Raw genomic sequence first — 56,412 nt, 5'->3', positions numbered from 1 at the left:
CCGCGCCCGAAAAGCCCGGCGTGCCGCGCGCGATCGTGCGCGGGTTGACGTCGGGCGCCAGCGGCACTTTCTTCATGTGCACGCCCAGGATCTTCTCGCGCCCCTCGATGTCGGGCACGGGCACGACGACCTGCCGGTCGAACCGGCCGGGGCGCAGCAGCGCGGGGTCGAGCACGTCGGGGCGGTTGGTCGCGGCGATGATGATGATGCCCTCGTTCGCCTCGAACCCGTCCATCTCGACCAGGAGCTGGTTCAATGTCTGCTCGCGCTCGTCGTTCGAATTGCCGAGGCCGTGGCCGCGATGGCGGCCGACCGCGTCGATCTCGTCGATGAAGACGATGCACGGCGCGTTCTTCTTCGCCTGTTCGAACATGTCGCGCACGCGGCTGGCGCCGACGCCGACGAACATCTCGACGAAGTCGGAGCCCGAGATGGTGAAGAAGGGCACGCCCGCCTCGCCCGCGATCGCGCGTGCGAGCAGGGTCTTGCCGGTGCCGGGCGAGCCGACCAGCAGCGCGCCCTTGGGAATCTGGCCGCCAAGCTTGGAGAAGCGCTGCGGATCCTTGAGAAACTCGACGATTTCCTCCAGCTCCTCGCGCGCTTCGTCGATCCCGGCGACGTCGTCGAAGGTGACCTTGCCCTGTTTCTCGGTCAGCATCTTGGCCTTGGACTTGCCGAAGCCCATGGCCCCGCCGCCGCCGCCCTTCTGCACCTGGCGCAGCGCGAAGAAGGCAATGCCGAGGATCAGGATGAACGGCAGCGACTGGACGAGAATCGCCATCAGCAGGCTCATGCGCTCGGGCGCGCTGCCGGTATATTCGACGCCATTGGCCTCGAGCAGCTCGGTCAGGCGCGTGTCGCTGGTGACCGGGACGGTCGAGAAGGCCTCCCCGTTCTTCATCGTGCCGGTGATCTGCTCGGGCGAGATGGTCACGTCCTTGACCATCCCGGCCTCCACGTTCTCGCGGAAGGTGGAATAGCCGATCTCGTTGCCCGCCGGTTGCCCGGCATTGCCGAACATCGAGACGAGCAGGACCAGCGCGAGGAAGATCCCGCCCCAGACCATCAGGCTCTTCATCCAGGGGTTGGGACCGCCGCCGTTCTCGGGGCCGTCGGGCTGCCTATCGTCGTTCATCGCTGAAACAGTGATCCTTTCGCGTGCCAATGTAGGGGCGGCGAGGTGAATGGCAAGATAACGGCCGGCGCCCCTTCCGGCCGGACGGGGCGCCGGCGGCGCCTAGCCCGAGCCGCCCGAGGTCAGCACCCCGGCGACGACCGCGACCGCGCCGGTCGAAATGGCGAAGGCAATCACCATCAGCAGCCCGTCGCGCACCATGAGCGCGAGGCCGAAGGCGGCGATCGCGATCATCGGCGCGGAACTGGCGAAAGGCAGGAATTCCAGCGGCGGCACGGCGCAGCACAGCAGGACCACCACCAGCGCCGCCACCCGCGGCCAGATGCCGCGGGTAAGCCACTTGAGGCGCCCGTGGAACCAGCCGTCGATCGTCGCCGCCACCTTGTCCAGCCGATGCGCCCCGCGCGCCAGCCGGTCGCCGTCGATCGCGCGGCGTTCGACGAAATCGGGCAGCCAGACATGTTCGCGCCCGAACAGCAGCTGGCCCGCGATCAGCGCGATCATCACCGCGAGGAACGTCGGCACGCCGGGAATCCCGCCGATCGGCGAAAGCTCTATCAGCGGCAGGAACAGCAGGATCGGCCCGAAACTGCGACGGCCGAATTCGTCCAGCGCGTCGCCGACGCAGACCTTGTCGCGCCGTTCGCCAAGGTCCTCGATCCCGTCGAGGACGTCCCCGATGCTGTGCGGGTCTTCCTTCATGCCTGCCCGGGCAACGCCCGGCGGGCCGATAGGCTCCCGCCCGACGGGGCGAGGCGGACGGGAGGGAGAGAGGGCGGGCGGCGAAAAGGGCCCTAGGCCGGCTTGCGACGAACCAGGGCCGAGCGCTCGCAGCGGCAGACGACCTCGTCGCGCTGGTTCAGCATCTGGTGGGTGAACGTGACGATCCCGGCCCCGGGCCGCGATTTCGATTCGCGCAGGGCCGCGACTTCGCTGGTCGCGCGCAGGGTATCGCCGATCGCGACCGGCGCCGGCATGGCGACCTTGTCGTACCCGAGGTTGGCGATAAGCGTGCCGAGCGTCGTGTCGCCCACGCTCAGCCCCACCATCAGCGCAAACGTGAAAGTGCCGTTGACGAGGATCTGCCCGAATTCGGATTCGCGCGCCGCCTCCGCATCGAGGTGCAGCGGCTGGGGATTGTGGGTCATCGTCGTGAACAGCAGGTTGTCGGTCTCGGTCACCGTGCGGCGGATCTCGTGCTCGATCCGGTCGCCCACCTGCCATTCGTCGAAATAGCGGCCTGCCATGTCTGCATTTCCCGTTACTGCCAGTTCCCGCCCGCCATAGACGGGGGCGCAGGCGGTGCAAATGGCTCGCCATGCGGGGCGCGAACCGATAGGGCTGCGCGCCATGTACGATCTCCTGGTGATCGGCGGGGGCATCAACGGCGCAGGCATCGCCCGCGACGCGGCGGGCCGCGGGCTGTCGGTCGCCCTGGCGGAGAAAGACGACCTCGCCAGCCACACGTCGTCGGCCAGCACCAAGCTGGTGCATGGCGGGCTGCGCTATCTCGAACACTACGAGTTCCGGCTGGTCCGCGAATCGCTGCGCGAGCGCGAGGTCCTGCTGCGGATCGCGCCGCACCTCGTGCGCCCGCTGCGCTTCGTCCTGCCGCACCACGAGGGGCTGCGCCCGCGCTGGATGCTGCGCCTGGGCCTGTTCCTCTACGACCACCTGGGCGGCAACCGGTCGCTGCCGGGCAGCGAGGCGGTGGACCTGTCTGCGCCGCCCCACGCGGCCGTGCTGAAGGACCGCTTCGCCCGGGGCTTCGCCTATTCGGATTGCTGGGTGGACGACGCGCGGCTGGTCGTTCTCAACGCGATCGACGCGCGCGAACGCGGCGCGCGGATCATGACGCGCACCCGCTGCAGCGCGCTCGCCCGCGCGGGCGACCACTGGCGCGCCGCGCTGGTTTCGCCCCGGGGGCGAGCAGACCGTCCGCGCGCGCGCCGTGATCAACGCCGCGGGGCCGTGGGTGGACGACATCGCCGCACTCGCCACCGCCGGCCGGGCCAAAGCGCACTTGCGCCTGGTGCAAGGCAGCCACGTCGTCGTGCGCCGCAAGTTCGAAGGCGCGCACGCCTATATCTTCCAGAACGGCGACGGGCGGATCGTCTTCGCGATCCCCTACGAGGACGACTTCACCCTGATCGGCACGACCGACCGGCCCTTCGCCGGCGATCGCGACGCGGTGGCGATTTCGGGTGAGGAGCGCGACTACCTCTGCGCGGCGGCCAGCGCCTATTTCTCGGAACCGGTTGGCCCCGCAGACGTCGTTTCGTCCTATGCAGGAATCAGGCCGCTTTACGAAGACAATGCCGCGAGTGACGCAACCGTGACCCGCGACTACGTCTTTGCCGTCGATGCGCCGGACGGCGCACCGCCCCTGTTGAGCATCTTCGGGGGCAAGATCACCACTTATCGCCGCCTGGCCGAACACGCGATGGAGCGGCTGGCGCGCCATCTCGCGGTGCCCGCCCGGCCCTGGACCGGCGATGCGCCGCTGCCGGGCGGCGATTTTGCCGGCGGCTTCGATGCCTTCCTGGCCGAAGTCCGCGCGCTCTGGCCCTGGCTGCCGGCGGCAACCGCGCGGCGCATGGCGCGCGCCTACGGCACCCGGATCGAACGGGTGATCGGCGAAGCGCGCGCGCCGGACGGCCTGGGCCGCGACCTGGGCGGCGGGCTGAGCGAGGCGGAAGTCGATTACATGCGCCGCGAAGAAATGGCGCAGACGAGCGAAGACGTTCTCTGGCGGCGGAGCAAACTGGGGCTCCACCTGCCCCAAGAAGCCCACGAAAACGTAGCGGCCAGCCTCGCTGCCGACTTCGCTTGATTGCCGCCCGAAGCGCGTCCAAGGGCGCCGAATTCACCGCAACTTTCACCCCGAGTCGCACTATGCCCGTTTCCGCTCCGCTCGACCGAACCGCTATCCGCCTCGCCTATCGCCAGGACGAGGAAGCCTGCGTGGCCGAACGGCTGCGACAGGCCGCCCCTGCCGGCGCCGTCCATCCGCAGGCCGCGTCGATCGCCGGGAAGCTGATTTCCGGTGCGCGCGAACGCAAGGCGAGCGGGATCGATGCCTTCCTCCAGCAGTTCGGCCTCGCGACCGAGGAAGGCATCGCGCTGATGTGCCTGGCCGAGGCGCTGCTGCGCGTGCCCGACAGCCGCACCGCCGATGCCCTGATCCGCGACAAGATCGGCGACATCGACTGGTCCGAACACCTGGGCGAAAGCAGTTCCACTTTCGTCAACGCCGCGACCTTCTCGCTGATGCTCACCGGCGAAGTGCTCGAGCGCCCCGAAGAGCACCAGCGCGGCATGGGCCGCACGTTGCGCAACGCGATGAACCGCCTCGGCGAACCGGTGATCCGCCGGGCGACGCTGCAGGCCATGCGGATCCTGGGCGGGCAGTTCGTTTTCGGCCGGACGATCGAGGAGGCGCTGAAGCGCGCCGCCCCCGAACGCGCGCGCGGCCTGACGCACAGCTTCGACATGCTGGGCGAAGCGGCGATGACGTTCCCCGATGCCGAACGCTATCGCCAGGCCTACGAGCACGCGATCGAGCGGCTCGCGCGCGAAGTCGACGGCGGGATCGCCCGCTCGCCCGGCATATCGGTCAAGCTTTCCGCGCTCTATCCGCGCTACGACCATTTCCACGCGGCCGCCGCGACCAAGGCGCTCGTCCCCGTGCTCAAGGGGCTCGCGATCAAGGCGCGCGACGCCAACATGCATTTCACCATCGACGCCGAAGAGGCCGAGCGGCTGGAGCTGTCGCTCGACATCATCGAGGCGCTGGTGGCCGACGACGAGATCTTCGCCCGGCCCGGCGGGCAGCCGTGGGAAGGCTTCGGCCTCGCCATCCAGGCCTACCAGAAGCGCGGCGTGCCGCTGTGCGACTGGATCGCCAAGCTGGCACGGCGCCACGGCCGCCGGCTGATGGTGCGCCTGGTCAAGGGCGCGTACTGGGATACCGAGATCAAGATCAGCCACGTCGGCGGTTACAAGGATTTCCCCGTCTTCACCCGCAAGGTCGGGACCGACGTGTCCTACCTCGCCTGCGCGGCGCGCCTGCTGGAGGCGCGCGACGCGATCTACCCCGCCTTCGCCACGCACAACGCCTATACGATCGGCGCGGTCAAGGCGCTGGCGGAGCAGGGCGAGCCGGCCGATCGGCAGGGGCCGTCCTACGAGTTCCAGCGGCTGCACGGCATGGGCGAGGAAGTCTATGCCGAGCTGGGCGAACTGGAAGGCAACCGCAAGACGCCGGTGCGGATCTACGCCCCGGTGGGCACGCACAAGGACCTGCTGGCCTATCTCGTGCGGCGCCTGCTCGAGAACGGCGCCAATTCCAGCTTCGTCAACCGCATGGCCGATGCCGAAGTGCCGGTGGCGGCGCTGACCGGCGACCCGGTGGCCGAGCTGGCGGCGATGGAGCCGCGGCGCAACCCGCAGATCCCGCTGCCGGCCGACATCTTCCCGGGCCGCCGCAACAGCGCGGGGATCGACCTGGCCGATCCGCTGGTGGTCGAACCCCTGCTCGAACGCCTGCACGTGCTCGACGCCCGCCGCTGGCATGCCGAGCCGACGCTGCGTTCGCCCGAACAGGGGGAAGTCGCGCCGATCACCCAGCCGCAGGATCTCACCCACGAGGTCGGCACGCGGCGCGATGCCCTGCCCGAGGAGATCGACGTCGCGATCACCCGGGCGATCGCGATCCAGCCCGGCTGGGATTCGCTCGGCGGGGAAAAGCGCGCGCTCCTGCTCGAAGCCGCGGCCGACATGTTCGAGGCCCATACCGACGAGATCCTCAGCCTGTGCCAGCGCGAAGCGGGCAAGACGCTGATGGACGCGGTTCTCGAACTGCGCGAGGCGGTCGATTTCCTGCGCTATTACGCCAACGAGGCGCGGCGCCTGTTCACCGCCCCCCTGCCCCTGCCCGGCCCGACGGGCGAGGAGAACCGGCTGAGCCTGCACGGCCGCGGCGTCTTCGCGACGATCAGCCCGTGGAACTTCCCGCTGGCGATCTTCATCGGCCCGGCTGCGGCGGCGCTCGCGGCGGGCAATACCGTCGTCGCCAAGCCGGCGGAGCAGACCCCGCTGATCGCCGCGCTGGCGGTGAAGTTGTGCCACGAAGCGGGCATTCCCGAAGACGTGTTCCAGCTCCTGCCCGGGGCCGGCGAGGTGGGACAGCTGATCACCTCCGACCCGCGGATCGCGGGGGTCGCCTTCACCGGATCGACCCAGACGGCCCAGGCGATCAACCGCAGCCTCGCCGCGCGCGAGGGGCCGATCGCGACGCTGATCGCCGAGACCGGCGGCCAGAACGCGATGATCGTGGACAGCTCCGCCCTGCCCGAACAGGTCACCCGCGATGTCGTCAACAGCGCGTTCCAGAGCGCGGGCCAGCGGTGCAGCGCGCTGCGCGTGCTCTACCTGCAGGACGACGTGGCCGACGAGATGCTGGAAATGATCAAGGGCGCGTTCGAGGCGCTGGTGATCGGCGATCCGGAGGACCTGGCGACGGACGTCGGCCCGGTGATCGACCCCGACGCCAAGGCCGCGCTCGAACGGCACGTCGCGCGGCGCAAGAAGCACGGGCGCAAGGTCTGGCGGCGCAAGCTGCCGCGCGGGGCGGCCCAGGGCTGCTTCGTCGCGCCGACGATCATCGAGATGGATTCGATCCTCGACCTGCGGCGCGAGAACTTCGGCCCGATCCTGCACGTCGTGCGCTACAAGGCAAGCGAGCTGGAACGGGTGATCGAGGACATCAATGCCACCGGCTACGGCCTCACGCTTGGCCTCCACAGCCGGATCGAGGCGACCCGCCGCTTCGTCGAGGCGCGCGCCCGGGTCGGCAATTTCTACGTCAACCGCAACCAGATCGGGGCGGTCGTGGAAAGCCAGCCGTTCGGCGGCGAGGGCCTGTCGGGTACCGGCCCCAAGGCCGGCGGCCCGCACTACGTCGCGCGCTTCGCGACCGAGCGGGTCGTGTGCATCGACACGACGGCGGCGGGCGGCAACGCCACGCTGCTGGCGAGCTGACCGGGGCTTTCCTCCGCGCCGCGATTTGCTAGTCAGGCGGGCAATGGGCCGCTTTCTCGCAATGCTTCTCGCGCTCGTCGCGCTGGCCTGCTCGGCCGGCGCGGCGGCCGAGGTGCGGATGAGCTTCCACAGCTTCAACGGCTCGGTCCTGTTCGGCCGCTATCCCCATGCCTTCATCGTGCTCGAAGGGACGCTGGAGGAAACCGGCGCCCCGGTGCAGGAAAACTACGGCTTCACGGCGAAGACGATCTCCACCCGCATCCTGAGCGGCCCGGTCGAACACGCGATCATGACCGAGGAGGAGAAATACCTGCGCAAGACCAACCGCCATTTCACCGTCACCCTCACCGACGCGCAGTACTGGCGCGTGCGCGCCGAAGTGGCGAAATGGCGCGATGCGCCGGGCAAGTACTACGACCTCGACCGGCGCAACTGCATCCATTTCGTCGGCGCGATGGCCCGGATCGCCGGGCTGAAGGTCGAATACCCCAAGGACATGCTGCGCCGCCCGAAGAAGTGGCTGAACCATGTGACCCGGCTCAACCCGCAGCTGGGTGCGCGCCCGATCGACTGACGCGCGGGGCGGCCGGCGGAAGGGGATAACGCCGGCGCGCGGCTTGCCCTGTCCGCGAGGCTGGGGAATGACCGGGCCATGGCGATTCTTTCCGACCGGTGGATCCGCACCCAGGCGCAGGAGAAAGGCATGATCGAGCCTTTCGTCGAGGCGCAGCGGCGCGAGGGATGCATTTCCTACGGCCTTTCCAGCTACGGCTACGACGCGCGCGTGGCGGACGAGTTCAAGATCTTCACCAATGTCGACAGCGCGGTGGTCGATCCGAAGGACTTCGCCGCCAATTCCTTCGTCGACCGCAAGACCGACGTCTGCGTGATCCCGCCCAATTCTTTCGCCCTGGCGCGCACGGTCGAATATTTCCGCGTACCGGAAGACGTGCTGGTGATCTGCCTGGGCAAGAGCACTTATGCGCGCTGCGGGATCATCGTGAACGTCACCCCGCTCGAGCCGGGGTGGGAAGGGCACGTCACGCTCGAATTCTCGAATACGACCCCGCTGCCGGCCCGGATCTACGCCAACGAGGGGGCATGCCAGTTCCTGTTCCTGCAGGGCAACGAGCGGTGCGAGACGAGCTATCGCGACCGCGCGGGCAAGTACATGGGGCAGCGCGGGGTAACCCTGCCCCGGCTGTGACCGCGCGCCGGTTGTAAGGCGGCGCGCGCTGTTCCATTCTCCCGCCCGCAAGGGAGAATCGCTTTGATGGCAAACCGTGAATTCGACATCGTGGTCTATGGCGCGACCGGCTATACCGGGCGCCTGGTGGCCGAGCATTTCGTGCGCGAATACGGCGACCGGCAGGATGGGCCGAAGTGGGCAATGGCCGGCCGCAGCCTGACCAAGCTGCAGGACGTGCGCGACGCGATCGGCGCGCCGGCGGAAACGCCGCTGGTCGTGGCCGACGCCGACGACACCGCCGCGCTGGAGGCCATGTGCCGCCGCACACGCGTGGTCCTGACGACTGTCGGCCCGTACCAGCTCTACGGCGAGGCGCTGGTCGCGGCCTGCGTCGCGACCGGTACCGACTATGCCGACTTGTGCGGGGAACCGGGCTGGATGCGCGAGCAGATCGACCGGCACCACGCGGCGGCGAAGGAAAGCGGGGCGCGCATCTGCTTTTCGAGCGGTTTCGATTCGATCCCCTTCGACCTGGGCGTGCTGATGCTGCAGAAAGAGGCGCAGCGGCGCTTCGGCGCGCCCGCCCCGCGCGTGCGCGGCCGGGTCCGCTCGATGCAGGGCACGTTCTCCGGCGGGACCGCCGCCAGCCTGGGCGCGACGATGAAGGCCGTGGCGAAGAACCCGAAGCTGATCCCGATCCTGCAGAGCCCCTTCGGCCTGACCCCGGGTTTCGAGGGGCCCGAACAGCCCGGCGGCATGGTCCCGCGTTACGAGGAAGACCTGGGCAAGTGGGCGGCGCCGTTCATCATGGCCACGATCAACATCAAGAACGTCCACCGGACCAATTTCCTCGGCGGTTTCCCCTATGGCGAGGATTTCCGTTACGACGAGATGATGCTGACCAGCCCCGGCGAAGCGGGCAAGGCGGCGGCCGACGCGGTAACCGAGATGCTCAAGAACCCCTTCGGCGCCAAGCCGCCCAAGCCCGGCGAGGGGCCGAGCAAGGCCGAGCGCGAGGCGGGTTCCTACGACCTGCTGTTCGTCGGCGAGATGCCGGGCGGCGAGCGCCTGCATTACGCGGTGAAGGGCCGTTACGATCCCGGCTACGGATCGACCAGCCGGATGCTGGGCGAAACCGGCATGGCCCTGCTGTCGTGCGAGGCGCCCGGCGGTGTCGGCACGCCGGGGCACTTCCTGGGCGAGGCCCTGGTCGCGCGGCTGGAGGAACGCGCCGAGCTGCGCTTCGCCCCCGAAGAGGGGTGAGGCGCCCCCCGGTCGGCCGCCCGCCCCGCTGCGGGAACGGGCGGCCGGGGAGGAAAATCAGAAGCTCGTGCGCAGGCCGATCTTGAAGTTGCGCCCGGCGAGCGGGACGAAATCCTTGGTGAAGCTCGCATGGCGGCGCCCCTCGGCGTCGAACAGGTTGTTCGCCTGGAGCAGGACGGTCACGTTGTCGTTGCCGCGCAGCGGCTTCCACGCGATCGAGGCGTTGACGAAAGTGAACGCATCGGTCGCGCTTTCGAACGGCGCGACGCGGTCCTGCCCGTCGAACCACTGCACTTCCACCCGCGCATCGACCGGCCCGGTCTGCGCCTCGAGCGCGCCGAGCAGGCGCAGCGGGGGAATGCGCGGCAGCGGGGTGCCGTCGTCCAGCTCCGCGCGGACGTAGTCGCCGCGCAGGTCCGCCATCAGGGTGAAGCCGTCGGCCTGGTAGAGCGGATAGGTGACCTGGCCTTCGACCCCGAAATAGCGGGCATCGCCCTGCAGGTACTGGAACACCGGCAGTTCGTCTTCCTCCTCCCCGGTTTCGGCGAGGTAGATGTAGTCGTCGAACCAGTTGCGATAGACCGCGAGGCTGACCGTCCCGTCGCCCAGCGCGCCGCGGACGAAGGCTTCCAGCCCCCAGGCGCCCTCGACCTCCAGGTCGCGGTCGCCGATCTCGTAGGCCTGCGTCGCGATATGGGGGCCGTCGGACAGCAGCTCTTCCGCGCTCGGCGCGCGTTCGGCGCGGCTGCCGGTCACGCCGAAGCGCAGCCCGCCGGCCGTCTCGTAGATCAGGCCCAGCGCGCCCGAGAAAGTGTCGAACGACCGGTCGAAACCGGCGACCTGCGATTCGACGTCGGTCGCCTCGTAACGTGCGGCGAGCTCGACCTGGAACGGGTCGAAATCGATTTCCTGCAGGGTGAACACGGCCACCTGGTCGGTGTGGTTCTTCGGCACGTAGGCTTCCGCGCCATAGGCGTCGAAATCGCGGTAATAGTACTGGATGCCGGTCGAACCGCCCCAGTTGCCGCGGCGGTTCTGCTCCAGCTCGGCGCGCGCCTCGATCCCCTTGACCTCGAACACGGTGCCGACTTCGTCGCCCTCGAACTCGGTGTGGGTATAGTCGCTGAAGCCGACCCGGGTGTTGAGCGCGGCGAGGAACCCGTCGCCCAGTGCCAGGCGGCCGCGCAAGTCGGCGCGGTACTGGCGCAGGGCGATCGTCACGTCCTCGTGGCCGTGCTCCTCCTCGCCCTCGTGATCCTCGTGATCGTCGTGGTCGTCGTCGTGTTCATGATCGTGGTCGTCGTCGTGGTCTTCCTCGCCGTGGTGATGGCTCGTGCCGGGGCGCAGCGGGACGCCATAAGTGGTGTCGTAGATCCCGAACGAGGCGCCCAGGTTGCTGTCGCCTTCGAAGAACGCGAAGCCGGCGTTGGCGCTCCAGGTCTCGGTCGCGCTGCCGGGCAGCGTGCCGCGGTGATTGGCCGCCTCGCGCAGTTCCTCGGCCTCTTCCAGGTGGCCTTCTTCCTCTTCCTCCGCCGCGTCGGCGAGGAGATCCGCGCGCAGTTCCGGCACGACGACATAGCCCGGGATCTCCAGGTCGCCGGTCTTGCGATAGGCGCCGTCGACGTGGACCACGAAGCGCTCGCCCAGCGGCACGTCGAGCGAGGCCCCGCCCTCGCGCAGGTCGGAAGCGGTATCGACCCCGGCCAGCGCGTCGAGATGGAACGGCTCGTTCAGCCGGCGCAGCGGGATGCGCTTGTCGATCACGTTGACCGCGCCGCCGATCGCCTGGCTGCCGTAGAGCAGGACCGCGGGGCCGCGCAGAACCTCGATCCGCTCGGCCGTCAGCGGGTCGATCGCGGTCGCGTGGTCGGCAGAGGTGTTCGAGGCGTCGATCGCGCCGATCCCGTCGATCAGGACCTTGACCCGCTCGCCCGAGAAGCCGCGCAGGACGGGGCGCGAGGCGCCGGGCGCGAAACCGGTTGCCGAAACGCCCGGAACCTTGATCAGGACTTCGCCGATCTGCCCGTCGAGGTTGCGCTGCAGTTCCGCGCCCTCGACCACCGTGGTCCCGGCCAGCACGTCGAGCTGTTCGAGCCCGGTCGCGGTGACCACGATCTCGCCCGTCGGGGCGATCCGGCGATCGTGAAAATCGTCGGTTTCCGGAGCGGCAGGGGCCGCGCCCGGGTCCGAAGAGCGATCCTGGGCCCGGGCATCCTGGGCGTGGGCGGGTGCCGCCACTGCACAAAGGGCAAGGGCGACGGGAAGGGCGAGCGAGCGATTCGCTATAGCATGACGATACAACATATCGACGGCCTAATAGCGATTCGCCGGGCCATGTCCAGCCGCGCGATCCGCTGGCCGAGAGGCTTCGACCAGGCCTCCCGCGAGGCAAGACGAACGCCTTGTCACGACATTGTCATGGACAGTATCGAGCGATCCCAACTTGCCTATTCTGTTCGTTGTTCCTGCGACAACTTCGGCCGATATCAAGTATCTTCAATATAATGCCCCAACGCGTTTTGACTTTTGGTTCCCGGCGCCCACCACGGCCAGCTTGAACAGTCGCCTGTTGCGATTATGCAACGCGCCGTGATCCTTTTGGCACCCTGCGTCGCCCGGTCGGTGGTGGCCACCCCTTTGCTTTGCTAGCGGGCCCCCGGCGACCGGCCCGTGGACAATCGGGCCGCCCGGCTACTCGTGCATTTCTTTTCACGACCGCGCCGCTGGCCGATGCATCCCCCCGCATCGGTTCGCCCCGAGACCGACCAAAGAACAACGACGCAGGAAAGAACCATGCTCACATTCCGCAGCAGCGGCAGCCTCGGCGCACTCGCCGCAGCCCTCGCCGCCAGCCCCGCCATCGCCCAGGACGCGGCGCCCGCCGACGCCCAGCAGGGCGGCCTGAAGGAAATCATCGTCACCGCGACCAAGAACAGCGAGAGCATGCAGGACGTGCCGATCGCGCTCCAGGCGATGGACAGCGAAGGGCTGGAACAGCTCAGCATCGACACGTTCGACGATTACCTGGAACAGCTGCCCAACGTGACCGCGGGCGGCAGCGGGCCGTCGCAGAGCACCATCTATATCCGCGGCCTCGCCTCGACCACGCCCAACCTCACCACCGCGGGCGTCGCCGGGCTCGCGCCCAACGTCGCGCTCTATCTCGACGAGCAGCCGCTGGCCCAGCCGGGCCGCAACCTCGACGTCTATGCCGCCGACCTCGAGCGGATCGAGGTGCTCGCCGGGCCGCAGGGCACGCTGTTCGGCGCCAGCTCGCAGGCCGGCGTCGTCCGCCTGATCACCAACAAGCCCGATCTCACCGGCTTCTACGGCTCGGGCAAGGCCGGGGTCTCGTTCACCAAGGGCGGCGAAACGAGCTACAACGCCGAAGTCATGCTCAACGTCCCGGTCACCGACCGGCTGGCGCTGCGCGGGGTGGCCTACCTCGACGACCAGGGCGGCTATATCGACAATGTCCACGGCACGCGCTCGATGCGCGAAAGCGCGCGCTATCGCCCGGCGGGCACGGTGCGCGACAACGGCGTCGTGGTCAGCGACAAGCGCGCCGGCTTCCAGTCCGACCCCGCCTCGCTCGCCTATATCGACAGCGAAGTGACCTTCCAGGAAGCCGACAACGCGCGGCTGGTGGAAGACAACTTCAACGACACGCAATACGCCGGCTTCCGCGTCAGCGCGCTCTACGAGTTCTCGCCCGACTGGCGCCTGACGGTCGCGCACAGCCGGCAGAGCCTCGAATCCGACGGCGTGTTCTTCGCCGATCCGGAGCTGGACCTCGACGAGCTCGATATCCAGCGCTTCTCCGACGACCGGCTGGAAGACGATTTCTCGAACACGAGCTGGACGCTGGAAGGCCGCCTGGCCGCGCTCGACGTCGTCTATACCGGTGCCTATACCGACCGCGAGACGCAGCAGGCAGTCGGCTATTCCGACTATCTCTTCGTCGGCCAGTACATCCCCTATTACATGTGCGACACGGCGGTTTCCTATCCCGGCAGCGTCGCCCAGGCGCCGGCCGACCCGACCTGTTACGCGCCGAACCTCTCGGTCACCTCGGATACCGACACGAGCGTGTTCACGCAGGAACTGCGGATCAACACGCCGCAGCAGGAACGCATCCGCGCGACGGTCGGCGGGTTCTATTCGAACCTCGTGCTGAAGGAACGCAACGACTACTACTACGCGTCGGAGCTGGTGCGCGGTTCGGACGGGGAAACGCGCGGCTTCTCGCCCATCTACCCGTTCACCAATACCGAGGTGACGGGCATCGTCGGCAACGCCGCGCCCGGGTACTACAGCGATCCGGGCCCCCTGCCCGAGAACGTCGGTTTCCGTAACGACGTGAAGCGGACCGACAAGCAGTTCGGCCTGTTCGGCGAAGTCTCGTTCGACATCGTGCCCGACCTGCTGACGGTGACCGGCGGCGCGCGCTATTACGATATCGAGGTCGATATCGAGGGCGCGGCGACCTCCGCCTTCTGCAAGCTCAACGCGCCGATCTTCGGCGCCAATGCCGGCGTCCCGGTCGAGGACCAGGTCAACATCCCCGGCTGCGGCGGCACGAACCTGTCGGACAAGTACGGGCCCGACAACCCCTACGGCAATCCCGACAAGGCGAAGACCGACGGGACGATCTTCAAGGGCACCGTCACGCTGACTCCGACGCGCGACCTGCTGTTCTACGCCACCTATTCGGAAGGTTTCCGGCCCGGCCTGCTCAACCGCCCGGGCGGCGCGCAGGGCCCCGGCGACTACGTCGTGCCCTTCGCGCTCGATACCGACGAAGTGCAGAACTACGAGATCGGCTGGAAGACCGAGCTGTTCGACCGCCAGCTGCGGCTGAACGGCAGCGCCTTCTTCGTCGACGTGAGCCGCCTGCAGACGACGATCTTCGACCCGTCGATCACCAACCTGTTCTTCTCCGACAACGCGGCGAACGCGGAAATCAAGGGGATCGAGGGCGACTTCGTCTACCAGCCCTACGGCGTGCCGGGCCTGACCGTGGCCGGGGCCTTCTCTGTCCTCGACACCGAGATCACCGAGGTCCTGACCCCGACGGAAGACGTCGTGGAAGGCGGGCCGCTGGCCTATGCGCCCGAGTTCCAGGGCAACCTGCGGGTGCGCTACGAATGGGCCCTGTCGGACGAGCTCGACGCCTACGTCATGCCGCAGGTGATCCATTCCTCCTCGAAGTACACCGACATCATCGAGATCAACAAGCTCAAGCTCGATGGCTACACCACCTTCAGCCTCTCGGCCGGGGTGGAGAAGGACCGCTGGTCGTTCGAGGTCTTCGGCGAGAACCTGACCGACGAACGGGCCCAGGTCGCCGGCAGCTTCAACTTCGACCGCGCGCGGGTGACGGTGAACCGTCCGCTGACCGTCGGCCTGCGCGTCTCGGTCGACTACTGACGCGCCGGCCGGACGGCGGCCCCGGGGGCAGGCGGCAGCGCTTGTCCCCGGGGCCCGCCTTCTGGCAGGGAGCCGGGATGACCGGGGCCGGAAACGATCGCGCGGCGCAGCTGGAACAGGCGCAGGACGCCTTGCGCGCCGGCCGTCATGCGCAGGCCGTCGCGCTGGCCGAAGGCCTGCTGGCGGCCGACGCCGACGATACCGACGCGCTCTACGTCGCGGCGGTCGGCGCCCGCTACCGGAAGGACTACGCGCAGGCGGAAGATTTCCTCCGCCGGCTTCACGCCGCCTCGCCCGAATATGGCCGCGCCTGGCAGGAAAGCGGCCACCTCGCACGCGCGCGCGGCGATGCGGCGGCGGCGCTCGACGCCTATGTCCGCGCCACACGCCACAATCCCGCGCTCGCGGCGAGCTGGCGCGCCCAGGGCGAGATCCTGGCCGCGCAGGGCCAGCCGGCCGCGGCCCGGGCGGCCCTGGCCCAGGCGCAGCGGATCGCCGACCTCCCGCGCGAGCTGGTCGCCGTTACCAACCACCTCCACGAAGGGCGCCTGGCGCGGGCAGAGGAAATCTGCCGCCACTACCTGCGGCGCCACCCGCGCGACGTCGAGGGGATGCGGCTCCTGGCCGAGATCGGCAAGCGGCTGGGCATTCTCGACGACGCGGAGTTCCTGCTCGAAAGCGCACTCGCCTTCGCGCCCGACAACGTGCAGGTACGGCTCGACTACATCGACGCACTGCGCCGCCGCCAGCGCTTCGCCAGGGCGCGCGAGCAGGCCGAGGCGCTTTATCGCAGCGATCCCGGCAATGTCCTGTTCCAGTCGCACCTCGCGATCGAATCGATGCAGACCGGCGATTACGATCGCGCCTTCGAGCTGTTCGATGCCGTCCTGGCGAAAGTGCCCGGCGATCCGGCGACGCTGACGAGCAAGGGGCACGCGCTGAAGACGATGGGCCGGCAGGACGACGCGATCGACGCCTATCGCGCCGCCTTCGCCGCCCGCCCGGACCACGGCGATGCCTATTACGCCCTCGCCAACCTCAAGACCTATCGCTTCACCGGGGGCGAGATCGCCGCCATGCACGCCGCGCTCGCGCGGCCCGGGCTCGCCTTCATGGACCGGGTCCACATCTGCTTCGCGCTCGGCAAGGCGCACGAGGACCGCGGCGAATATGCCGACAGCTTCCGTTTCTACGAACAGGGCAACACGCTCAAGCGCCGCCAGATGCGCTACGATGCCGACCGGATGACGGCCGAGCTGCGCGCCCAGGCCGAACATTGCACCCCCGCCCTCTTCGAACGGCACCGCGGCGCCGGGCACGATGCGCGCGACCCGATCTTCATCCTCGGCCTGCCGCGCGCGGGATCGACCCTGCTCGAACAGATCCTGGCCAGCCACAGCCAGGTGGACGGGACGCTGGAACTGCCCGACATCCTGGCCCTGGCCCACCGGCTGCGCGGGCGCCAGCCGGGCGCGTCCCGCTACCCGCAGGTCCTCCACGAGCTGACGGCCGAACAGCTCGCGCAGATGGGCCGCGACTATATCGTCAACACCCGGATTCACCGGCAGGGCGCGCCGTTCTTCATCGACAAGATGCCCAACAATTTCCGCCACATCGGACTGATCCACCTGATCCTGCCCAATGCGAAGATCATCGACGCCCGCCGCGCGCCGATGGATTGCTGCTTCTCGGGCTTTCGCCAGCTTTTCGCCGAAGGGCAGGAGTTCACTTACGGCCTTCGCGAGATCGGCCGCTACTACGCCGATTACGTCGCGCTGATGGACCACTGGGACAGCGTCCTGCCGGGCAAGGTCCTGCGCGTGCAGCACGAGGACGTGCTCGACGACCTGGAGGGGCAGGTCCGCCGGATGCTCGATTTCCTCGGCCTGCCGTTCGAGCCGGCCTGTCTCGATTTCCACAAGACGCGGCGCGCGGTACGCACGGCCAGTTCGGAACAGGTGCGCCGGCCGATCAACCGGGCCGGCCAGGGCACGTGGGTCCCGTTCGATCCCTGGCTCGGCGAATTGCGCGACGCCCTCGGGCCGCTGGCGGCCCCCGCGCGCGAGGCCGGCTAGGCGAAGCCGCGTTCAAGAAAGCGCAGCGCGCAGCCGGCCAGCATCGCGGTGCCGTGGGGCAGAGCGCTTTCATCGACCGTCATGCGCGGGCTGTGGATGCCGCAGCACTGGCGCCAGTCCTCGCCCTCGTGCGCGACGCCGAGGAAGAACATCGCGCCGGGGACTTTCTCGATCACGTAGGCGAAATCCTCCGCCCCCATGATCGGCGCGGGCAGTTCGCGCCAGGCGCCGTCGCCGAACGCCTCGGTCGCGACCGCGCGCTCGTCGCACACGGTGACCGGGAAGCCTTCGGTGATCGTCACGTCGGCGGCGACCCCGTGGGCGGCGGCCACGCCGCTGGCGACGCCCTCCATCGCCGCGTGGACCGCGGCGCGGTTCTTCGCCGAGAGCGTGCGGATCGTGCCGCGCAGGCGCGCGCTGTCGGGGATGATGTTGTGCGCGGTTCCGGCATCGAGCCGCGTCACGGTGACGACGACCGCGTCGGCGGCGTCGAAGCGGCGCGTTACCATCGCCTGCAAGGCGGTGACGATCGCGCAGGCGGCAGGCACCGGGTCGCGCGTCTCGTGCGGCAGGGAGGCATGGCCGCCCTGGCCCTTCACCACGATATCGAACTGGTCGGCCGCCGCCATCAGCGGCCCGGCCCGCCCGGCGAAGACGCCGTGCGGCGCATTGGGCATGACGTGCAGCGCGAAGGCGGCATCGGGCAGCGGGCCGAACCGGTCGCCGCCCAGCAACCCGTCTTCGAGCATGAAGCGCGCGCCGTGGAACCCCTCCTCCCCCGGTTGGAACATGAACAGGATCTCGCCCGCGAAGTCCCCGCGCCGGGCGGCGAGGAGTTCGGCCGCGCCGGCCAGCATCGCGGTGTGCGTGTCGTGGCCGCAGGCGTGCATCCGCCCCGGGATGGTCGAGGCGAAGTCCAGGCCGGTTTCTTCGGCCATCGGCAGGGCGTCCATGTCCCTGCGCAGGAGGACGCGCCGCCCCGCCCGCTCGCCGCGCATCACCGCGACCTGGCCGGTGGTCGAGCTGCCTTCGCGCCAATCGAGCGGCAGGTGCGCCAGCGCCTCGCGCACCTTGGCCATCGTCAGCGGGGTGTGCAGGCCCAGTTCCGGCTCCGCATGGATCGCACGGCGCAGGGCAACGATGCGATCGGAGAGCGAACGGGCGGAATCGAGCAGGTCGGGGTGCAGCATGGCGCCAGGATAGGCGAGCGGCCCACGCGCATGAAGCGAAAAGACCTGTATTCCACCCGCCCCGAGCGGCTAAGGGCTGCCGGATGACCCCCGCCGACGCCAGCCCGCCCGCGACCGAGCCCCCCTCGGTCGGGGTGATCTACAATCCGCGCAGCCACCGCAATCGCGGGCAGGACCTGAACCTGGGGGTGCGCGCGAACATCTTCGTCGCCCAGCCGGCCGACATTGCCAGCCTGCGCGAGGCCCTGGCCCGCTTCGCCGCGCGCGGGATCGATTACCTGGTGATCAACGGCGGCGACGGCACGGTGCGCGACGTCCTGACCGCGGGCCTGCCGGTGTTCGGCCGGGCCTGGCCCGATCTCGCCGTCCTGCCCAAGGGCAAGACCAACGCGCTCAATGTCGATCTCGGCGCGCCGCCGGGCTGGACGATCGGCGAGGCGATCGCGGCCTGGCCGCGCGCGCGGCGGATCGCACGGCGGCCGCTGCTGGTCGAACCGCTCGACCGCGAAGGCGCCCCGATGCTCGGCTTCATCTTCGGCGCCGGGGCCTATACCCTGGGCATTCGCGCGGGGCAGGATGCCCATCGCCTGGGCGCGTTCGACAGCCTCGCGGTCGGCGTCACCGCCGCCTGGGGCATGTTGCAGGCGCTGCTGGGGACCGATCGCAACGCCTGGCGGCGCGGCGTGGACATGGCCATTGCGCTCGGGCCCGAACGGCAGCCGATGCCGCGCACCGCGGTCGGCGACCCGGCCCGGCGGCATTTCATGCTAGCTTCCACGCTCGAGCGTTTTCCCGCGGGCCTGAAGGTCTTCGGCGAACTGGTCGAGGGGCTGAAGCTGCTCGTGGTCGATCATCCCCGCCGGCGCCTGCTGCTGTCGATGCCGGCGGCGCTGACCGGGCGCGGGCCGGCGCGGCTCGAGCAGTGGGGCCTCCACCGCCTGGGCGCCGACCCGGCCGAGATCGCCGTGGCGGACGAGATCATCCTCGACGGGGAAGCCTTCCCGGCCGGGCGCTATCGCCTGTCCTCGGGCCCCGAATTGCGGTTCCTCGTGCCGTGAGCTTCCGCCTGCCCCAGCGGATCGATCGCCAGCTCGATGCCCCGGTCCATCCTGCGGTGGGCGCCTTCGCGGCGCGCCTGGCGCGGGAAGCGGGGGCCTGCGCCGCGCTGTTCTACGGCTCCAACCTGCGGACCGGGGAACTGGAGGGGGTGCTCGATTTCTACCTCCTCCTGCCGGGCGACCAGCAGGAGCGGATCTGGCCGCGCGTCAGCTACCACGAGTGGGAGCACGAGGGGCGGACGCTGCGGGCCAAGGTCGCGCGCATGGCGCTGTCGACTTTCGCCCGCGCCGCGCGCGGCGACAGCCGCGACACGACGATCTGGGCACGCTTCGTCCAGCCGAGCGCGCTGGTCTGGATCGCCGAGGATCGCCTGCGCGCGCCAGTGGCCGAGGCCGTGGCCGACGCGGCGCAGACGGCCGCGCGGCTGGCGGCGGCGCTGGGGCCGGAAAGCGGGACCGCGGCCGATTTCTGGCGCGCGCTGTTCCGGGCGACCTACCGGGCGGAGTTCCGCGTGGAAAAGCCGGGGCGCGAGGATTCGATCCTGGCCGTCAACGCCGCCCATTTCGACGGCCTGCTGCCGCTGGCGTGGGAAGCGCAGGGGATCGATTTCGCCCGCGAGGGGGAGCGCCTGGTCCCCCGGCTCGACCCCGCGCGCCGGCGCGAGGTGCTGCGCTGGTGGGCGCGGCGGCGGCGCCTGGGCAAGCCGCTCAACCTGGTCCGCCTGCTGAAGGCGAGCACGACGTTCGACGGTGCGGCGCGCTATGCCGCGTGGAAGATCGAGCGCCATACCGGGGTCGCCGTGGCGCTGACGCCCTGGCGCGAGCGGCACCCGGTCCTGGCCGCGCCGGGCGTCCTGCTGCGGGTGTGGCGCGAGCGGCACCGCCAGTCCCGCTAGCCGCCGGCCTCAGCCCCAGTAACGCATGGTGATCGTGATCGGCTTGACCTCGCCGCCGACGGAAAAGGCGGTCTTCTTGTAGCTCGGCCGGCCGAGGTTGAAGATATTGATGCTGGGATTGTTCGACATCCCGCCGCCGTCTTCGCGCAAGTCGGTGCTGCCATTGCCGTTGACGTCATGGCGCACCGCCACGGCGTATGTCCCCGCCTCGGGAACGGGCAGGCAGAACGTCATCGTGCCGCGCCGGGCCGGCGCCTCCACCCGGTGGAGCCACTTGCCCTTGGCCAGCCATTCGCTGCTGGTCCCGCGGTAGGTCTGGACCCGCATCGTCCCGCGCGAGGTCTTGATCCCGGTCACCGTCACTTTCACCGCGGGGCCACTGCCCGCGGCACAGCGGCCCATGTCGTTCGGGATCGCCTGGCGATAGGCGCCGGCGGGGAAGCTGGCCACGAGGCCCGCGGCAAGCGCGGCGCCGGCGGCAAGGCGAAGGGTCGTCTTCAGGATCATGGTCTGCGTCGGTCCTGTCGTGCTGGCCTGTAAATGGCTGGAAAAACGGCGGCATCGAATCGCCGGCGATCGTAACACGCCGGCGCGAATTTCCGCGCCTTGTGCGCTGCAACTAGGCGATCGGCCCTGAATTGCCGCTGAATTGCGCGCCCGCGCGGCCTGCCGCACCCGCGGCGCGGCCCGCAGGCGCGGTGTGGAAAAGCCTGCCCGGGGCGCTTGTCGCGATTCGGCCGGCCATCTAGGCGGAACGGCAACCACCGCCGCTACGCGATCGAAAATGACCGTTCCGCTCGTATCCCCATCCATCCTTTCGGCCGACTTCGCCCGGCTGGGCGAGGAAGTGCGCGCGATCGACGCGGCCGGCGCCGACTGGATCCATATCGACGTGATGGACGGGCATTACGTGCCCAATATCACGATCGGCCCGGCGGTGGTGAAAGCACTGCGCCCGCACACCGAAAAACCGTTCGACGTGCACCTGATGATCGCCCCGGTCGATCCCTACCTCGAAGCTTTCGCCGAGGCCGGGGCCGACATCATCACCGTCCACCCGGAAGCCGGGGCCCACGTCCACCGCACGCTCCAGGCCATTCGCGCGCTCGATTGCAAGGCGGGCGTGGTCCTGAACCCCGGCACCCCGGCATCGGCGCTCGAATACCTGCTCGACCTCGCCGACCTGGTCCTGGTGATGAGCGTCAATCCCGGGTTCGGCGGGCAAAGCTTCATCGACAGCCAGCTGCGCAAGATCGAGGCGATCCGCGGGATGATCGACGCCACCGGGCGCGACATCCACCTGGAGGTGGACGGCGGGGTCAACCCGCAGACGGCGCGCCTGTGCGTCGATGCCGGGGCCGACGTGCTCGTCGCCGGCTCCGCCACCTTCAAGGGCGGGCCGGAGCGCTACGCGGACAATATCGCCGCGCTGAAGGAGGCGCGCTGATGGCGGAGGCGGCGTCGCTGGTGGAACCCGGCGCTCGCCGCCCCGGCGCCGATGCCGCCCCCACGCCGCCCCCCACGCCGGCGGGCGCGCCGACCGCCGAACCGGCGCTGCCGCTCGACAACGCGGCTGGCGAGCCGCTGGTGACCGCGCGCGACGAGCGGCAGGAACTGCTCGAGCCCGGCCGCGCCCTCGTCCTGTCCGATCTCGCCCCGCCGCGCCTGGGCGCGGGCGAGGCGCTGATCCGGCTTGCCTATCGCATGGGCGTTCCCGGATCGACCCTGGCCGCGCCCTTCGCCAAGGCCGCGCGGCCGCGCCTGCTCGGCACGGTCGAAACCCCGCTGGAGGGGGACCGCGCCGCCGGCGTCGCCTTGCGCGCGGGCCATTTCCTCGTCCACGGCGTCAAGGCGCCGATCGCGCAGATGGAGTTCGAATCGAGCACCCGGCTGACGCCGCCGTTCGAACGGGTGATCCACGGTTTCGGCTGGCTGCGCGACCTCGCCGCCAGCGCCCCGCGCGAACAGTGCCTGGCCACCGCCGAGCGCGTCCTGCGCGCCTGGATCGAGGCCAATCCCGCCCCGGGCAAGGGCCCGGCGTGGGAGATCGAGCACGTCGGCAACCGCCTGCGGCACTGGCTCGTCTTCGCCCCGTGGATCCTTTCGGGCGAGGGCACGCAGCTGCGCGCCGCCACGCTCGACGCGATCGCCGCCACCGCCCGCTGGCTCGACCGCAAGGTGGGCAAGGCCTCGGACGGGCTCGGCGCGGTCATGGGCTGGACCGCGCTCGTCGCCGCCGGCCTCCTCCTGCCGGAAGGCAAGCCGCGCCGGCTCTATGCCGAGGCGGGGCTGGCCCGCGCGCTGGGCGAACTGGTCGCCGAAGACGGCGGCACGCTGTCGCGCAGCCCGCTGGCGCAGGTCGACGCGATTGCCGCGCTGGTGGACCTGCGCGCCTGCTATGCCGCGGTGAAGCGCGATCCCCCGCCGTTCGTCGGCACGATGCTGGAGCTGCTCGTGCCGCCGCTGCTCTCGCTGCTCCACGGCGACGGTGGGCTCGGCAACTGGCAGGGCGCCGGCGCGGTGCGCGCCGAGCGCATCGCCGCCCTGGTCGAGGCGAGCGGCGTGCGCACGCGGCCGCTCAAGGACGCGCGCCAGTGGGGGTACCAGCGGGTGGCCGCGCGCAAGTCCGTCCTCGTGCTCGACGCCGCGCCGCCGCCGCTGCCGCGCCACGCGCGGGCCGGCTGCGCATCGACGCTGGCGTTCGAATTTTCCGCCGACGGGCAGCGTATCGTCGTCAATTGCGGCGGCGCCGCCTTTGCCGGCGGCCAGGTGCCGGCGCGCATCGAGCAGGGCCTGCGCGCGACGGCCGCGCATTCGACCCTGGTGCTGGACGAGACCAATTCCACCGCGGTCCTGATGCACGGAAAGCTCGGCACCGGGGTGAACGAGGTCGAGATCGACCGCCGCACGCTCGACCTCACCGGCGGCAGCGCGACCCGGATCGAGGCGAGCCACGACGGCTATGCCGCCCGCCACGGCCTCGTCCACCGCCGCATCCTGATCCTGCGCGACACCGGGCACGAACTGCGCGGCGAGGACGTGTTGCTTCCGGCGGGCAAGACGGGCAAGCGCGGCAAGATCGGCTACGCGATTCGCTTCCACCTCGGCCGCGGGGTCGAGGCGCGCCTGTCGGACGACAGGCGCGGCGCGGGGCTGGCCCTGCCGGACGGCAGTTACTGGCAGTTCCGCATGGCCGGCGGCGACGACGGCGGCGAGCTGTCGATCGAGGAAAGCCTGTGGGTCGACGGGCAGGGCAGGGCCCATCCGGTCGAGCAACTGGTCATCCAGGGAATGACATCGCGCAGCGGGGGGACGTTCTCCTGGCTGCTCAAGAAAATGGGATAGATTCGATTGTGAGCGACGTGACCATCAGGCGGGCACTGCTTTCGGTGTCCGACAAGGACGGCCTCGTGGATCTCGGCACCCGGCTCGCGCAGGGCGGGGTGGAACTGGTTTCCACCGGCGGCACCGCGCGGGCCCTGCGCGAAGCCGGGCTCGACGTGCGCGACGTGTCGGACCTGACCGGCTTTCCCGAGATGATGGATGGCCGGGTCAAGACGCTGCACCCGATGGTCCACGGCGGCCTGCTGGCGGTGCGCGACAATCCCGATCATGCCGCGGCGATGGAAGCGCACGGCATCGGCGCGATCGACCTGGTCGTGGTGAACCTCTATCCGTTCGAGGCGACCGTCGCCCGCGGCGCCGGGCGCGACGACATCATCGAGAACATCGACATCGGCGGGCCGAGCATGGTCCGTTCCGCGGCCAAGAACCACCGAGACGTGACGATCGTGACCGACCCGGCCGACTATGCCGGGCTGATCGAGGAACTGGCCGCCAACGACGGCGCGACATCGCTCGCCTTCCGGCGCAGGATGGCGGCCAAGGCCTTTGCCGCCACCGCGGCTTACGATTCGATGATCAGCCAGTGGTTCGCCTTCGCCGACCAGGGAGAGGCCTTTCCCGGGTTCCTGGCTCTCAACGGGCGCGCGCCGACCATGCTGCGTTACGGGGAGAACCCGCACCAGGAGGCCGCGCTCTACACCCCGGTCGGCCCTCACGCGCGCGGCATCGCCCAGGCCGAGCAGCTCCAGGGCAAGGAGCTGAGCTACAACAACTACAACGATGCCGACGCCGCGCTCGAGCTGTGCGCGGAGTTCCGCGGCCAGGACCCGGCGGTGGTGATCGTCAAGCATGCCAATCCCTGCGGCGTGGCCCAGCGCGCGAGCCTGCGCGAGGCATGGGACGCGGCGCTCGCCTGCGACAGCGTGTCGGCCTTCGGCGGCATCGTGTGCGTCAATACCGAGCTGGACGGCGCGACGGCCGAGGCGATCTGCGAGATCTTCACCGAAGTCGTCATCGCCCCTTCGGTGAGCGAGGCCGCGCGCGAGGCCTTCGCGCGCAAGAAGAACCTGCGCCTGCTGGTGACCGGCGAACTGCCCGATCCGCGCCGCGACGGGCTGGCGGTCAAGCCGATCACAGGCGGCCTGCTGGTCCAGGGGCGCGACAAGGGCGCGATCGCCGCCGAAGACCTGAAAGTCGTGACCGAACGCGCCCCGACCGAGCAGGAACTGAAGGATTGCCTGTTCGCCTGGACGGTGGCCCGCCACGTCAAGTCGAACGCGATCGTCTATGCCCGCGACGGCGCGACCGCCGGGATCGGCGCGGGCCAGATGAACCGCCGCGATTCCAGCCGCATCGCGGCGATGAAAGCGGCCGAGGCGGCCGAGAAATACGGCTGGGAAGCCCCGCGAACGGTCGGCAGCGCGGTCGCGTCCGATGCCTTCTTCCCCTTTGCCGACGGCCTTCTGGCCGCGGTCGAGGCGGGCGCCAGCGCGGTGATCCAGCCGGGCGGATCGATCCGCGACGAGGAAGTGATCGCCGCCGCGAACGAAGCCGGCCTGGCCATGGTCTTTACCGGCATGCGCCACTTCCGCCACTAGCCGCCCCGCCCCCGGTTTACCCCCTGATAGAATCGCTGGCCCGGCGATCCCTTACGTAAACGGGGGGCGAACCCCATGTTCACCTTGTCGCAAGCGCGGCCTGCTAGACCGCGACCGCACCAGATTCGCACGAAGACGCAACGCCCATGAAACTGTTCAAGACCGACCTGTTCCGCAATTTCGCCATCGGCTTCGCCGCCGGGGCGCTGCTTGTCGGCCTGCAGGCCGGTCCCGACATCGTCGGTGCGATCGCCCCGTCGGCCGAGGCCGCGCAGGTGCAGTGAGGGCGCTGCTTGTCCTCGCGGGCGCGCTGGCGATCGTCGCCTGCCAGCCCGCGCCGGACCCCGGTGAAACGATCGTCGCGGGCCCTGCCGCCGAGCGCGTGGCCCGCGAAACGGGCCCGCTGAAGACCGCGATCTTCGCCGGCGGCTGCTTCTGGGGCGTGGAGGGCGTGTTCAGCCACGTGAGGGGCGTGAAGAGCGCGGTTTCCGGCTATCACGGCGGAACCGAGCGCCAGGCCCGCTACGAGCTCGTCGCCTCCGGCGTGACCGACCACGCAGAGGCGGTCCGCGTGACTTACGACCCCGCTCTCGTGCGCTACGACGAACTGGTCCGCATCTTCTTTTCCGTCGTCGCCGATCCCACGCAGAGGAACCGCCAGGGGCCCGATGTCGGCGCGCACTATCGCACCGCGCTGATCCCGACGAGCGCCGAACAGCTCGAGGTCGCGCGCGCCTACCTCGCCCAGATGGAGCGGTCGGGCCTGTGGCAGCGGCCGATCGTCGCCGGGATCGAGCGCGCCCAGGCCTTCTTCCCGGCCGAAAGCCGCCACCAGGACTTCGTCGCGCGCAATCCGGGCCATTCCTATGTCGAGCGGTGGGACGCGCCCAAGGTCGCGGCGCTCGCGCGTCTCTATCCCGCGCACTACAGCGCCGCCTTCCAGCGCGGCTGACGGGCGCGGGCGCCGCCGCGCTGGCACAGCGCGCGGTCAATCGCTATATCCGAACGATGGCAACCGTGGACAAGCATGCGCACCGCGAACACAGCGGCGAAGCGCTGGTGAAGGCCGCGCGCGACGCGCTGGTGGCGGCGGGGGAGCAATGGACCGACATGCGCGGTTCGGTGTTCGAGGAACTGGCCCGGCACGACCGGCCCGCCTCCGCCTATGACATTGCCGACAACCTTTCCGCCGCCCGGGGGAAACGTGTCGCACCCAACAGCGTCTATCGCATCCTCGACCTGTTCGTGGCCAACAATCTCGCCATGCGGGTGGAGAGCGCCAATGCCTACCTGGCCAATACCCACCCCGGCTGCGCGCACGACTGCATCTTCCTGGTCTGCGACGAATGCGGCGAGGCGACGCATGTCGATGACGAGGCGGTGTCGGACCGGGTCCGCGCGGTCGCGGGGGAAAGCGCGTTCAGCACCCGGCGCCCGATCATCGAGGTGCGCGGGCTGTGCAGCGCCTGCGCCGAGTGACCGCCGAGCCGGGCTTTGCGGCGCTTGATCGACAGCCTGCTTTCATCGGTGTAAGGCCGATGGGATGAGCCAAGCCCCTGAAACCCCTCTCCTCGACACGGTCGATACGCCGGGCGACCTGCGCCGGCTCGACAAGAGCCAGCTGCGCCAGCTTTCGGACGAACTGCGGACCGAGATGATCGATGCCGTCGGCAGCACCGGCGGGCATCTCGGCTCCGGCCTCGGCGTGGTCGAGCTGACGGTGGCGATCCACTACGTCTTCGCCACCCCGGAAGACAAGCTGATCTGGGACGTGGGGCACCAGGCCTACCCGCACAAGATCCTGACCGGCCGGCGCGACCGCATCCGCACGCTGCGCCAGGGCGGCGGGCTGAGCGGCTTCACCAAGCGGGCGGAAAGCGAATACGACCCGTTCGGCGCGGCGCACTCCTCGACCTCGATCTCCGCCGGGCTGGGCTTTGCCATCGCCAACAAGCTCAACGACCGGCCGGGCAAGGCGATCGCGGTAATCGGCGATGGCGCGATGAGCGCGGGCATGGCCTACGAGGCGATGAACAACGCCGAACAGGCGGGCAACCGCCTGGTCGTGATCCTCAACGACAACGACATGTCGATCGCGCCCCCCGTCGGCGGGCTCTCGGCCTATCTCGCGCGGATGGTCTCCTCCAGCGAGTACCTCGGCCTGCGCAGCCTCGCCTCCCGCTTCGCGCGCAAGCTGTCGCGCAGGGTCCATTCGAGCCTCGAGAAGGCGGAGGAATATACCCGCGGCATGGTCACCGGCGGTACCCTGTTCGAGGAGCTGGGGTTCTATTACGTCGGCCCGATCGACGGCCACAACCTCGATCACCTCGTGCCCGTGCTGGAAAACGTGCGCGACAGCGAACAGGGCCCGGTCCTGGTCCACGTCGTGACCAAGAAGGGCAAGGGTTACGCCCCGGCGGAAAACAGCGCCGACAAGTACCACGGCGTCGCCCGGTTCGACGTCATCACCGGCAAGCAGAAGAAATCGAGCGGCGGACCGCCCAATTACCAGAACGTCTTCGGCGAGACGCTGGCCCGCCTGGCCGAGAGCGACAAGCGCATTTGCGCGATCACCGCGGCCATGCCCAGCGGCACCGGGGTGGACAAGTTCGCGAAGGCGCACCCCGACCGCGCTTTCGACGTCGGGATCGCCGAACAGCATGGCGTCACTTTCGCCGCCGGGCTCGCGGCACAGGGCATGCGGCCTTTCGCGGCGATCTATTCGACTTTCCTCCAGCGCGCCTACGACCAGGTGGTTCACGACGTCGCGATCCAGAACCTGCCGGTCCGCTTCGCGATCGACCGCGCCGGGCTGGTCGGCGCGGACGGCGCGACCCATGCCGGATCGTTCGACGTCACCTATCTCGCCACCCTGCCCAATTTCGTCGTCATGGCCGCGGCGGACGAGGCGGAGCTTGTCCACATGACCTATACCGCCGCCGAACACGACGACGGGCCGATCGCCTTTCGCTATCCGCGCGGCGCCGGCGTGGGCGTGCCCCTGCCCGAAACGCCGGAGAAGCTCGCAATCGGCAAGGGCCGGATCGTGCGCGGCAAGGCGAGCGGCGGCAAGGTCGCGATCCTCTCGCTCGGCACCCGCCTGCACGAGGCGCTCAAGGCCGCCGACCAGCTGGAGGCGAAGGGCCTGCCCGCGACCGTGGCCGACATGCGCTTCGCCAAGCCGCTCGACACCGCGCTGATCGAACAGCTGACCGCCAGCCACGACGTGGTCGTCACGATCGAGGAAGGCGCGATCGGCGGGCTCGGCGCCCACGTGCTGACATATGCCAGCGACCAGGGGCTGCTCGACGCCGGGCTGAAGATCCGCACGATGCGCCTGCCCGACCTGTTCCAGGACCACGACGCGCCGGAAAAGCAGTACGACGAAGCCGGGCTGAACGCGCCGCATATCGTCGAGACCGTGCTCAAGGCGCTGCGCCATAACAGCGCCGGGGTGGAAGAGGCGCGGGCCTGACCGGGATCGCGGGATGCGCGCGCGGACGCGGCGGCGCTTGCTGATCGCGCTCGCGGCCCTCGCCGCCGGCTACCTCGCGCTCGCCGGCGGGCTTTTCCTCGCCCAGCGCGCGCTGATCTATCCCGCTCCGCACGGCCCCGGCGGCCGGCCGGCCGGCTTCGCGCCGGTGACTTACGAAACCGCCGACGGCCTTGCGCTCACGGCCGGCTACAGGCCGGCGCAGGCCGGGCGGCCGACGATCCTCTATTTCCACGGCAACGGCGCCGACTGGCAATCGAGCGCGGTCGCGACCGGCCGGCTGGTTCCGCAAGGTTACGGCGTGCTCGCGGCCGAATACCGCGGCTATCGCGGCAACCCGGGGCGGCCGAGCGAGCACGGCCTCTATGCCGACGGGCGCGCGGCGCTGGCTTTCCTCCGCCGACGCGGGGTCGAACCTTCGGCGGTGGTGATCGTCGGCAACTCGATCGGCTCGGGCGTGGCGGTGCAGATGGCGCGCGAGCACCCCGTGGGCGCGCTGGTGCTGGTTTCACCCTTCGCCAGCCTCTCGCAAGTCGTGGCCGAACAGTTTCCCTGGCTGCCCACGGCCCTCCTGCTGCGCGACCGGTTCGAGAACATCGACAAGATCGGCGCGATCGATGCGCCCGTGCTGATCCTGCACGGCGATGCCGACCGGCTGATCCCGCCGGCCCATGCCCGCGCCCTGGCCGCGCGGCAACCGGCGGCCGAGCTTGCGATCGTCGCCGGGGCCGGGCACGAGCTGGCCTGGCGCGCGGAGGCGGAGGAGCGGATGCTGGCGTTCCTGGACCGCTTGCCCGCCGCGCCTTCAGCCGATCCAGAGCCACGGGCCGGCGGGAATGCCGGCGGCGGGGACATGCGCCCAGGTGACGAGCAGCCATAGGGCCAACGCAACCAGCCACAGCACCGGCCCGGCGCGGGGCAAGGCGCTCCAGCGCGGCCAGTAGCGGGTGCGCGCTTGCCAGCCGGCCCAGGCCGCGCCCATCAAGGCGCGCTTCTTGCGGTCCTGCATGTGCGCGCCCACCAGCGCGAGGAACAGGACGGCGCCGGCGACGATCAGCGTCCGCACGCTCCACCACAGGGCGATGCGCGACGGCCCAGAGGGCGAAGCTCCACATCATCGGGTGCCGGGTAACCGCGAAAACCCCCGCGGGATCGCGCGCGGCGAGCGTTTCGGCGCGCGGATCGGGCAGGGCGGGGTTCTTCGACAGCGAGCCGAGGAAGAGGACCAGCGCCGGAAGGGTCAGCACGCTGGCGACGATCCAGCCCGCCTGGCCCGATCCGCCGAGGTCGGCGGGCGGCGCGGCGCGGAACGCCGCGACCATCCAGGCGAAGGTGGCCAGCGCCACCAGCGAATAGAGGCCGAGGAAGGGCTTCTCGCCCACCGTCGCCACCAGCGGGGCCCGCAAGGGATGGGACATGGCGAAATGGCTGCCGACGAAGGCCGCGCTTGCCGCAGCCAGGGAAACCAACGGGTCCATTGCCGACACCCCCTCTCTTCCGGGCGGCGCTAGCGTCCTTCGATCGCGATAAGCTCGATCGTGAACAGCAGGGTCGCGTTGCCCGGTATCGTGCGCTTGCCCTGCGGACCATAGGCGAGATCGGCGGGCACCGCGATCTCTATCGTGTCGCCCACCGCCATGCGCGGCACGGCCATCTGCCAGGCGGGGATCAGCCGGCCGAGCGGGAACGTCGCCGGCTCCCCGCGATCCCACGAACTGTCGAACGTCGTGCCGTCGGTCAGCGTCCCGGCGTAGTGGATCGTGACCCGGTCCTCCACCGTCGGGCGCGGGCCGATACCGTCGCCCGCGATCCGCCTGATCCGCAGACCGCCGTCGAGCGTGCGCCAGCCGTCCTCGGGCCTCAGGCGGGCGAGCGCCGCCTGCTGTTCGTTGTGCCAGGCCGCGTCCTGCGTTCGGGGCGGCGCGGCGTCCTGCGCGGTTGCCGGCACGAGAGCGAAGATCGCGACCGCCATCGCCGCCGCGCCGAGCGCGGCGAGGGTCGGAAGCGCGCCGACGGGGCGCTGGGCCTTTGCGCGCCGCATCGCCTTACCAGTCGTAGGCCTTGGGCAGCCGGCTTTCGTCGAGGTCGCGGTAACGCTCCTTCAGCCGGCTCTGGTGATTGTCGAGCGGCTGCTCGACCCCGTCGATGAAGACCCGTACCGGCATCGAGCCGACTTCGAGCGGATCGTTGTCCCAGATCACCAGGTCGCCCGCCGCGCCGGGCGCGAGGACGCCGGCGCGCCCGCCCAGCCCGCTGATCTCTGCCGGGACCGAGGTGATCGCCGCCAGCGCCTGCCCCCAGCTCAGCCCCGCGGCCCGCGGAACGCGGGTGAGGGCGACGAGGTTGCCGGCGAACTGGTTGAGATTGCGCGGGTTTTCCATTGCCGAGGCGTTGATTGCGACTTTCACCCCCGCGCGCGCCATGCGGCCGATGTTCGACTGGGTCGAGGCCAGTTCCTCGAACCGTTCGGGCAGGTCGTCGAGCCCGTCGGCGATCACCGGGACCCCGGCGGCGGCGATCTCGTCGGCCACCAGCCAGCCTTCGCTCGCGCCCACGAGGACGATGTCGAGCCGCGGAAACTCGCGCTTGAGGTCGAGCACGCTGCGAATGTCCGAAGCGCGCTCCACCAGGACGTAGAGGCGCTGCTCCCCGCGCACGACCGGCACCAGCGCGGCGGCATCGAAGCGCGTCAGCAGCACGTCGTCGCCCCGCTCGGCATTGCCGGCCGCGAGCCGCGGGTCGAGCGGCATGTCGTCGCCCGTGTCGCTTTCGGCCGGGCGCGACTGGCGCCCGGGGATGCGGGCGTCGCGCCCGAACCGGTCCGCCTCGCGCAGGGCATTGCGGAACAGCGCGTGGGCCGACGCGCGGCTGCCGCCGGCAAGGCGCGCGCCGCTCTCGCCCAGCGCGACGATCTGGAACGCGCGGGCGCGCGTGACCGGCTCGCCATCGGCGCCCAGGTCGATGATCGCGCCCTGCCCGCCGAAGATCGAGCTGGACGGCATCGTCACCGTCGCGGCGCGGGTGATCCCCGCCGCGCGGTGGATCATCACGTGCTGCGAATTGGGATTGATCGCCGGCGCGACGTCGAGCGCGGCGCTGAACGGCGAACGGCCGGCGCGCGTATCGTTCGATTCGCCCACCGCGCCCACGTCCCACAGGCCGAGCGAGGTCACCGTCGCGACCAGCCCGGGGGTGACCCAACCACCCCCTGCGTCGATCGCCGGGTAGCCGACCGGCGCGGCCCCGCTGCCGACTTCGGCCACCTGCCCGTCGCGCACGACGACGTGGCCGTTCTCGATCGGCTCGCTGCCGTCGCCGGTGGCGACGGTGGCATTGGTGACGACGAAGCTCTGCGCCGCAGCCGGGGCCGCCAGCGCGAATACGGAGGCGATGGCGCCCGCAAGAATGCCTGCGCGGATCATTTCACGTCTCCTTCGCCCGGCTGGCCGAGTTCGAAATCGCTGACCGGCCGCCGCTTGGGATCGAGCGCGTCGTACATCAGCGCGCCGTCGATCCATACTTTCTCCGGCCGCGAATAGACCGACAGCGGATCGCCGTTCCACAGCACGACGTCGGCCATCTTGCCGGGTTCAAGGCTGCCGGTCATGTCCGCGATGCCCATCGCCTTCGCGGCGTTGAGCGTGAACCAGCCGACCACTTCGGCATCGGGAATGTCGATCCCCATGCGCGCACCGGCCGCCTGGGCCTTGGCCGCTTCCTGGTTGAGCCGCTGGATCCCCTGGTCGCTGTCCGAATGGATCACCACGCAGGCACCCGCCTGGCGCAGCAGGGCGGCGTTCTCCAGGATGCCGTCGTAAGCTTCCATCTTGAACCCGTACCAGTCGGCCCAGATCGCGCTGCAGACGTCGTTTTCGCGCAGGAGATCGCCGATCTTGTACGCCTCCACCGCGTGGTGGAACGCGGTGACGCGGTATCCCATTTCCTTCGCCATATCCATCACCAGCGCCATCTCGTCGGCGCGGTAGCAATGGTTGTGGATCAGGATCTCGCCGTCGAGCACGCCGGCGAGGGTTTCCTTGGCGAGATCGCGATCCTTGCGGTCGCCGGCCGCGTATTCCTTCGCCTCGTACCAGGTCTGCCGGTTGACCGCGAAATTGCCCATGCGGGTCGAGGGCTTGCGCCCCTTGCCGCCATAGACGCGCTTCGGATTCTCGCCGCAGGCCATCTTGAACCCGTAGGGCGCGCCGGGAAACTTCATCCCCTGGACCGTGCGGCTGGGCACGTTCTTCAGCGTGACCGAGCGCCCGCCCATCAGGTTGGCCGAACCGGGCAGGATCTGCAGCGCGGTGACCCCGCCGTTGGCCAGGGCCCGGGTAAAGCCGGGGTCCTGCGGCCAGACCGAGTGTTCGGCCCAGACGTCGGGCGTGGTCGGGGCGGTCGCCTCGTTACCGTCCGAATGGGCATCGACCGAAGGAGTCGGATAGTCGCCCAGGTGACTGTGGATGTCGATGACGCCGGGGGTGACGAACTTTCCAGTGCCGTCGATGCGGGTATAGCCCTCGGTCGAAAGGCCCGCATCGCCAACCGCGACCACTTCCCCGTCGCGGAACAGCACGGTGCCCTTGTCGATCCGGCCGCCTGCGCCATCGTAGATCGTGGCTCCGACCAGCGCGGTCGGCACCCCGGGATAGGGGCGATAGGTCGAAGGATAGGGCACCTCGGGATAGTCGCGCGCGCTGGCCGAGGCGACCGGCGCCTTGCCCGAACCGCCGCCGGCGGAACAGGCCGCCAGCAGTGTCCCGGCCGCGGCCGCGAAGAGCAGGCGAGTGTTCACATTCATGTCTTGCCCCCGAAAGAACGGGGGCGCGACCCTGCCGCGCCCCCTGCCTGTTGCCATTCCTCAGTCGCGCTGACGCGTGGCCGGATGGATGCCGGCCGCCTGCGGCTCGCCCACTTCCTCGCCGCCCAGCAGGTCGTCGTCGACCGTGTCGTCGGCCAGCGTGTCGAGATGCATCAGCCGCTTGACGAGCGGGCTGATGACCATGACCACGATCCCGATGCCCACGGCGTAGAGGCCCACCGTCTCGTAGACGCCCAGCACGACCTCGCGCCCGGCCTCCTCGCCCACGTTCTCGCCCCCGGTCGCCGAAGCGATCAGGCCGGCAGCAAAGTTGCCGGTGGCCGAGGCGAAGAACCAGGTCCCCATGATCAGCGAGGCCATGTGCACGGGGCTGAGGCGGTTCATCGCGCTCAGGCCCACCGGCGACAGGCACAGTTCGCCGGTCGTGTGGAGGAGGTAAATCAGGAAGATGAACAGGACCGGCGTCGCGTTCTGGACGCCGGCGGCCTGCGCGCCCCAGACCAGCACCAGGAAGCCCAGGCCGACCTGGATGACGGCAAGGCCGAACTTCATCGGCGTCGAGGGTTCCCACCCGCGGCGGCCGAGCCAGGTCCAGACGATCGCGAAGATCGGCGCGAGCAGGACGATGTAGATCGCGTTGAGCGACTGGAACTGGGCCGCAGTCGGCTCGATCCCGAAGAACGAACGGTCCACGTGACGGTCGGTGAACAGGTTCAGCGACGACCCAGCCTGTTCGAACAGGGCCCAGAACACGATCGAGACGAAGATCAGGAACAGCGCCGCGAAAATCCGGTCGCGGTCTTCCGATGCCAGCCGCTTGATCGCGATGAAGACGACGTAAGCGACAAGGCCGAGTCCGAAGATGGCGAGAACCCAGCCGACGAGGTCCTGGTACTGGATCGCGAGCCAGCAGAGCGCGACCATCGCGAGACCGGCGATATAGGTCCACCATTCGAGGTTGAGGCCCGCCCGGCGCTGCTTGAGCTTGGCCGGTTCCTTCGGTTCGCCGCGACCGAGCAGCAGCGGCTTGCCCCAGACGAACACGACCAGGCCCAGGAGCATGCCGATGCCCGCCGCGCCGAAGCCGTAGGACCAGCCGTAGTCGGGATGCATCCCCAGATAGCCGCAGATCAGCGAGCCGAGCGCCGCGCCGAGGTTAATGCCCATGTAGAAGATCGTGTAGGCCGGGTCGCGCCGGATGTCGGTGCGCGGATAGAGCTGGCCGACCATGACCGAGATATTGGCCTTGAGGAAACCCGAGCCGACGATGATCAGCGCCAGCGCCAGCCAGAACACGTTGATGATGACGCTCGATTGCCCGCCATCGCCCTCGAACGCCATGAAGAAGTGGCCCAGCGTCAGCAGCACCGCGCCGAACAGGACCGCCTTTCGCTGCCCGAGGTAGCGATCGGCCAGGTATCCGCCGACCACCGGCGCGATATAGACCAGCGCGGTATAGGCCCCGTAGATGATCGAGGCCTGGGAATCGGAAAACAGCCAGTGCTGGACCAGGTAGAAGATCAGCAGCGCGCGCATGCCGTAGTAGGAGAAGCGTTCCCACATCTCGGCGAAGAAAAGGACGAAGAGCCCCTTGGGGTGGCCGAGGATCGTTCCCGCGGAATCCCCGTGCGGCATGGACTGCGTTGCCATTAAGAATGCGCCTCCCTTGACGGATCAAAGCCGTTTCCCGGACCCCCCGAGGCCCGATTCAGCCCGCGCACCCTAACGCCAGATTTTCCCATGTGAAGTATTAGTTACAGGCGAAACCGGCGTTTCGCGGCCAGATACCGCAAGCGGCGGGAACCTTGCGCGCCGCGCTGTATTATGTCACTGAAGCACCAGGTGGCGCGCCAGGCCCGCGCCGGGGACGAAACCGATGATCCAGCAGACATGACCCAGCAGAGCCGCCCCGTCTATCTCAGGCTGCGCGACCAGATCGCCGCGGCCATTATCGAGGGCGAGTACCCGGAAGGCGAGATGCTGCCCTCCGTCCGCGCGTTCGCCGCCGAACAGGGGGCCAACCCGCTGACGGTGGCCAAGGCATACCAGCAGTTCCAGGCCGACGGCCTGGTCGAGGTCCAGCGCGGGGTCGGTATGTACGTGGTCGCCGGTGCGGCCGAGCGGCTGCGCCGGGCCGAGCGCGAGCATTTCCTGGCCGAGGAGTGGCCCGAGCTGCGCGCGCGCATGGCGCGCCTGGGGATCGAGCCGGCCGACCTGTTCGAACGCGGCTGACCGGCGGCGCCGCGCCCGGCGCGCGGCGATTGCGCCCGCCGGGGACATCTGGCATTGCAACGGGAACGCAGCGGACTGCCGGTTCCCCTACGGCGCCGGGGCCTGCCTGGTTCGAACCTCCGCAACGGGACGGTGGCGGTTCGGCCGACAGCGGGAGGAAACGAATGATACGATCCGAACTGCTCAGCGCGCTTGCCCGGGACAACCCGGAACTGCGCGCGGAGGAAGTCGAACAGGTGGTGGACATCTTCTTCGACGAGATCGCCACGCGCCTTGCCGAAGGCGGCCGGGTGGAACTGCGCGGTTTCGGCGCCTTCTCCACCCGCGAGCGCAAGGCCCGCGTCGGCCGCAATCCGCGGACCGGCGAGCCGGTGGACGTGCCGGCCAAGCGGGTGCCCTATTTCAAGCCGGGCAAGGAAATGCGCGAGCGGCTGAACGCCGACTGATCCCGCGCCGCCCGCCCGCACCGGGCGGCGTGACGTCAAGGCACCGCGGGCGTGGCGGAATGGTAGACGCCGGGGACTTAAAATCCCCTGAGGTTTCCCTCGTGCGGGTTCGAGTCCCGCCGCCCGCACCACAGGCGCGCCCGGCATTCCGGCCCGGCGACACCTGTGGTATGAAGTCACCCTTAGAACTTTGACAACCAATCGCTGATAGATTCATGCGATCCCGACGGGTGGGCGAAGATTACGAACCGCCGCTGGCGAAAGGCTTTCGATGGAGCAGGCTCCCGGCCAGGGAACGATCAACGACAACGGCGCCGCCGATGCACGGGCGGCGCCGCGTTTCACGCTGCTGCTGCGGGCGGCCAAGCTGCTCGCGCCGCAGGGCCAGTTCCTGTGCGTGATCCGCGACGTGTCGGCGACCGGGGTCAGCCTGCGCGGGTTCCACGCCCTGCCCGAAGGTGAAGGCCTGCAGCTGGAACTGCAGAGCGGCGCGCGATACGCGCTGGAGCAGGTCTGGAACCGGGGGACGGAAGCCGGATACCGTTTCGGCGAAGCGGTCGAGGTGGCCGAGCTGCTGGCCGAGCCGAGCGATTATCCCAAGCGCCCGCTGCGGCTCGATATCGGCCTGCCGCTGCGCGTCGAGCTGACCGGCCAGGTCCTCGAAGGCGAGCTGGTCAACATCTCGCAGCAGGGCGCCTGCATCGAGTGCGCGACTTTCCTCGCGATCGACCAGCCGCTGCGCCTCGTCTCGCGCCGCCTGCCGGAAATCCACGCCAAGGTGCGCTGGCGCGACCACCATCACTACGGCCTGGCGTTCGACACGACGTTCGACTTGCGCCGGCTGGCACAGGTTTCCGCGCGGGTGCAGTGCCCGTCGCTGCTCGCGGTCCAGCCCGACAGGGACTGAGCGCGGGGCGCCGCCCGCTCGCTAGGCCGGGCGGAACCGCATTGCCGTGCCGTTCATGCAATAGCGCTTGCCGGTCGGGCGCGGCCCGTCGCCGAAGACATGCCCCAGGTGGCCGCCGCAGTCGGCGCAGAGCACCTCGGTGCGCGGATAGCCGAGCTTGAAATCGGTTGCCGTCGCGATCGCCGCCGGCAGGGGCTGCCGGAAGCTGGGCCAGCCGGTCCCGCTGTCGTACTTCGCGCGCGAGGAATAGAGGGCGTTGCCGCATCCCGCGCACAGAAACGTGCCGGCGCGCGTTTCCCTGTCGAGCGGCGACGAGAAGGCCCGCTCGGTCCCGGCTTCGCGCAGCACGCGGTATTGCGCCTTCGTCAGCCGCCGGCGCCACTCGGCCTCGCTGTGCCCGACTTTCCATTGCCGCCCCTCGGCCCGCCCGCTGCCGCAGGCGCCGAGCAGCAGGGCGCCGCCACCCAGCGCGAAAAGCCGCAGGACGGCGCGCCGCCCGGCCGGGCGGCCGGGAACCGGATGATCGAGGTCGGACAAGCGAGGCATCGCCGCCACGATGGGCCCCGACGCGTGAGCGGGGTGTGAACGCCGCCGACCCCGCGTCACGCCATGGCTGGCCCTCTTGTCCTCCGGGCCGGGTTCAGAAAGTCGTGACCTCGACTTCCAGCTTGCGGAACCCGTGGACGAAGTTGGCCCGTACGCGCTCCACGTCGCCGGCGACATGGACCCGCATGCGCCGCGCGTGCATTTCCTCGAGCAGCACGCGCAACTGCAACTCGGCCAGCCGGGCGCCGACGCAGCGGTGGATGCCGTAGCCGAACGAGAGGTGGCGGCGGGCGTTCTCGCGCGTGATGTCGAGCTTGTCCGGGTTTTCGAACACCTCCGCGTCGCGGTTGGCCGATAGGTACCACAGCACGAGCTTGTCGCCCGCCTTGACCTGCTGGCCGAACAGCTCGGTATCCTCGGTGCAGGTCCGGCGCATGTGCGCCAGCGGGGTCTGGTAACGGATGCATTCCTGCACCGCGTTGGGGATCAGATCGGGGTTCTCCTCGAACAGCTTGCGCTGGTCGGGGAACTTGTCGAACCCGTGGATGATCCCGCTCATCGTGTTGCGCGTGGTATCGTTGCCGCCGACGATCAGCAGGACCAGGTTGCCCATGAATTCCTGCGGGCTCATCTGGTTCATCGCCGGCGAATGAATCATCATCGAGATCAGGTCCGGCCCCGGCTCGCGGTTCGCCCGCTCGGCCCAGAGCTGCTGGAAATAGGCCGCCATCTCGCGCAGGATGCCCTGCCGCATCTCGTCGAGGTCGCGGACCATGGCGATCTCGGTATCGCCGGCCCAGTCGGACCAGAAGGTCAGCAGGCGGCGATCCTCCCACGGGAAATCGAACAGGATCGCCAGCATCCCCGTCGTCAGCTCGATCGAGACCTTGTCGACCCAGTCGAAGACCTCGCCGCGCGGCAGCGAATCGAGCAGTTCGCCGGTGCGGTGCCGGATGTCGTCTTCCAGCCGCTTCATCTCCGCCGGGGTGAAGGCCGGCGCGACGGTGCGCCTCTGCCCGGTGTGCTTGGGCCGGTCCATCGCGATGAACATCGGCAGCTCGAACCGCTCGCGGCCCTGCGCGGCAAGCTCGTCCTCGTCCAGCCGGTTGAGGATCGTGATCCCGCCGTGTTCCCAGCTGGAGGAGAACAGCTCGGGCAGGGCCTCGACGTGGCCGATCGCCTTGTGGCCGACGACGTTCCAGTAAGGCCCGACCGGGCTTTCATCGACCCAGTGGAGCGGCCCCTTGGCGCGCATCTCGGCGAAGATCGGCTGCCACCGGTCCTCGTAATAGATGTCGCTCCGGCTGACGTCATAAGGGTGGGTGTGGACCCACTTTTCCTCCGGGTGACGGGACAGGTGCTCCTTCAGCGCGTCGACCGCGCTGGGCGACGAACGATAGGTGCCGGGCTGCTCGGCAATCTGGGTGGCCATGGCTTCTCTCTCCTCGCCCGCACCGTTTCTGATTTGTTGGACCGGGTGCGTGGCACGACCATCCTGCCCCCGCTTACCCGCATGTCAATAGTGCGTTTCTTTTTGCGACTTATATCCGGCGCCGACCCGGCGGCGTGACGTCATCGTCGCCCCCTGGAGAGGCCGCCCGGCGCGACTTAACGGTAACTTTACCACGTCGCGCCAGAACGGGCAGGGCAGACCGCATCCGGGGGCTACGAAACGGCAATGGACACACTTCGCGGAAACTTCGATTCGCCCGACTACGGCGAAGACGATCGCGACTTCGACACCGGCGAGGACGAGGGCGGGCGCGAACCCCCGCCTGCGGGAATCGGCACCGACGAACGCCGGATGCAGGTGCGCGCCTACAACCACTGGGCCGGCCTGCTCGACGAACGGACATACCCCTCGATCGAGGATCTCGATCCGGAGAACCTGCCCGACTTCGGCCCCTACTCGGTCCTGCTCGATTTCTCCTGCGGGGTGGAAAACCCCGCGGTCCCCTACCTCGGCGCGGAACTTGCGCGCGAATGCGGGGCGCAGGACGCGATCAGGTCGCTGGCCGACGTGCCGCCGCGCTCGCTGCTCAGCCGCATCACCGACCATTACCTGCAGATCCTCGCCAACCAGGCCCCGATCGGGTTCGAGGCCGAGTTCGTGAACCAGCGCGGGGCGACGATCCTCTACCGCGGCATCCTGCTGCCGTTCTCGAGCGACGACGACACGATCGACTTCATCTACGGCGTCATCAACTGGAAGGAACTGGCCGACCAGCTGACCACCGACGAGCTGATGCTCGAGATCGACCAGGCCCTCGACGGCGACGAGGCGGCGGAAGGCCGCCCGCGCGAACCCGATCCCGTGACCGACTGGGCCGACGGCCCGGCAGGCGCCGCGGCCGAGGATGGCTGGAACGATGGCCGGGACGATGCCGATCCGGCGGGCGCGGCGGAACCGGCCGCCCCCGCCCCGATCCCCGAGGGTCCCTGGCGCATGGCCGAGATGATCGCGCGCCAGTCCACCCCGCGCAAGGCCTATGCGATCCCGCTCGACCCGCTCGATCCGGCCGGCGCGGCCGAGGCCGTCCCCACCGGCGATCCCGACCCGGCATCAGTGGCCGGGCAAGCGCACCATGCCGCGCCCGAAGCCGAAGGCCTCGCCGGGCTGCTCTCGGCCGCGCGCGAATGCGCCGAAGCGGCAGGCAACAGCGAGGATCGCACCCGCGGCGCGCTCTACGCGGCGGTTTCGCGCGCTTACGACTTCAGCGTCGCGGCCGGGCAAGCGCCGCAGGAATTCGCGCGCCTGGTCGAGGAAGCCGGGCTGAAGGTGCAGCAGCGCGCCCCGATGACCCCGGTGGTGAAGCTCGTCTTCGGCGCCGATTACGACAAGACGCGCCTGACCGAATATGCCGCCGTTCTCGCCCATGCCCATCGCCGCCAGCTCGCCCCGGGCGCGCTCGCGGGCTTCCTGGCCGAGGCCGATGGCGGGCTGAAGGGCGTGGTCAGGGAAGAGCGCAGGCTGCGCCGCGAGGAAAGCGGGCGCACCGCGCGCGAACGCAAGCCGCGCGCGGCCTTGCAGCGCAAGCTGCGCGCGATCGAGCCGCAGGGGCTGGAGGCGATCGCCCCCGAGGGCGACGAATTCGGCCTGGTCGTGATTCGCCGCCTCGACACCGGCGACGTGGCCGTGCTGGGCGAAGTCTCCGGCGACGAGGCGCTGGTCGACCGCGCGGCGCGGCGACTGGTCGCCTGACGCCGCTTACCCGCCTCGCCGAGACGGCGGGACGGGCCGATCTTCATTGGCGGTTCAGGCCGCAAGCGGCTAGCAAGGCGGCGATGCGCCTCCTTGCCCGAATCCTCGCGCTCGTCGCGGCCTTGTCGCTTGCGGCCCAGCCGGCGGCGGCCCAGTCGATCCTGCGCGATGCCGAGACCGAGGCCCTGCTCGACGACATGGCCGCCCCCCTGGTCGAGGCGTCCGGGCTGCAGCCCGGCAATGTCGAGATCGTCCTCATCAACGACAGCTCGATCAATGCCTTCGTCGCCGGCGGGCAGGCGGTCTATATCCACACCGGCCTGATCGACGCGGCCGACACGGCGAACGAGGTCCAGGGCGTGATCGCGCACGAACTGGGCCATATCACCGGCGGACACATCATCCGCCATGCCGAGGGTGCCGGGGCGGCGACCAATATCTCGCTGCTCTCCCTCCTGCTCGGCGTCGGTGCCGCGCTGGCCGGCGCGGGCGAGGCGGCGATGGGCGTGATGATGGCCGGCCAGCAGGCCGCGCTGGGCAAGTATCTCGCCTTCAGCCGGGTCCAGGAATCCTCTGCCGATGCCGCCGGCGCCGAATACCTTTCGAAGGCGGGCATATCGGGCCGCGGCTCGCTGGCATTCTTCGCCAAGTTGCAGAACCAGGAATTCCGCTACGGCTACAGCCAGAGCGACGACGCGGCCTTTGCCCGCACCCACCCCCTCTCGGGCGACCGGATCGCCCACTTGCGCGAGGTTTACCAGGCCGATCCGGCATGGGACGCGCCCGATGATCCCGCGCTCCAGCGGCGGTTCGAACGGGTCAAGGCCAAGCTGTTCGGATACCAGCAGAAACCGCAGCGCACGCTGCAGGTCTATCCCGAGACGATGAGCGGCATTCCCGCGCGCTATGCCCGCGCCTATGCCTGGCACAAGGACGCGCAGATGGACCGCGCGCTGGCGGAAACCGACGCCTTGCTCGCGGCCGCGCCGGACGATCCCTATTTCCTCGAGCTCAAGGGCCAGATCCTGCTCGAATCGGGGCAGCCGGAGGCCGCGCTCGGCCCGCTGCGCCGTGCGAGCGAGCTTACCCGGCACCAGCCGCTGATCGCCTCGATGTTCGGGCACGCCCTGATCGCGACCGAAAACCGGGACCATTTCGAGGAAGCCGAGCAGGTCCTGCGCGCGGCGGTGGCGCGCGACCGGCTGAACCCCTTCGCCTGGTACCAGCTGGGCGTGGTCTATGCCGCGCGCGGCGACATGCCCCGCGCCCGCTTGGCCAGCGCCGAACAGCAGGTGATGAGCCGCCAGTACGCGATGGCGATCCGCAGCGCGCAGGCGGCCGAGGCCGGCCTGCCCGAGGGATCGGCGGACTGGATACGCGCGCAGGATATCGCGCTCCAGGCGCGCGCCGCGCTTGAACGCGAGCAGGACCGGCGATAGCGCCCGGCCGATGACAAGACGCGATCACATCCTCGTCGCGATCGTCGCGCTCGTATTCGGCTTTGCCGGTGCCGCGCTGTGGTCGTTCAGCGGCCTCGGCGACGCGCGCACGCGCGCCTACCTGCTCGACAACCCGGAAATCCTGCCCGAAATGGCCGAGCGGTACCAGGCGCGCGAGGCGCAGGGCCGCCTTGCCGACCTCGCGGGCGAAGTGACCGCGCCGTTCCCCGGCGCCGTGCTCGGCAACCCCGAAGGCACGGTGACGCTGGTCGAATTCACCGACTACGGCTGCACCTACTGCCGCATGAGCCAGCCCGATGTCGCCCGGCTGGTGGAGGCCCATCCCGACTTGCGCGTCGTGGTCCGCGAATGGCCGATCTTCCAGGGGAGCGAGGCGGCCGCGCGCATGGCCCTGGCCGCCGCCGACCAGGGCAAGTTCGCCGCCTTCCACGAGGCCATGTTCGAACATGGCCCGCCCGACGCGGCCAGCATCGAGCGGGCCGCCCGCGCGGCCGGGCTCGACCTCGAGGCCGCCCGCGCCTTCGCCGCGTCGGACGAGGTTTCTTTCGAACTGGCCAAGAACGCGGGTTTCGCCGAGCGGCTGGGCTTCTCGGGCACGCCGAGCTGGGTGATCGGCGACCGCGTGCTCGAAGGGGCCGTCGGGTACGAGGGGCTGGCGCAAGCCCTGGTCGAAGCCCGCGGATCGTGATGTCGCGCGCGGCCGCCCTCGCGCTGCTGCCCGCCCTTCTCGCGCCCTTGCCCGGCCCGGCCGCCGCAATGCCGGCAAGCGCCCGCGCGCCGGGCGAAGGCGCTGCTACGGCGCCCGACAGCCGCGCGGGCGCGCTGGCCGCGGACCTCGCCGCCCTGCGCGCAGCCGATCATCGCCTGCTCGCGATCGGCTGGCGGCTGGTCACCGGGAACGCCCCCTATTGCGAGCAGACGTGGCCTTCGATCGGCCTCCTCCTGCAGGACACGGCGGCCTTTGCCGAGCCGGCGGCGGTGAGCGCCGCGCTGGGGATCGAGGGGCCCGTCGCCGTCCAGGCCGTCGCGCCCGGCTCCCCCGCGGCCGCGGCGGGCCTTGCGCCGGGCGACGAGATCGTCGCCATCGGCGACTTGCCCGTCGCGGCGATCGAGGCCGCGCCCGCCCGCGACTGGCGGCGGCTGGCCCGCCTTCACGAAGCGATCGAACGGGCGCTGGTGCGCGACGGCAGCGTGGCGCTGACCCTGCGCGACGGCACCGTGCTCGACCTCGCCGGCGTGCCCGCCTGCCGCAGCCGGTTCGAGGTGATCGCGGGCAAGCGCGCGGTGGCCGATGGCCGGCGGGTCATCGTGGGCCGCGATTTTCCCGCCTTCGGTTACGACGAGGAAGAACTGGCCGCGGTCGTCGCGCACGAGCTGGCGCACAACCTGCTCGCCCACCGGGTCTGGCTGGATTCGCGCGGGCGCAAGCGGCGCGACGTGCGCCTGAGCGAGCGCGAGGCCGACCGGCTGATCCCCTGGCTGCTCGCCAACGCGGGATACGATCCGCGGGCCGGGGTCCGGTTCATGCAGCGCTGGGGCCCACGGCACGGCGGCGGGCTCTTTCGCAAGCGCACCCATGACGGGTGGGACGAAAGGGTCGAGGCGATCGAGGCCGAGGCCGCCCTGCTGGATCGCCTCGCCGCGGCCCCGGGGGCGGCCGACTGGTCGCGCCACTTCCGCCGCGACACGACCAGCGGCGGCGGCGGTATCTACGCCGCAGCTTCGGCCGATTCGTCGAGCCGGTAGAGGCTCGCCAGCGGCCGGGCCATCACGCGGCGCACCATCGGTTCGAAGAACGACAGCGGCTCGCTCTCGTAATCGGGATCGAACGCCGCCTGGTCGTACTTCTCGCAGAATTCGGCGCAGGCATCGAAATGTTCGTGCCCGCGAAAGGCCTCGCGAGCATCGCGGTCCATGCCGAGGAAGTGGAAGAAGTAATACCCCTGGAAATGGCCGTGGTGCTGGCAGATCCAGTGCACTTCCTCGCGCACGAAGGGCGCGATGATCGATGCCGCCACGTCGGGGTGGTTGTAGCTGCCCAGCGTGTCCCCGATGTCGTGGAGCAGGGCCATGACCACGTATTGCTCGTCGCGCCCGTCGCGGTGGGCGCGGGTCGCCGTCTGCAGCGAATGCTCCAGCCGGCACACGGGGAAACCGCCGAAATCCCCTTCCAGCAGGCGCAAGTGGTCGAGCACGCGATCGGGCAGGCCGCGGGCGAAGGCCCGGTATTCGCCCCCGATAATGGCCCAGTCTTCGGCCGTGCCCTGCTTCATTTCGCGAAATTGCGCGCGCTCGGCGCTGGCGGTGCTGTCCATCGTCTTCTCTCCCACGCGGGCAGCCTAGCCGCCCCGGGCGCGGGCGGTCAAAACAATCTGACGAAGCCACGCCAAATCGGCTAAAGACCCTGGCCATGGCCATGCTGCCCTTCAGACCGACGCCCTTTTTCGAGGACAAGAGCCGCGCGTTCTGGAACCTCCAGTTCGCCGGGTGGGGCGGCGCGCTGCTGCTGCGCGCCGTTTCGGGGGCGATCAACGCGCTCGATTTCTCGTTCTTCGTGATCGTGGTGATCGAAACGATCACCGGCTTTTCGATCAGCCTCGTCCTGTCCGTGCTCTACCGCGAACTGATCAGCCGCCGCCCGCTTCTGACCTGGAGCCTTTCGACCCTGGCGCTGGCGGTTGCCGTGCTGGCCTTCGCGGCGATCGGCGTCTGGGCCAAGAGCCTGACCCTGCCCGAGAGCGAGGCCGGCTTCACCGCTCTGCTGATCGCCTACCTGATCTATCCGCTGACGCTGCTCGGCACCTGGTCGGCGCTCTACTACGCGATCAACTTCTTCCTCCAGATCGAGGAACAGGCCGACCGGCTGGAGCGGCTGGAAGCCCAGGCCACCGGCGCGCAGCTGGCCATGCTGCGATACCAGCTCAACCCGCATTTCCTGTTCAACACGCTCAATTCGATCAGCACGCTCGTCCTGCTCAAGCAGACCGAGCCAGCCAATGCCATGCTGACGCGGCTGTCCTCCTTCCTGCGGCACACGCTGATCAGCCAGCCCGGCGGGAAAGTGACGCTCGCGCAGGAGGTCGAGACGCTCAAGCTCTACCTCGGGATCGAGCGGATGCGGTTCGAGGAACGGCTGCGGACCGAGTTCGACATCGAACCGGCCGCCGCCCAGGCCTGCCTGCCCTCGATGCTGCTTCAGCCGCTGGTTGAAAACGCGATCAAGTACGCGGTCTCGCCGCAGGAGGAAGGGGCGCGGATCAGCCTTTCGGCTCGGCTCGTCGGAAACCGTCTGCGCATCGCCGTTTCCGACACCGGGCCGGGCTTGCAACAGGGCCAGATGCGCCCCAGCCTGCCGCTGGCACTCACCGGCGACGGGCAGGCGGTTTCGACCGGGGTTGGCCTCGCCAATATCAGGAACCGGCTTGCACAGGCCTATGGCGACGATCACCTGTTCGAAATCCGCACGCCGCCCGAAGGCGGCTTCACCGTGATCATCGAAATCCCGCACGAACCCGCCGAGGCGGCGGAACCGGCCGCCCCCCGCCCGCGTATCTCCGAACAATCGATATCCCCCCCTGCCGCGCCCGCGACGGCGCGGCCAATCGGAACCGAAACATGACCATTCGCACCATTATCGTCGACGACGAAAAGCTCGCCATCCAGGGCCTGCAGGTCCGCCTCGAAGCCTTCGACGACGTCGAGGTGATCGATACCTGCGCCAACGGGCGCGAGGCCATCCGCAAGATCAAGACCGAAAAGCCCGACCTGGTCTTCCTCGACATCCAGATGCCCGGGTTCGACGGCTTCTCGGTGGTCAAGGGAGTGATGGAGATCGAACCGCCGCTGTTCGTCTTCGTCACCGCCTTCCAGGAACACGCGATCCGCGCGTTCGAGGCGAACGCGGTCAATTACCTGATGAAGCCGGTCGATCCCGACAAGCTGGCCGACACGATCGAGCGCGTCCGCCTGCGCCTGGCGGAAAAGCGTTCGGCGGAAGAGGCGGAGAAGCTGCTCAACGTCCTGTCCGAAGTCGCGCCCGATGCGGCGGAGGAATTCGTCGACAGCGAAAGCGAGGCGAGCGACCGGTTCGAGAAGCTGATCAACGTCAAGGACCGGGGCCAGATCTTCCGCGTCGAGGTAAGCTCGATCGAGCATATCGAGGCCGCCGGCGACTACATGTGCATCTACACCGGCGACAACTCGCTGATCCTGCGCGAAACGATGAAGGATCTGGAACGGCGGCTCGATCCGCGCAAATTCCAGCGCGTCCACCGCTCGACCATCGTCAACCTCGACCAGGTCCGCCAGGTGCGCCCGCATACCAACGGCGAATGCTTCCTCGTGCTCGACAGCGGCGCCGAGGTGAAGGTCAGCCGCAGCTATCGCGACGTGGTGGCGCGCTTCGTCCACTGATCGATTGCAGGAGCCTCCGGGCGCGCGCGGCGGCTTGAGGCGGGGGTGAAAATCGGCCAGACCGGCGCGATGGCGCAGTTCACCCTCCCCGGTTTCGACCTCGACCGCTTCGTTCGCGACACGCTGGCGGAGGATCTCGGCGAAGGGCTGGACGGCGGCGGGCGCGACGTCACCAGCGAGAGCGTGATCCCCGCCGATGCCCGCTTCGCCGGGGTGATGGACACGCGCGACGCGATCGTCGTCGCCGGCCTGCCGGTGGCCGCGGCCTTCTTCCGCGCGCTCGACCCGCGGATCGAGATCGAGATCCTGGCGGAAGAGGGCGAAAGCGTGCCCGCCGGGCACGATGTCATGCGGCTTTCGGGCAATGCACGGGCCATGCTGACGGCGGAGCGCAGCGCGCTCAACACCGTGCAGCACCTTTCGGGCATCGCCACGATGACCCGCGCCTATGTCGATGCCATGGCCAACCCGGGCTGCACCCTGCTCGACACGCGCAAGACCCTGCCCGGGCTGCGGATGCTGGAAAAATACGCGACCCGGCAAGGCGGCGCGGCCAACCACCGGCTGGGCCTGTGGGACGCGGCGATGATCAAGGACAACCACGTCCTGGTTGCCGGCAGCGTGGGCGAAGCCGTGCGCCGCGCGGTCGCAGCCGGGGTGCGCGACATCATCTGCGAAGTGGACCGGCTGGACCAGATCGAGCCGGCGCTGGCCGCGGGGGCCACGCGCCTCCTGCTCGACAACATGGACCCGCCGACCCTGCGCGAGGCCGTGGCGATCGTGGACGGGCGCGTCCCGACCGAGGCGAGCGGCGGCATCGACCTGTCGACCATCGCGGCCAAGGCGGCCACGGGGGTCGATTACGTCTCGGTCGGCCGCCTGACGCAGAGCGCCCCCGCGGCCGATATCGGGCTGGATTTCACTCCGCTGTGACCGCGGCCCGGCCGCGGTCAGCGGCGATCGCGGAAGAAGCCGCGCAGCAGCGCCGCCGCTTCGCCTTCGCCGATCCCGCCGTAGACTTCGGGCCGGTGGAGGCATTGCGGGTGGTCGAAAACCCGCGCGCCGTGTTCCACCGCGCCCCCCTTGGCATCCGCCGCCGCGTAGTAAAGGCGCGCGATTCGCGCATGGACGATCGCGCCCGCGCACATCGCGCACGGTTCCAGCGTGACGTAGAGGTCGCAATCGGCGAGGCGTTCCGCCCCCAGGGCGGCGGCGGCGGCGCGAATCGCGGCGATCTCGGCATGGGCGGTCGGATCGTGCGTCGCGCGCGGGGCATTGCGCCCCTCGGCGATCACCTGCCCGCCGCGCACGACCACCGCGCCGATCGGCACTTCGCCGTCGGCCGCCGCGGCGCGGGCCAGCGCCAGCGCGCGCTCCATCGGTTCAGGAATTGGCCAGCGCGTCATCGCCCGACCGCGCTACCCGCTCGCGCGGCAGGCCGCAACGCGCTTGACGATTCGGGCCTGCCCCGCTAAGCGCGCCGCTTTCCGGGACGGGCATGCCCCGAACCCTGCAGCCAAGAACGAGAGATTTCCCATGTCGCGCATTTGCGAACTGACCGGCAAGGGCCGCCAGGTCGGCCACAACGTGAGCCACGCCAACAACAAGACCAAGCGTGTCTTCCTGCCGAACCTGCAGCACGTCACGCTGATGAGCGAGAAGCTGGATCGCAGCTTCAAGTTCCGCGTGTCCACCCAGGGCCTGCGTTCGGTCGAACACAACGGCGGCCTCGACAACTGGCTGCTGAAGACCCGCGACGAGAAACTCAGCGCGCGCGTGCTGAAGGTGAAGCGCGAGCTGAAGAAGGCGCAGGACGCCGCCTGATCGGCCGGCCCCCGGCCGCCGCGCCGGGCCCTGCGACAAGGCACGCGAAAAGGGCACGCGAAAAGGGCGTGCGGAGCGATCCGCGCGCCCTTTTGCTTGCGCACCCTTCGCTGGCACGTCCGCAAGGCGTCGGCACGTCGCCCCGGACGCTTCGGATCAGCCCAGGTCGCCGGGATCGAGCGAGAGCCGATAGAGCAGCGTGCGCTGCAGAACGCCGCGATTGTCGTCGCTGATCAACCAGATCGTCACCGAACCGTCGGCCCGGGGCACGACCGCCATGCCTTCGAAATTGTCGGCAGGCAGCGGCCCGCCGATCGTGGCCAGCACCTCTCCGCGCCAGGTTGCACCCGCGCGAATCGCCTCCGGGTCGGCGACCGCGATCGCCGTTTCGAACGCGAAGGGCAGGCCGATCGTCACCCTTCGATGGAGCACCAGGACCCGGCCGTCGGGCAGGGCGGCAGCATCGGACGGGCGAAATCCCTCGGGCGAGGCATAGCGGAACGCGATCGGCTCCCCCCCGTCCACCGGGTCCGCCGGAAAGAGCACGGCCGCACCGGTGGAGCCGGCGGTCGGTGCGCCTTCCTCGATCGCCAGGAACCGCCCGTCGGGCAAGCGGGCGAGCGATTCGGGCCCGCCATTGCCCGACCAGCCGCGCATCGCCGCCGGCGTCACGGTTTCCCCGTCCTCCAGCCCGGGATCGAAACGGACGATCGAATTGCTGCCCTCGTAAGCGACCCACAGGTCCCGGCCGCCGGGTGCGCTCGTCACCGCTTCGGCATCGACGGCATATTTGCGCACGTCGGCCCGGCCGCCGATCGCGCCGAATACCGGGGCGCGGCCTTCGCCCCCCGGCGGATCGAAGCGCAGGAAGCGGCCGTGGTCGCTGACCGCCAGCAGCCGCCCGTCGGGCAGGGAGACGAGGCCCGAGTAGCCGCCGAAATGGCTGTTCGGGCTGGTCAGCGCCCAGGCCCCGTCGATCGTGAAAGGACCGATCCGGTCGCGCTCGACCTCGAGCCGCTCGACCGCCAGGATCGGCCGATAGTCCGGCTCCGGCAGGGGCGAGCGCAGCCAGGTCCCCGGGGCGGCGAGCAGCGCGATGAAAAGCGCCGCGATTCGGCGAACGGTCACGGGTCGCAGGGCCATCGCGCGAAGGGAGGCGGCCTCAGGGCATGGGGCCGAGGAACAGCAGCGGGTCGAGCCGCGCGTCGCGCCACTTGATGCTCCAGTGCAGGTGCGGGCCGGTTGCCCGCCCCGTGGCCCCGATATTGCCGAGCACCTGGCCGCGGCGCACGACCTGCCCTTCCTCCACCGCGATTCGCGAGAGGTGCAGGAAGGCGCTGTTCAGCCCCTGCCCGTGATCGATGATCAGCAGGTTGCCTTCGAGGCTGAAAGGGCGCTCGCTGGCGAGCACGACGACCCCGTCGGCGGGGGCGACGAACGGCGTGCCGCTTTCGCCCGTCGCGATGTCGAGGCCGGAATGATAGCTGCCCGGCTCTCCGCGATAGATCCGCTGCGAGCCGAACCGGCCCGAGATCCGCCCGGTCGCGGGCCAGACGAAATCCTGCCGCCAGCCGTCGACCGGCGATTCGACCGCGCGCGCCGCGACGATCCGCGCCAGCTCGGGGCGGCGGATCTTCATGAACGCCTCGCTCGCGCCGCCGCGACGGCGGGCGACGTTGACATGTTCGATGTTCCACTCGCGCGGGGCGATCGCGATCGGGCTTTCGATCGTGCGCCCGTCGGCCAGCCGCGCGCTCAGCGTGGCGCGGGTTCCGGCATCGCGATCGAACGCGGCAAAAAACCGGCCTTCTTCGTCGAGCACCAGCGGCTGGTCGTCGAGCCGCGCGGACACCGTGCCCGCCGGTGCCTGGCCGCGGATCCATCCGCCCTGCGTGGTTTCGCCCTCGAACACGAAAGTGGTCGGGCCGGCGGGCGGCTCGGGCGTGGGTTCGGGTTCGGGCGCCGCGGCGTCCGGCGTTTCGGCCGGGACCGGCGACGGGACGGGCTGGACAACTTCGTCGGGCACGCCGGGCGAAGGGATGCAGCTGGCCAGCGCGAGCAGCGCGCCCGCGGCGCCCGCCAGGCGGAGCGCGAAACGCCGCCCGCTCATCCGCCCTGCGTCATCCGGCGGGTGGCGACTTCGGCGCTGGCATAGGCTTCCTGCCGCTCGACGCTCCAGTACCGCAGCTCCTCCAGCGGGATCGCCTCGCCGGTAACCGCGCAGAAGACGTGCTGGCCCGCGCGCAGGACGCGGAAGCCGTTGGGGCCGTAGGCGAGCTTCGCTTCGCCGCCATTGCCGGAATTCATCAACATGACCATCGCCCTAGCAAGTCATTCGCGGCCGAACAAATCCTCTTGCCGCGGCGCGGCGGCATTCGTGGGCTTTGGCGCACGCTTCGCCGGCCGGGCGGGGCCCGCCCTGCCCCCGGCCGAACCGGCCGGCGCGACGTGGAGCGCGCCGTCGGCGAATTCGAGCTCCAGCGAAGGCTCCCCCGCCGCCGCGGCGCGCGAGCGGACCAGATTGCCGCGCGCGTCCTTCACCAGCACGAAACCACGCGCGAGCGGCGCCTTGGGGTCGAGCGAGAGGTGGAGACGTTCGAGCGCGCCGAACCGCTCCCGCTCGCGCTGGAGCCGCAGGGTCGGCAGCATCGGGGTCAGGCGCTGCGCGTCGAGCCGCTGGCGCGCATCGCGCAGGGCGCGGCGCAGCACGGCAGGCGACAGGCGCAGTTCGGACAGGCGCTCGCGCCCGCGCCCGGCCCGGTCGGCGAGCCCGCGCCGCAGCCGCTCCGCCAGCTCGTCGAGCTTCTGGGCCTGGGGCTGGAGCAGCGCGTCGGCGCGCGGCAGGCGCTGGGCCCGCGCCTCCAGCCGTTCGCGGCCGATCGCCACCGGGCGCAGGATCGCGCGCCGCTTGCGAAGGGCATAGTCGGCCATCGTGGCCGCCAGCTCCGCCCGCACGGGCACGGCCATTTCCGCGGCCGCGGTCGGCGTGGGGGCGCGCCGGTCGGCCGCGTGATCGGCCAGCGTCGTATCGGTCTCGTGGCCGACCGCGCTGATCACCGGCACCGGGCTGTCGGCAATGGCGCGGACCACTGCCTCCTCGTTGAAACTCCACAAGTCCTCGATCGACCCGCCGCCGCGCGCAACGATCAGGAGATCCGGCCGCGCCACGGCGCCATCAGGCGGAAGCGCGCCGAAACCGCGGATCGCCGCGGCGACCTGTTCGGCCGCGCCCTGCCCCTGGACCAGGACGGGCCAGACGACAACGTGACTGGGAAACCGGTCTGCCAGGCGGTGCAGGATGTCGCGGATCACCGCGCCGGTCGGGCTCGTCACGACCCCGATCGTGCGCGGCAGGAACGGCAGGGGCCTTTTGCGCTCGGGCGCGAACAGCCCTTCGGCCGCCAGCCGGGCCCGCGTCTTCTCGAGCAGCGCGAGCAGGGCCCCCTCGCCCGCGATTTCCAGCCGATCGATCACGATCTGGTATTTCGAGCGCCCCGGATATGTCGTCAGCTTTCCCGAGGCGACGACTTCCAGCCCGTCTTCGGGCGCGAAGCTCAGCCGCTGGGCCGTGCTGCGCCACATGACCCCGTCGATCACCGCGCCTTCGTCCTTCAGGCACAAGTAGACGTGGCCGGACGCCGCGCGCTTGACGCCCGACAGCTCGCCGCGCAGCCGCACGAAGCCGAAGCGCTCCTCCACCGTCCGCTTGAGCAGGCCGGAAACTTCGGTGATCGTCAGCGGCTCGGCGTTGTCCCCCCGCTGCGAGCGCGCTACGAGCCCGCCACTGCCACCATCTTCGAAATCTGGAGCGGCCATGAACATCCTTCTGCTGGGCTCGGGCGGGCGCGAACATGCGCTGGCATGGAAGCTCGCGCAATCCCGCCTTCTCTCGCGCGAGGAGGATAGGTTCTACGCCGCGCCGGGCAACCCCGGCATTGCCGAACACGCGACCTGCGTCGATCTCGACGCGCGCGACCACGCGGCCGTCCTCGCCTTCTGCGAGGAACGGCGCATCGGCCTGGTCGTGATCGGCCCGGAAGCGCCGCTGGTGGACGGGCTTGCCGATTCGCTGCGCGGCGGCGGCGTGGCGGTCTTCGGCCCGTCGAAGGCGGCGGCCCGGCTCGAGGGGAGCAAGGCCTTCACCAAGGAGCTGTGCGAACGGGCCGGCATCCCCACGGCCGGCTATGTCCGCGCCGGCTCGCTGGAGGCGGCGACCGCCGCGCTCGACCGGTTCACGGCGCCTTTCGTGCTCAAGGCCGATGGCCTCGCCGCGGGCAAGGGCGTGGTGATCGCGCAGACCCGCGAGGAGGCCGAGACCGCGCTCGCCGACATGTTCGGCGGCCAGTTCGGCGCGGCCGGCGCCGAAGTGGTGATCGAGGAATTCCTCGAAGGCGAGGAAGCCAGCTTCTTCGCGCTGACCGACGGGGCGACGATCCTGCCCTGCGGCACCGCGCAGGATCACAAGCGCGTGGGCGACGGCGATACCGGGCCCAACACCGGCGGCATGGGCGCCTACAGCCCGGCCAAGGTCCTGACGCCCACGCTCCACGGCGAAGTGCTCAAGCGGATCATCGCGCCGACCGTGCGCGCAATGGCGGACGAGGGAATGCCCTATTCGGGCGTGCTCTACGCCGGGCTGATGCTGACCGAGGAAGGCCCCAAGCTGATCGAGTACAACGCCCGTTTCGGGGACCCGGAATGCCAGGTGCTGATGATGCGGATGGAAAGCGACCTCGGTGAACTGATGCTCGCCTGTGCCGAGAACCGGCTCGGCACCTGCGACCCGGTCCGGCGGTCGCCCCGCTCCGCGCTGACCGTGGTCATGGCGGCCAGGGGCTATCCCGGCGCGCCCGAGAAAGGCGGCGCGATCGACCTGGGGAAGATCGATGGCGACAAGGCCAAGGTGTTCCACGCCGGCACCCGCCGCGACGGCGGGACGCTGCGCGCGAACGGCGGCCGCGTGCTCAACGTGACCGCGATGGGCGATACGGTGGGCGAGGCGCAGGCGGCGGCCTATGCCGCGATCGACGCGATCGATTTCCCCGACGGGTTCTGCCGCCGCGACATCGGCTGGCGCGAGGTGGAGCGCGAGGGCAAGGCCGGCTGAAGCCGGCCGCGCGCGGCGGCCCTGCCGCTCAGCCCAGCTTGTCGTCCATCAGGCGGGAGAGGTCGGCCTCGGTCCGCGCGCCATAGTGCGAGATGATCTCGCACGCGGCGATCGCACCGCGGCGCAGGCAGGTCTCCAGCGATTCCTCGCGCACGTAGCCATAGAGGAACCCGGCCGCGAAGAGATCGCCCGCGCCGGTCGTGTCGACCACCTTGTCGATCGGCTCCGCCGGCACTTCGGCTCGCTGCCCGTCGTGCACGGCGACGGCACCCTCCGCGCTGCGGGTGACGACCAGCGTGGGCACCTTGTCCTGCAGCGCGGCAATGCCGGCGTCGAGCGTGTCCTTGCCGGTCAGGGCGGCGAGCTCCAGGTGGTTGGCGAACAGGATGTCGATCAGCCCGTCGTCGATCAGGGCGCGGAAATCGTCGCCGTGGCGATCGATCACGAACACCTCCGACAAGGTGAAGGCCACCTTGCGCCCGGCGGCCCGGGCGGCCTCGATCGCCCGGCGCATCGCGGCGCGCGGTTCTTCCGGGTCCCACAGGTACCCTTCGAGGTAGAGGATCTTCGCAGCCCCGACCGCCTCCGCATCGAGCGTCGACGGCGGGAGGAACTGGCTCGCGCCGAGGAACGTGTTCATCGTGCGCTGCGCGTCGGGCGTGACGAAGATCAGGCAACGCGCCGTGGGCGGATCGTCCTGCCTCGGCGGCGTGTCGAAATCGATCCCGACGGCGCGGATATCGTGGGCGAAGACAGCGCCGAGCTGGTCGTCGGCCACCTGGCCGATGAAGGCGCACTGCGCGCCGAGCGCCGAGAGGCCGGCCAGCGTATTGGCCGCGGAGCCGCCGGAAATCTCGCGCGCGGGGCCCATCGCGGCATAAAGCTCTTCCGCCCGCGCGGCATCGACCAGCGTCATGCCGCCCTTGGCCAGCCCCAGTTCCTCCAGCAGTTCCTCGCTGCAAGGGGCCATGACATCGACGATCGCATTGCCGATGGCGATCACGTCGTAACGGGGTTCGGTGGTCTGCTGGGTCACGGCCGGTCCTGAAAAGCCTCGGGGAAGGAATGCCTTCGCGCCTAGCGGCTGCCGGCACTCGCGCCAAGGGCGCGCATTGCCGCTTTGCGATTGACTTGTGCCTGCGCGCGGCCGCATTTTCGCCGGCAATGCTCGCGCTTCCCTCCGCCCTCGGCCGTGCTGCCGCCCAGCTGGCCGATCCCGCGATCCTGCGCGTCCTGGCGAAATCGATCGCGATCACGCTGGTCGTCTTCGTCCTGCTGGGGCTGGGCGCCGGCTTCGCGATCGATGCCCTGCTGGAACGGCGCGACATCGCCGGCAGCGAAGGCATCGGCGCCCTCGTCGGCCTGCTGCTCGCGGTGGTCGGCGGGTGGCTGCTGTTCCGGCTGGTCGCGCTGGCCGTGCTGCAGTTCTTCGCCGACGAGATCGTCGCCGCCGTCGAATCGCGACACTATCCGCAGGCGCGCGCCCGCGCGCGGGCGCTGCCCTGGCGGGCGGAGCTGGCGGCCAGCGTGCGGGCCACGGCGCGCGCGCTCGCCGCCAACCTCGGCGCGCTGATCGTCGCGATCCCGCTGGCCTTCACCGCGATCGGCCCGGCCCTGGTCTTCTGGCTGGTCAACGCCTGGCTGCTCGGCCGCGAGTTCCAGGACCTCGCCTGGGCGCGCCACCGACACACGGCGCCCGCGGCCGAACCGCCGCTGACCGGCGCGCAGCGTTTCCTCCTCGGCGGAACGATCGCCGGCCTTCTCGCGGTGCCGTTCGTCAACCTGCTCGGCCCCGTGCTGGGGGCCGCCGCCGCCGTCCACCTCGTCCATCGCCGCAAGGGATAAGCCATTGCCGTCGCTCGCCCGTTCCCGGTTCCTCGCCGTTCTTGCCCTCCCGCTGCTGGGCGCCTGCGCCACGGTGCCGGCCCCGTCTGCGGGCGGAAACACCCCCGATCGCCCGGGGTCGGCGCAGCCCGCCCCGCCGCCGACCCGGCCGGCTCCGCCGCCTGCATCCGCCGGCTTTCGCGCGCCCCGCGTAATGGATCTGCCGGGGCTGGAAGGCGTCATCGGCGCCGATGCGGAGGCGCTGGAGCGAACTTTCGGCACCGCGCGCCTGAACGTGTGGGAAGGCGATGCGCGCAAGCTGCAGTTCACCGGCGAGGCCTGCGTGCTCGACGTCTATCTCTACCCGTTGCGGCCCGGCGCCGAACCCACGGCAACCTACGTCGATGCCCGGCGGGCGTCCGACGGGCTGGACGTGGACCGCGCCGCCTGCGTTGCGGCATTGCGGCGCCGATAGGCGACAGCCCGCAGCGCGCGGTAACGCCCCGTTAACGCCCCGGGCGGAGAATCGCGGCCGTCCCGGGAAGAAAGGGCCGACGCGATGACCATCGGATTTGCCGACCTGGCACGGTCTGCCGTGGCGGAGAGAGAGATCTCCCCGCCTTCGCTGCTCGCCCTGCGCCAGCTGGGCTGGAGCGAGGGCACGATCACGCGGCACGAGGCCGAAACGCTGTTCATGCTCAACCGCGCGCTCGACCACCCGAGCGGCGAATGGGCCGACTTCTTCGTCGATGCCCTGTGCGAGTTCGTGCTGGGCGCGAGTGACCCGCCCGACACCTGCGACGCGTGCGAGGCGCACTGGCTGATCGGGGCGATCGACAGCGGCGGATCGCCGATCACGATGGCGGAGCTGGAACTGCTCGTGCGCCTCGTCGAGCGGGCCGGCGCCGTGCCCGA

At 70.0% G+C, this 56,412-nt stretch carries 51 protein-coding genes, 1 tRNA gene and 2 pseudogenes (2 of these 54 cut by a window edge); 33 read left to right on the top strand and 21 right to left on the bottom strand.

From position 1 onward, the window contains the following. From ftsH to GRI72_RS08960, 3 genes are all read right to left on the bottom strand, one after another. Positions 1–1,135, bottom strand: partial view of an ATP-dependent zinc metalloprotease FtsH gene (gene ftsH, locus GRI72_RS08970; RefSeq protein ID WP_160733554.1) — the 5' portion only. It extends 827 nt beyond the left edge of the window; the window shows 1,135 of its 1,962 coding nt (coding positions 1–1,135); it begins with the start codon at positions 1,133–1,135; the stop codon falls past the left edge of the window. 102 nt (positions 1,136–1,237) lie between these two features. Continuing rightward, positions 1,238–1,837 carry an exopolysaccharide biosynthesis protein gene (locus GRI72_RS08965; RefSeq protein WP_160733553.1) on the bottom strand — a complete coding sequence of 200 codons (600 nt, stop codon included), beginning with the start codon at positions 1,835–1,837 and terminating at the stop codon, positions 1,238–1,240. A 92-nt stretch (positions 1,838–1,929) separates the two neighbouring features. Next, complete coding sequence (locus GRI72_RS08960; protein ID WP_160733552.1) at positions 1,930–2,382, bottom strand: MaoC family dehydratase; 453 nt, start codon at positions 2,380–2,382, stop codon at positions 1,930–1,932. Between the two features lie 103 nt (positions 2,383–2,485). Between GRI72_RS08960 and glpD the strand changes: the two are divergent. The 5 genes and pseudogenes from glpD to GRI72_RS08935 all read left to right on the top strand — a co-directional run bounded on the left by glpD (position 2,486) and on the right by GRI72_RS08935 (position 9,629). Beyond that, a pseudogene (glpD, locus tag GRI72_RS15000) lies at positions 2,486–3,968 on the top strand (glycerol-3-phosphate dehydrogenase). 62 nt (positions 3,969–4,030) lie between these two features. Then, positions 4,031–7,177 (top strand): bifunctional proline dehydrogenase/L-glutamate gamma-semialdehyde dehydrogenase PutA, encoded by a 3,147-nt coding sequence (gene putA / locus GRI72_RS08950; protein WP_160733551.1) that lies wholly within the window; start codon positions 4,031–4,033, stop codon positions 7,175–7,177. Between the two features lie 61 nt (positions 7,178–7,238). Continuing rightward, positions 7,239–7,751 carry a hypothetical protein gene (locus GRI72_RS08945; protein WP_237486956.1) on the top strand — a complete coding sequence of 171 codons (513 nt, stop codon included), beginning with the start codon at positions 7,239–7,241 and terminating at the stop codon, positions 7,749–7,751. Positions 7,752–7,829: 78 nt separating this feature from the next. After that, positions 7,830–8,384, top strand: coding sequence for a dCTP deaminase (dcd, locus tag GRI72_RS08940; RefSeq protein WP_160733549.1), 555 nt, complete (start codon positions 7,830–7,832; stop codon positions 8,382–8,384). Positions 8,385–8,450: 66 nt separating this feature from the next. After that, positions 8,451–9,629: a saccharopine dehydrogenase family protein gene (locus GRI72_RS08935; protein WP_160733548.1), complete on the top strand. Its 1,179-nt coding sequence runs from the start codon at positions 8,451–8,453 to the stop codon at positions 9,627–9,629. Between the two features lie 57 nt (positions 9,630–9,686). On the opposite strand, the gene GRI72_RS08930 is transcribed toward GRI72_RS08935, so the two are convergent. After that, on the bottom strand, positions 9,687–11,867 hold the full coding sequence (locus tag GRI72_RS08930; RefSeq protein WP_337191164.1) for a TonB-dependent receptor: 2,181 nt from the start codon (positions 11,865–11,867) through the stop codon (positions 9,687–9,689). Positions 11,868–12,422: 555 nt separating this feature from the next. Here GRI72_RS08930 and GRI72_RS08925 point away from each other — a divergent pair. Beyond that, positions 12,423–15,059, top strand: coding sequence for a TonB-dependent receptor (locus GRI72_RS08925; RefSeq protein WP_160733546.1), 2,637 nt, complete (start codon positions 12,423–12,425; stop codon positions 15,057–15,059). 77 nt (positions 15,060–15,136) lie between these two features. Next, positions 15,137–17,134, top strand: coding sequence for a tetratricopeptide repeat-containing sulfotransferase family protein (locus GRI72_RS08920; RefSeq protein WP_160733545.1), 1,998 nt, complete (start codon positions 15,137–15,139; stop codon positions 17,132–17,134). On the opposite strand, the gene GRI72_RS08915 is transcribed toward GRI72_RS08920, so the two are convergent. Continuing rightward, positions 17,131–18,324, bottom strand: a complete 1,194-nt coding sequence (locus GRI72_RS08915) for a M20 metallopeptidase family protein (protein WP_160733544.1) — start codon at positions 18,322–18,324, stop codon at positions 17,131–17,133. The two genes, GRI72_RS08920 and GRI72_RS08915, sit on opposite strands and share 4 nt — an antisense overlap. Before the next feature lie 83 nt (positions 18,325–18,407). Here GRI72_RS08915 and GRI72_RS08910 point away from each other — a divergent pair, with 83 nt between their 5' ends. Both GRI72_RS08910 and GRI72_RS08905 read left to right on the top strand, forming a co-directional pair. Then, a complete protein-coding gene (locus GRI72_RS08910; RefSeq protein ID WP_160733543.1) occupies positions 18,408–19,382 on the top strand; it encodes a diacylglycerol kinase family protein in 975 nt (324 codons plus the stop codon). After that, complete coding sequence (locus GRI72_RS08905; RefSeq protein WP_160733542.1) at positions 19,379–20,278, top strand: hypothetical protein; 900 nt, start codon at positions 19,379–19,381, stop codon at positions 20,276–20,278. Before GRI72_RS08910 ends, GRI72_RS08905 begins: the two co-directional genes overlap by 4 nt. Positions 20,279–20,287: 9 nt before the next feature. Here GRI72_RS08905 and GRI72_RS08900 read toward each other — a convergent pair whose 3' ends face one another. Further along, the gene (locus GRI72_RS08900) at positions 20,288–20,785 is read right to left on the bottom strand and encodes a DUF2141 domain-containing protein (protein ID WP_160733541.1); all 498 of its coding nucleotides are present in this window, start codon (positions 20,783–20,785) and stop codon (positions 20,288–20,290) included. Between the two features lie 277 nt (positions 20,786–21,062). Here GRI72_RS08900 and rpe point away from each other — a divergent pair, with 277 nt between their 5' ends. The 8 genes from rpe to GRI72_RS08860 all read left to right on the top strand — a co-directional run bounded on the left by rpe (position 21,063) and on the right by GRI72_RS08860 (position 29,594). Further along, positions 21,063–21,725 carry a ribulose-phosphate 3-epimerase gene (gene rpe / locus GRI72_RS08895; RefSeq protein WP_160733540.1) on the top strand — a complete coding sequence of 221 codons (663 nt, stop codon included), beginning with the start codon at positions 21,063–21,065 and terminating at the stop codon, positions 21,723–21,725. Beyond that, positions 21,725–23,623, top strand: coding sequence for a heparinase II/III family protein (locus GRI72_RS08890; protein WP_160733539.1), 1,899 nt, complete (start codon positions 21,725–21,727; stop codon positions 23,621–23,623). Before rpe ends, GRI72_RS08890 begins: the two co-directional genes overlap by 1 nt. A gap of 8 nt (positions 23,624–23,631) precedes the next feature. Continuing rightward, the gene (purH, locus tag GRI72_RS08885; RefSeq protein ID WP_419880241.1) at positions 23,632–25,221 is read left to right on the top strand and encodes a bifunctional phosphoribosylaminoimidazolecarboxamide formyltransferase/IMP cyclohydrolase; all 1,590 of its coding nucleotides are present in this window, start codon (positions 23,632–23,634) and stop codon (positions 25,219–25,221) included. A 146-nt stretch (positions 25,222–25,367) separates the two neighbouring features. Beyond that, positions 25,368–25,505 carry a hypothetical protein gene (locus GRI72_RS08880; protein ID WP_160733538.1) on the top strand — a complete coding sequence of 46 codons (138 nt, stop codon included), beginning with the start codon at positions 25,368–25,370 and terminating at the stop codon, positions 25,503–25,505. After that, on the top strand, positions 25,502–26,173 hold the full coding sequence (gene msrA, locus GRI72_RS08875) for a peptide-methionine (S)-S-oxide reductase MsrA (RefSeq protein WP_160733537.1): 672 nt from the start codon (positions 25,502–25,504) through the stop codon (positions 26,171–26,173). The genes GRI72_RS08880 and msrA overlap by 4 nt, the downstream gene beginning before the upstream one ends. A 56-nt stretch (positions 26,174–26,229) precedes the next feature. Beyond that, on the top strand, positions 26,230–26,700 hold the full coding sequence (locus GRI72_RS08870) for a Fur family transcriptional regulator (protein ID WP_160733536.1): 471 nt from the start codon (positions 26,230–26,232) through the stop codon (positions 26,698–26,700). A 64-nt stretch (positions 26,701–26,764) separates the two neighbouring features. Next, entirely contained in the window at positions 26,765–28,696 is a 1,932-nt protein-coding gene (dxs, locus tag GRI72_RS08865) for a 1-deoxy-D-xylulose-5-phosphate synthase (protein WP_160733535.1), read from the top strand. A 13-nt stretch (positions 28,697–28,709) separates the two neighbouring features. Next, complete coding sequence (locus GRI72_RS08860; RefSeq protein ID WP_160733534.1) at positions 28,710–29,594, top strand: alpha/beta hydrolase; 885 nt, start codon at positions 28,710–28,712, stop codon at positions 29,592–29,594. On the opposite strand, the gene GRI72_RS14930 is transcribed toward GRI72_RS08860, so the two are convergent. From GRI72_RS14930 to GRI72_RS08835, 6 genes and pseudogenes are all read right to left on the bottom strand, one after another. Next, on the bottom strand, positions 29,520–29,780 hold the full coding sequence (locus GRI72_RS14930; RefSeq protein WP_337191163.1) for an NnrU family protein: 261 nt from the start codon (positions 29,778–29,780) through the stop codon (positions 29,520–29,522). The two genes, GRI72_RS08860 and GRI72_RS14930, sit on opposite strands and share 75 nt — an antisense overlap. Positions 29,781–29,856: 76 nt before the next feature. Next, positions 29,857–30,132: pseudogene (locus GRI72_RS14925) on the bottom strand (NnrU family protein); the annotation flags it as partial. 89 nt (positions 30,133–30,221) lie between these two features. Then, a complete protein-coding gene (locus tag GRI72_RS08850; RefSeq protein ID WP_160733533.1) occupies positions 30,222–30,755 on the bottom strand; it encodes an FKBP-type peptidyl-prolyl cis-trans isomerase in 534 nt (177 codons plus the stop codon). A 4-nt stretch (positions 30,756–30,759) separates the two neighbouring features. Continuing rightward, on the bottom strand, positions 30,760–32,136 hold the full coding sequence (locus GRI72_RS08845; protein ID WP_160733532.1) for an amidohydrolase family protein: 1,377 nt from the start codon (positions 32,134–32,136) through the stop codon (positions 30,760–30,762). Beyond that, positions 32,133–33,515, bottom strand: coding sequence for an amidohydrolase (locus tag GRI72_RS08840; protein WP_160733531.1), 1,383 nt, complete (start codon positions 33,513–33,515; stop codon positions 32,133–32,135). Before GRI72_RS08840 ends, GRI72_RS08845 begins: the two co-directional genes overlap by 4 nt. 60 nt (positions 33,516–33,575) lie before the next feature. Beyond that, positions 33,576–35,186 carry a peptide MFS transporter gene (locus tag GRI72_RS08835; protein ID WP_160733530.1) on the bottom strand — a complete coding sequence of 537 codons (1,611 nt, stop codon included), beginning with the start codon at positions 35,184–35,186 and terminating at the stop codon, positions 33,576–33,578. A 240-nt stretch (positions 35,187–35,426) separates the two neighbouring features. Here GRI72_RS08835 and GRI72_RS08830 point away from each other — a divergent pair, with 240 nt between their 5' ends. From GRI72_RS08830 to GRI72_RS08815, 4 genes are all read left to right on the top strand, one after another. Beyond that, entirely contained in the window at positions 35,427–35,768 is a 342-nt protein-coding gene (locus GRI72_RS08830; protein ID WP_160733678.1) for a GntR family transcriptional regulator, read from the top strand. 164 nt (positions 35,769–35,932) lie between these two features. After that, complete coding sequence (locus GRI72_RS08825) at positions 35,933–36,214, top strand: integration host factor subunit beta (RefSeq protein ID WP_160733529.1); 282 nt, start codon at positions 35,933–35,935, stop codon at positions 36,212–36,214. 45 nt (positions 36,215–36,259) lie between these two features. Continuing rightward, positions 36,260–36,345 (top strand) — tRNA-Leu (locus GRI72_RS08820). A 140-nt stretch (positions 36,346–36,485) separates the two neighbouring features. Beyond that, positions 36,486–37,121, top strand: coding sequence for a PilZ domain-containing protein (locus tag GRI72_RS08815; protein ID WP_160733528.1), 636 nt, complete (start codon positions 36,486–36,488; stop codon positions 37,119–37,121). 21 nt (positions 37,122–37,142) lie between these two features. On the opposite strand, the gene msrB is transcribed toward GRI72_RS08815, so the two are convergent. Both msrB and GRI72_RS08805 read right to left on the bottom strand, forming a co-directional pair. After that, complete coding sequence (gene msrB / locus GRI72_RS08810; protein ID WP_419880240.1) at positions 37,143–37,658, bottom strand: peptide-methionine (R)-S-oxide reductase MsrB; 516 nt, start codon at positions 37,656–37,658, stop codon at positions 37,143–37,145. Between the two features lie 103 nt (positions 37,659–37,761). Then, positions 37,762–39,099, bottom strand: a complete 1,338-nt coding sequence (locus GRI72_RS08805; protein WP_160733527.1) for a cytochrome P450 — start codon at positions 39,097–39,099, stop codon at positions 37,762–37,764. A 246-nt stretch (positions 39,100–39,345) separates the two neighbouring features. Here GRI72_RS08805 and GRI72_RS08800 point away from each other — a divergent pair, with 246 nt between their 5' ends. The 4 genes from GRI72_RS08800 to GRI72_RS08785 all read left to right on the top strand — a co-directional run bounded on the left by GRI72_RS08800 (position 39,346) and on the right by GRI72_RS08785 (position 44,075). Then, entirely contained in the window at positions 39,346–40,869 is a 1,524-nt protein-coding gene (locus GRI72_RS08800) for a PAS domain-containing protein (protein ID WP_160733526.1), read from the top strand. A gap of 83 nt (positions 40,870–40,952) precedes the next feature. Next, a complete protein-coding gene (locus tag GRI72_RS08795) occupies positions 40,953–42,308 on the top strand; it encodes a M48 family metalloprotease (RefSeq protein ID WP_160733525.1) in 1,356 nt (451 codons plus the stop codon). Between the two features lie 10 nt (positions 42,309–42,318). After that, positions 42,319–43,017 (top strand): DsbA family protein, encoded by a 699-nt coding sequence (locus GRI72_RS08790; protein WP_160733524.1) that lies wholly within the window; start codon positions 42,319–42,321, stop codon positions 43,015–43,017. Continuing rightward, complete coding sequence (locus GRI72_RS08785; RefSeq protein ID WP_160733523.1) at positions 43,017–44,075, top strand: PDZ domain-containing protein; 1,059 nt, start codon at positions 43,017–43,019, stop codon at positions 44,073–44,075. The genes GRI72_RS08790 and GRI72_RS08785 overlap by 1 nt, the downstream gene beginning before the upstream one ends. On the opposite strand, the gene GRI72_RS08780 is transcribed toward GRI72_RS08785, so the two are convergent. Next, a complete protein-coding gene (locus tag GRI72_RS08780; RefSeq protein WP_160733676.1) occupies positions 44,039–44,644 on the bottom strand; it encodes an HD domain-containing protein in 606 nt (201 codons plus the stop codon). The two genes, GRI72_RS08785 and GRI72_RS08780, sit on opposite strands and share 37 nt — an antisense overlap. Positions 44,645–44,739: 95 nt before the next feature. Between GRI72_RS08780 and GRI72_RS08775 the strand changes: the two genes are divergently transcribed. From GRI72_RS08775 to nadC, 3 genes are all read left to right on the top strand, one after another. Continuing rightward, positions 44,740–45,948 carry a sensor histidine kinase gene (locus GRI72_RS08775; protein ID WP_160733522.1) on the top strand — a complete coding sequence of 403 codons (1,209 nt, stop codon included), beginning with the start codon at positions 44,740–44,742 and terminating at the stop codon, positions 45,946–45,948. Continuing rightward, entirely contained in the window at positions 45,945–46,742 is a 798-nt protein-coding gene (locus GRI72_RS08770; RefSeq protein ID WP_160733521.1) for a LytR/AlgR family response regulator transcription factor, read from the top strand. Before GRI72_RS08775 ends, GRI72_RS08770 begins: the two co-directional genes overlap by 4 nt. A gap of 69 nt (positions 46,743–46,811) precedes the next feature. After that, entirely contained in the window at positions 46,812–47,675 is an 864-nt protein-coding gene (gene nadC, locus GRI72_RS08765) for a carboxylating nicotinate-nucleotide diphosphorylase (protein WP_160733675.1), read from the top strand. A 17-nt stretch (positions 47,676–47,692) separates the two neighbouring features. Here the strand turns inward: nadC and tadA are convergent, their stop codons facing one another. Further along, positions 47,693–48,148 carry a tRNA adenosine(34) deaminase TadA gene (gene tadA, locus GRI72_RS08760; RefSeq protein WP_160733520.1) on the bottom strand — a complete coding sequence of 152 codons (456 nt, stop codon included), beginning with the start codon at positions 48,146–48,148 and terminating at the stop codon, positions 47,693–47,695. Between the two features lie 130 nt (positions 48,149–48,278). Here tadA and rpmB point away from each other — a divergent pair, with 130 nt between their 5' ends. Beyond that, positions 48,279–48,566 (top strand): 50S ribosomal protein L28, encoded by a 288-nt coding sequence (rpmB, locus tag GRI72_RS08755; RefSeq protein ID WP_160733519.1) that lies wholly within the window; start codon positions 48,279–48,281, stop codon positions 48,564–48,566. Positions 48,567–48,722: 156 nt separating this feature from the next. Here the strand turns inward: rpmB and GRI72_RS08750 are convergent, their stop codons facing one another. Genes GRI72_RS08750 through xseA form a run of 4 tightly spaced genes read right to left on the bottom strand, consistent with a single transcriptional unit; the run spans position 48,723 to position 52,382 of the window. Next, positions 48,723–49,694, bottom strand: coding sequence for an esterase-like activity of phytase family protein (locus GRI72_RS08750; protein ID WP_160733518.1), 972 nt, complete (start codon positions 49,692–49,694; stop codon positions 48,723–48,725). 34 nt (positions 49,695–49,728) lie between these two features. Continuing rightward, entirely contained in the window at positions 49,729–50,676 is a 948-nt protein-coding gene (locus GRI72_RS08745; protein ID WP_160733517.1) for a M23 family metallopeptidase, read from the bottom strand. Then, the gene (locus GRI72_RS08740) at positions 50,673–50,879 is read right to left on the bottom strand and encodes a DUF2093 domain-containing protein (RefSeq protein WP_160733516.1); all 207 of its coding nucleotides are present in this window, start codon (positions 50,877–50,879) and stop codon (positions 50,673–50,675) included. Before GRI72_RS08740 ends, GRI72_RS08745 begins: the two co-directional genes overlap by 4 nt. Before the next feature lie 18 nt (positions 50,880–50,897). Beyond that, positions 50,898–52,382, bottom strand: coding sequence for an exodeoxyribonuclease VII large subunit (xseA, locus tag GRI72_RS08735; RefSeq protein WP_160733515.1), 1,485 nt, complete (start codon positions 52,380–52,382; stop codon positions 50,898–50,900). Between xseA and purD the strand changes: the two genes are divergently transcribed. Then, on the top strand, positions 52,381–53,673 hold the full coding sequence (gene purD / locus GRI72_RS08730) for a phosphoribosylamine--glycine ligase (RefSeq protein WP_160733514.1): 1,293 nt from the start codon (positions 52,381–52,383) through the stop codon (positions 53,671–53,673). The genes xseA and purD overlap by 2 nt on opposite strands. 28 nt (positions 53,674–53,701) lie before the next feature. Here the strand turns inward: purD and GRI72_RS08725 are convergent, their stop codons facing one another. Next, positions 53,702–54,709: an adenosine kinase gene (locus GRI72_RS08725; protein WP_419880239.1), complete on the bottom strand. Its 1,008-nt coding sequence runs from the start codon at positions 54,707–54,709 to the stop codon at positions 53,702–53,704. A gap of 128 nt (positions 54,710–54,837) precedes the next feature. On the opposite strand from GRI72_RS08725, the gene GRI72_RS08720 reads away from it, so the two are divergent. The 3 genes from GRI72_RS08720 to GRI72_RS08710 form a co-directional block, all read left to right on the top strand. Then, entirely contained in the window at positions 54,838–55,518 is a 681-nt protein-coding gene (locus GRI72_RS08720; protein ID WP_160733512.1) for an EI24 domain-containing protein, read from the top strand. 4 nt (positions 55,519–55,522) lie between these two features. Then, a complete protein-coding gene (locus GRI72_RS08715) occupies positions 55,523–55,972 on the top strand; it encodes a hypothetical protein (protein WP_160733511.1) in 450 nt (149 codons plus the stop codon). An 84-nt stretch (positions 55,973–56,056) separates the two neighbouring features. Next, positions 56,057–56,412 carry the 5' portion of a hypothetical protein gene (locus GRI72_RS08710; protein WP_160733510.1) on the top strand. Its footprint extends 331 nt past the window's final position, so only the first 356 of its 687 coding nucleotides appear in the window; the start codon lies at positions 56,057–56,059; its stop codon lies off the right edge, out of view.

The organism is Pelagerythrobacter marinus (assembly GCF_009827515.1).
Classification (GTDB): Bacteria; Pseudomonadota; Alphaproteobacteria; order Sphingomonadales; family Sphingomonadaceae; genus Pelagerythrobacter; species Pelagerythrobacter marinus.
This window is presented reverse-complemented; position numbering and strand designations above follow the sequence as displayed.

Bases quoted from the DNA above. Each gene is read 5' to 3' on its own strand.
- GRI72_RS08965 (WP_160733553.1), bottom strand. From the start codon at position 1,837: ATGAAGGAAGACCCGCACAGCATCGGGGACGTCCTCGACGGGATCGAG.
- GRI72_RS08960 (WP_160733552.1), bottom strand. From the start codon at position 2,382: ATGGCAGGCCGCTATTTCGACGAATGGCAGGTGGGCGACCGGATCGAG.
- putA (WP_160733551.1), top strand. From the start codon at position 4,031: ATGCCCGTTTCCGCTCCGCTCGACCGAACCGCTATCCGCCTCGCCTAT.
- GRI72_RS08945 (WP_237486956.1), top strand. From the start codon at position 7,239: ATGCTTCTCGCGCTCGTCGCGCTGGCCTGCTCGGCCGGCGCGGCGGCC.
- dcd (WP_160733549.1), top strand. From the start codon at position 7,830: ATGGCGATTCTTTCCGACCGGTGGATCCGCACCCAGGCGCAGGAGAAA.
- GRI72_RS08935 (WP_160733548.1), top strand. From the start codon at position 8,451: ATGGCAAACCGTGAATTCGACATCGTGGTCTATGGCGCGACCGGCTAT.
- GRI72_RS08925 (WP_160733546.1), top strand. From the start codon at position 12,423: ATGCTCACATTCCGCAGCAGCGGCAGCCTCGGCGCACTCGCCGCAGCC.
- GRI72_RS08920 (WP_160733545.1), top strand. From the start codon at position 15,137: ATGACCGGGGCCGGAAACGATCGCGCGGCGCAGCTGGAACAGGCGCAG.
- GRI72_RS08915 (WP_160733544.1), bottom strand. From the start codon at position 18,324: ATGCTGCACCCCGACCTGCTCGATTCCGCCCGTTCGCTCTCCGATCGC.
- GRI72_RS08910 (WP_160733543.1), top strand. From the start codon at position 18,408: ATGACCCCCGCCGACGCCAGCCCGCCCGCGACCGAGCCCCCCTCGGTC.
- GRI72_RS08900 (WP_160733541.1), bottom strand. From the start codon at position 20,785: ATGATCCTGAAGACGACCCTTCGCCTTGCCGCCGGCGCCGCGCTTGCC.
- rpe (WP_160733540.1), top strand. From the start codon at position 21,063: ATGACCGTTCCGCTCGTATCCCCATCCATCCTTTCGGCCGACTTCGCC.
- GRI72_RS08890 (WP_160733539.1), top strand. From the start codon at position 21,725: ATGGCGGAGGCGGCGTCGCTGGTGGAACCCGGCGCTCGCCGCCCCGGC.
- GRI72_RS08880 (WP_160733538.1), top strand. From the start codon at position 25,368: ATGAAACTGTTCAAGACCGACCTGTTCCGCAATTTCGCCATCGGCTTC.
- GRI72_RS08870 (WP_160733536.1), top strand. From the start codon at position 26,230: ATGGCAACCGTGGACAAGCATGCGCACCGCGAACACAGCGGCGAAGCG.
- dxs (WP_160733535.1), top strand. From the start codon at position 26,765: ATGAGCCAAGCCCCTGAAACCCCTCTCCTCGACACGGTCGATACGCCG.
- GRI72_RS08860 (WP_160733534.1), top strand. From the start codon at position 28,710: ATGCGCGCGCGGACGCGGCGGCGCTTGCTGATCGCGCTCGCGGCCCTC.
- GRI72_RS08850 (WP_160733533.1), bottom strand. From the start codon at position 30,755: ATGCGGCGCGCAAAGGCCCAGCGCCCCGTCGGCGCGCTTCCGACCCTC.
- GRI72_RS08845 (WP_160733532.1), bottom strand. From the start codon at position 32,136: ATGATCCGCGCAGGCATTCTTGCGGGCGCCATCGCCTCCGTATTCGCG.
- GRI72_RS08840 (WP_160733531.1), bottom strand. From the start codon at position 33,515: ATGAATGTGAACACTCGCCTGCTCTTCGCGGCCGCGGCCGGGACACTG.
- GRI72_RS08835 (WP_160733530.1), bottom strand. From the start codon at position 35,186: ATGGCAACGCAGTCCATGCCGCACGGGGATTCCGCGGGAACGATCCTC.
- GRI72_RS08830 (WP_160733678.1), top strand. From the start codon at position 35,427: ATGACCCAGCAGAGCCGCCCCGTCTATCTCAGGCTGCGCGACCAGATC.
- GRI72_RS08825 (WP_160733529.1), top strand. From the start codon at position 35,933: ATGATACGATCCGAACTGCTCAGCGCGCTTGCCCGGGACAACCCGGAA.
- GRI72_RS08815 (WP_160733528.1), top strand. From the start codon at position 36,486: ATGGAGCAGGCTCCCGGCCAGGGAACGATCAACGACAACGGCGCCGCC.
- GRI72_RS08805 (WP_160733527.1), bottom strand. From the start codon at position 39,099: ATGGCCACCCAGATTGCCGAGCAGCCCGGCACCTATCGTTCGTCGCCC.
- GRI72_RS08800 (WP_160733526.1), top strand. From the start codon at position 39,346: ATGGACACACTTCGCGGAAACTTCGATTCGCCCGACTACGGCGAAGAC.
- GRI72_RS08795 (WP_160733525.1), top strand. From the start codon at position 40,953: ATGCGCCTCCTTGCCCGAATCCTCGCGCTCGTCGCGGCCTTGTCGCTT.
- GRI72_RS08790 (WP_160733524.1), top strand. From the start codon at position 42,319: ATGACAAGACGCGATCACATCCTCGTCGCGATCGTCGCGCTCGTATTC.
- GRI72_RS08785 (WP_160733523.1), top strand. From the start codon at position 43,017: ATGTCGCGCGCGGCCGCCCTCGCGCTGCTGCCCGCCCTTCTCGCGCCC.
- GRI72_RS08780 (WP_160733676.1), bottom strand. From the start codon at position 44,644: ATGGACAGCACCGCCAGCGCCGAGCGCGCGCAATTTCGCGAAATGAAG.
- GRI72_RS08775 (WP_160733522.1), top strand. From the start codon at position 44,740: ATGGCCATGCTGCCCTTCAGACCGACGCCCTTTTTCGAGGACAAGAGC.
- GRI72_RS08770 (WP_160733521.1), top strand. From the start codon at position 45,945: ATGACCATTCGCACCATTATCGTCGACGACGAAAAGCTCGCCATCCAG.
- nadC (WP_160733675.1), top strand. From the start codon at position 46,812: ATGGCGCAGTTCACCCTCCCCGGTTTCGACCTCGACCGCTTCGTTCGC.
- tadA (WP_160733520.1), bottom strand. From the start codon at position 48,148: ATGACGCGCTGGCCAATTCCTGAACCGATGGAGCGCGCGCTGGCGCTG.
- rpmB (WP_160733519.1), top strand. From the start codon at position 48,279: ATGTCGCGCATTTGCGAACTGACCGGCAAGGGCCGCCAGGTCGGCCAC.
- GRI72_RS08745 (WP_160733517.1), bottom strand. From the start codon at position 50,676: ATGAGCGGGCGGCGTTTCGCGCTCCGCCTGGCGGGCGCCGCGGGCGCG.
- GRI72_RS08740 (WP_160733516.1), bottom strand. From the start codon at position 50,879: ATGTTGATGAATTCCGGCAATGGCGGCGAAGCGAAGCTCGCCTACGGC.
- purD (WP_160733514.1), top strand. From the start codon at position 52,381: ATGAACATCCTTCTGCTGGGCTCGGGCGGGCGCGAACATGCGCTGGCA.
- xseA (WP_160733515.1), bottom strand. From the start codon at position 52,382: ATGGCCGCTCCAGATTTCGAAGATGGTGGCAGTGGCGGGCTCGTAGCG.
- GRI72_RS08720 (WP_160733512.1), top strand. From the start codon at position 54,838: ATGCTCGCGCTTCCCTCCGCCCTCGGCCGTGCTGCCGCCCAGCTGGCC.